Origin of the sequence: uncultured Pluralibacter sp. (assembly GCF_913775985.1) — a bacterium.
Taxonomy (GTDB): domain Bacteria; phylum Pseudomonadota; class Gammaproteobacteria; order Enterobacterales; family Enterobacteriaceae; genus Pluralibacter.
In genome coordinates, this window is sequence record NZ_CAJYMB010000154.1 from 1 (window position 1) to 47,151 (window position 47,151).

Consider the following 47,151-nt stretch of genomic DNA (forward strand, 5'->3'; position numbering starts at 1 on the left):
TAATCTCATCCTCGGCCAACGGCATAAACGACACCATACCGCCACGGCGATACATCAGCGCACGCTGGCACTCCGGAAATGAATGCAGTTTGGCAACGATAACCCCATCGTGGCATCTGATAACTGCGTAACCCTTTTTTGGTAAATCTTTTACTTCCACCCCGAGTCCCCTCTTATAAACCTGAAATTAAATCCACAGCTGATTAATAAAACCACTCATCTGCGCTTTCCCAGGTCTCCTGCAGGATCTCCTCGATGCGTTTTTTGTCCGCCTTTTCTCCTCCAACGATACTCAGGCCGTCAGAGCCGGCACGCCGGACCGTAAGCTTGCAATCAGCATAGCTTTTATCGATACGCTTCTTAAGCTCCAGCTCAAGCGCAGGAACCGCCCCATCCGGCAATTTTTTGGTGCGATCAATTGTGACCTCAACTTTCATAAATCCTCCCTCAAACATTCACTGTATAAATATACAGTATACCTACAACCAGTAAGATTCAAGTTTTTTGAGGGCACGTTTTGTGAATACCATACTGCTGTTTATAAAGATGTTTTCGCTGTGAAACTAAAAACCCGCCGAGGCGGGCTTAGTTATGCTGCCAGTTCTTTTGCCCTACACATTTCTGGTAAATTCGCACGCACCAGCGCTTCGGCGAACGGCGGCGGCACCGCGTTGCCGCAGCGCGCAACCTGATGGTGTTTTGCGTGCTTCACGCCACGATAGTCGCGGTCGATGATGTACCAATCGGGAAACCCCTGCGCTCGGTAGAGTTCATGCGGCTGCAGCATACGCATGCCGATGTCGATAATGCGATACCTCACCCCGTCAATTTCCACCAGCCCTGTCGAATCTGCGCCGCAGTATTCACGCAGGAATGAGAGCACCTGCTGAGCGCGCTGCTCGTCGTAATCCTCGACCGCCAGCGTCGTTTTTACCTCCCCGACATGCTGGCCGCCGGCGGTTACTGTCGGCATTGGTTCATCAGTGCGCTGCCCGTCACGGCATGTGCCGCGTAGCTTAACCAGATTCGAAGCCACTACCGCATGATGGTCCACTGTGGTCACTGAGTGTGCCGGGCCATCCAGGCTGACGCCGGGGCCACTATAATTTCCGCCGTAGTGTTTGGCGAGGAATGCGCTGGTAACAGCAAATTTATTGCCGCCGGCGGTAACAGTGCCTACCGGTTTCTGCATGTCCAGCACTCGCGGGGCCTGCCCTGGACGCTCGCCATATCCCATCTGAATCAGCGTCGGGCAAACCAGCTGCGATTTACCGCTGCCACCAGCGGTAATTGTGGCGCTCGGCTCATCTGCACGATGGCCGATGCTGGCGCCGAACTGCCGCGCTATCACAGGAGCAATGACGCACGCGTGGTTCGTATTGCATAGCGTGTGCATCGGCTGTTCCGCGTTGCGTGGCTTCGCAGAATATTTCGGCCCACCAGCGCCGGCAATAAACGGCGTTAGCGCTGCCTCTACCAACCCCAGCGCATGACCGTTTCCACCGGGCCGCGCTGAAGTTCCCGCTGTCACTGTCGGTACAGGTTCGGTGACCGGCTGTCCGGTGGCGCCAGTACGGAATTTGGTCAGGTGTGGGACGGCTATAGAAAACCCGTGTTTTTTTGTAATGGTCTGCAGCGGCTCCGCCAGCGCCTGGCCTCGAAAACAGTCGTACGTTCCGCGCGTCGTAGTGTGGTTGCATTTCACGACAAACGGGCTGGCGCTGTCGATAACGAACCGCTGAATACCGCGAGCGATCCGGCGCAGGGTATTCTCTGCCAGCGGCCGCTTGCGGTCAAAAATCGACGGTGCCGGTATTGACCAGTCTATGCACTCCGCCGCGGTGCGCCACGGCGCCAGCTGGCCGGCCAGCACCGTCGGTGATTTCGGATCGCCGTGGGTAACCTCGGGCCACACTATCGGCTGCCCGTCGCGGCGCATGACCATGAAGAATCTTTTGCGAATCGTCGGCGCGCCGTAGTCACAGGCGCGTAGTTCACGATACTCAACGGTGTACCCCAGCCCTTTTACCAGCCGGGCGGCATCCTCACTATCAAGCGAAATATTCAGAAATTCGCAGCACTCGAAAAGAGCGGGATGATCTGTCGGTATGCCGGTGGTCAGCATGCCGACGAAAGCCTGGAATGTTTCCCCGACGCGTTCCGGGTCCGGCCGCATTTCGGCAGCCAGCAGCGGGCCCCACGTTTTAAACTCTTCAACGTTCTCCAGCATCATCACACGTGGATCTACATCCAGCCCCCAGCGTAGTGTTACCCACGCCAAACCGCGAATTGCCTTTTCAACTGGTTTAGCGCCTTTCGCTTTCGAAAAGTGGCGACAGTCTGGCGAAAACCAGGCCAGTCCGACGCGGCGGCCGGCAGTCGCAACCTTCGGCCTCACATCGTAAACAGATTCGCAATAATGTAGTGTGTTAGGGTGGTTTGTCGTGTGCATCGCCACAGCGTTCGGGTCGTGGTTGATGGCTATATCAACGCTGCGCCCAATCGCCAGTTCAATGCCCGTCGAGGCGCCGCCGCCACCAGCAAAGTTATCAATGATGATTTCGCTCTCTCTCACGCGTATTTCTCCATGGCGCTGGCCAGCGACTTAGCCGCGGCGATAATTGACGTTACCGGCATTTTCTCCAGCCACATCCTGTTGATGTGGTGCTGCAGGCGCCGCTGATGATGCGCCGGTAGATCTCCGGCGTTCTCCACCTGGCTGAATACCATAGCAACCTCGGAAGGCCAGACAGTTTCGGGTACCTCAACCAGCAATAAAGATTCAAGTTCAATAATTCTGCTGGTGGCATACTGCAATAGGGAAACATCACCAGATTGCGCAGCAATAGGACTGTTTTTAACAAAGCTAATCCAATGTGTTTTGTCCGCCTTTCCCGTGCGTTGCCAGACAGCAGGTTTCTCGTTCGTTAGTTCCAGAACCTGACTGACCGGAATTTGCGTTTCGTTCCATTTGAAGATTAATACGCCGTGTGGCCGCAACACCCGGAATGCTTCTGCGAAACCGGCGCGCAAGTCGTCACGCCAGGTATCGCGATTCAGTTTTCCGTATTTCTTTCCCTGCCAGCCGTTTGGTCCCACGCGTTCCAGATGCGGGGGATCGAACACCACTACCGGAAAGATGGCATCGGAGAATGGTAACGCGCGGAAATCAGCAATCAGATCCGGGGCGATTACCAAACTGCGCCCGTCGCAGAGCACATGCTGCTCTGAGCGAATGTCGCTAAATACTGCACGTTGATCATTTTTGTCGAACCAGAACATGCGGGACCCACAGCACATGTCGAGAATGGTTTGCTCTGTCATACTGCACGCTCCTCAAACAGCACCTCGCCATCGATGCCGCCGATTTGGTAAATTATCGAACCATCCTCCCGGTACTCTACCGGTGCAGCGCTCCATCCGTCACCATCGACATCCTCATCATCGCCAACCAGAATAAAACCACCTGTCACCATGCTAAACGGGTACATTTCTCCCTCTGTCCAGTATCCCTCGGTATCTCTGATGCATTTGACGATCATGATTTCGCACCCCCAAAAATTTTATGGATCTGATATCCCTGCCAGTTCTGGCGGCACTGCTCTGTGATACTGACACGCTGACGCCTTGGCTTTTCTGTTGCAGGCTTAATCGGCTTGAGGTTGATTTCTCCGCGGCGTAGCCGGTAAACAGGGTGATAGAACCGACCAACGTTAGATACAACGCCGGCACGTACCAGGTACTCCAGCAGGCGATTTGCTTTTTTGCAGTCGCAGTCCACCAGCGCGCGCACCTCTCGCGGCGTTATTTCTCCCTGCTCCTGCATCGCGTTAACAATTTTCCAGAGATTATTACTGGCCATGTTCACGCCCTCCTCGCCGCACGCCGGTAACAAGCATCCCGGCGCCGACACAGGCGCGACATCTCATTGGAGTTGCAAGCCATATCCAGAGCGCTGGTGTACTGCGCGGCAGCCCGACGCCAGAAACCTTTCAACTCAAGCTCCTGTGCCAGCGCCTCCACCGCCTGCAGCTTCTCAGGATCTTTAGGCTTTTCCAGCATGAAAGGCAGCACCACGTCCGGTATGCAGGCTCCTTCTGCTGCGGTGTAGGCATATTGCGTGCCGTTGTGCTTGCGGATAATAATGCCCTTACGTGTCAGCGACCTGAGAAAGTTACAGGCCGTACTGGCAGAAACATCCAGGGCTTCACAGATGTCACGAATGACACAGCCAGGCATGTGGCGTACGGCGATCGCCACCCGGTCTATCTGATTAATTTTTACTATATTGGTCATTGGTCAAAACTCGTTAGTTGCTTAATCCAGCCGCTTTACGACGCTTGTACTCTTCCATCAAAATCTGCGCAGGCGTTGGCCCGGCAGGATGGTGTGGTGCAACAAGCTGGCGGCGTATAGGTGGCACGCTGAAACCATTGCCTACGTGCTTGGTCCACTTCGTCAGTAATTTTTCTGCCAGTTTTTTTAACTCCCCTTCGGTCATCTGGCGCTCGACGCCAGTCCTGCGCATCTCGATGCAGATGTGGTACAGCACCGGCTGCGGCCACGGATATTTATCACTCCCGGAGTAGCGGTATGACTCATTGCGCCACTTTCGGTACGCGTCCATCACTCCTTCAGACGTCAGCCCGAACGGGTTAGCCCCACTTTCGGATACCAGAGAGACAAACTCTGCCAGGTCTGGCGGCCAGGTTTTTCCCATAGCGCAGCGCTCCATGCACTGCTGGCAAACCAGCTTGATCTCGCTATCAGTCATCGATCCGATCTGGGCTATCCACAGGGCCGAGGGCTCGGCGCCATTCTTCTGGGTCCAGCGGTTCGAGAACACCTCGCCCATCACTCTCCACAGCTGCCATGCCGTTTTCACTGCCATCAATCCCGTTTCTGCGACACCAGCTCTCGTAGGCTGCGTCGATCTGCTGAACAGCTCGGGATGCTGTTGGCTCTGGTCGAACTCCTGCATTCGTCACTCCTCCAGTTTCAGGTTTCTTCTTCGCTCTTACGTGCACGATGTGCCGTGCAAATTTCTGCTCCCACTGGATTTGGGTAAAAACTTTCTGCTCGGCATTCCAGTAGGCGATGAACTCTGCCAGCTCAGTTGGCAGATAATCCGGCTCTGGCAAGTTAATCCCCCACTGCGCCGCCCGCTGTCGAAAATCCATGGACGGCAACCATCCGGTGACCAGACTAAACTTGCCTATCGGCTCGCTCAGGCCCTCCAGGTATCGAGGTGCTGCAGGTTCTACCGGTGGAGTTGCCTGGTCGGAGTTTTCGCTCGCTCCCGCGCTAAGAGAGGGGTTTTCTTTTAGATCTGTATCTTTATCTGGATCTTTATTAGTTGATGAGCCGTTAGCATTCTGTTCCAACGGCTCATCAACGACCGTTGAACGGTCGTTACCATTCCGTTTCCCTTCTGCTGATTTTTTAACTTTTCTAGCTCTTGCTGAGGCCTTTCCCGCATCAGATTTCTGACGCTGAGATGAACGAACCATCTCAAGATCCCGTTCAATACGTTCATGCTCCCACTCAGTACCGTTATCGTTAAAAAACTCTTTTAACGAGACTTCAACGGAAGACCAGCGGTCGTTAGTTAGTCGTGCTATCTTCGAAAGCCGATTTTTTGGGATCGCCCTCCCCGTTTGCCAGTAATTGAACATCAGCAGCAAGTACGCACCATGTTCCTCTGTAGACAAATGCATAGTGTCTGCAAGATAATCAGCTATATAGAGCTGCATATACGGCAATGCGGCCATTATCCCTCCCTCATACCGAACGAGATAAAGGAACCATCATGGAAAAGATTGTGGCGGTCGCCCATAGAGCAGAAATTACTGTTAATTACGATATTCAGAACGGCATGGTTTCTATCATTTCGGATGAATGCCCAACGGTAGAAGATCCAGATCAAGGCACATGGCAAGAGCTTAAGATCCGTGGAGAAGACATTCCTGAATTGATTAGCGCCTTGCAAAGGGCTCACTCGGCCATCACTGCAGGTTTTTAAGCCCGGCTTTTCGAGGCTGATATATTTGAAGGTCTTCGTAGTGATATTCATTGTCAAAACTCGATTAGAAAAACTGCGGCGCTACAGCGCTAATGCTCGCCAGTAGTGGCCCCGCCGCATCTGCTGGTAGCATGTTGAAAAGAGCAACAGCAGCCTCGCGAATCTCCTTTTCAAGATTTTGTAGCGGAGCTCCCAGCAGCTTCGCCTGGTGGGCCTCAGTGCACTCTTTCATTGCGCTGGCCACCAGCTCAGGGCTGGTCTTTTCGTCCCGGCGCCAGCCGTAGCGCTTGGCGATCGCCAGGGGCATCGCGGTGATAATCGCTTCAGACAACTGCATCACGTAGCAGGTGTACTTCTCTGAACCACCCTCATTTCGGAGGTAGCGAAAGAGATTCTGTTTATTGACGGTTATGCCGCGGCCGCCAACGGCAAGCCAGCGTTCAGCCACCAGCCGGGCAATATCATCTTGCTGAGTCTTTCCTGGCAGTGCGCCCTCCCAGTCACGAACCGCGTCGAGTAGACGGCGGCATTTGATGCTATCCCGGCGACGAGGTTGAAACTGATTTTGCGTTTTCAGCGCAACCCCGCTGCGCTGGTTATGATGTTCACATGTCATGGATTGCATGGTTTGTCCTCCACAGGAAGCCCATCTGTCGAATTGGGGTAAAGATCCGGGCGCAGTTCGTGGGGAGTGACCTTCCAATCAACAGCTTTGGACACGCGGACAACCAACTCTCCGGGAACTTTGTTTTTAAACCATCCGTTTACAGTTTGAGCTCGGCGGTTCAGACGTCGCCCTAATTCAGCTTGACTACAAATGGCTAACATTTTTTTTTGCACTTGGACTTTCATTAAGTTATCTCGCAGTGATGTTGTAATGCACAGTAAATCAAATTATTTCGATATCGTCAAATTTAATCGATATGCATACCTACAGATTTTATCTGTATAATTGAGATAGATTTCTGAATAGGCTGGAAAATGAACTTTGCCAATCGACTAAAGAAAGCCATTGCTGAACAGGGTATTTCTCAAGCCGAACTTGCCCGCAGACTTGGAGTAAAAGCTCAGTCTGTCAATGGTTGGTGTAACGCCGACATCTTTCCTCGGATGGAGGTTTTGACACAGCTAGAGTCCGCAACAGGATATCCACTCTACTGGTTCTTCCTTGATGATTCGACTGATGGTGTTGAGATAGAGCAACCTCAAAAGAGGATCGGCGCTTCACACTCGGATGATGAAAATAGATTGCTTTCGCTTTTCAGGCAACTTCCCACTAATGAAGAGCGTGAGAGGGTTATAATTTCAGTGGAGGAAAGGCTGCAGGAGATAGAGGATGTCGCTAAAGCCTTTTTAGCAACTAGAAAGATTTCAAAAAACAAATAGTTATCTACTCCCACGCTTGATGCATAGCGCCTTATGGCGCTTTTTTTATGTCATTGTATATCGATTTAATTTGACACATATCGATTGAATCGATAATACTATTCCCACAGCAACGCCATCTAGGCAGGAAGCCCACGCAGTAGCTGCCGGCGGCATACGAAGCACCGGATGAGATGGCAATGACAATGCGCAGCAGGTTTCAACGTTCAGGCAGCCTGCCTTTAATGGCAAAAAAGGAAATTCAACATGACAGACTTTGCACGCAATCCATCGAGATGCCAGGCAGTACGTCTGCCCTTATTTTGGGCCGTCATTCGCCGCATCTGCTACTTCCTCGCCCAGAAAGGCGATCCGGCTGCCGACCAACAGCCAGCAGTTCATCAGTAATCGAGTTTTGAATAATGGCTGTTGCCAGCCCCATGCCCGGTGCACAGAGCATGATGATGGTAATACCGCCATCGCAGCCAAACAGGAGACGAAGACCTGTTCTGGTTAAATTGGAAAAATGTTCTTTTGCCCGTCAAGCGGCGGGCCTTTTTCCGGAGGTTTATATGTCAGCAAATGAACTGGCATTGCGATTCAGTAGCGCGCCAGCAGAGCAACTGATTGGCGTTCTCCCGGTGCTGGAGGTCAAAGAGGCACTGCGTGAAGAAGTCGAGGACGATGTGCTGAATGAAGTGTGGCAGGAGCATCAGTTCGAGATGGATGCTGTTGAAGAGCAGGCGGACGAAGCGAACCGACTTGCCAGCAAATTTGAACTTGTTGCAGAAGCATTTGGGACCGCTATCAAGCAGGCGGTACAGCTACTTCCTAACTGCGAAGTTAAAACCATTTTAAACGACGCATTAGAGGAACATCCAGGCTACGGGCGCGACCCTCAATAACGCAAAAACCCGCCGAAGCGGGTTTGTACGCCGGTCAGCCGACCAAAGCTTTCCGGAATCGAGTTTTGAACAATGACCACTACCCAAGGGGAGCTATCAAAGTCCCGGGTATCTTACAACCTAAAGGAACCCGAACGCAATGAACACGTATGCGTATCTCATTAAAGCCAAAGCAAAAGCCGCCAATGCTAAAAGCTTCTTTTGCTGGTTCTCTGCAAAATCAGACTCCCGGGCTGACCGTCAGATCCTCGATATTCTGGAGGATGCTGAAATTGAAACCGGCCGCGGCGCCGACCACCAGCTGCCGATCCGCACTAACTGGTTTGTGGTAGACGACCTGCCAGAGGAAGGCGTTCTTGACGACACCTGGTGCGATCGCTACACCCTGGCTGACGACGGGGCCAGCTGGCAGAAGATTGTTGCTGAACCCGCACCTACGCCCGCACCAGAGCAGGAGCAGGAGCAGGAGCAGGAGCAGGAGCAGGAGCAGGAGCAGGAGCAGGAGCAGCCCATCCCCTCCACACCACTGTCAACATCTGATGAAAACTTAACTTATAACCTGGCACTCCTCCCTTTCAGGGCGCAGTTATTGGCGCAGTTTCTCACAGAAGAGAAACATGCCTCCCATATCAGCTGGCCAACAAAATGCCAGATCGCCGATCTGGAGATGGATACCGATAACAACTATATCCAGAATCTGTTACTGGCGGCCGAGAACAATCCGAAGCTCAAAGACTATGACCTTCACGGTCTCTGGAAGGTCACCACGGCTGTGAAAAAGGTTTTCCCTGTCGATAAACGGCATGAACTGGGAACACTGATCACGTTTATTAAGCTCTGGCTTGAGCATGACCATATCGACCGCGGCATTTTGGTTCGTGAATGGGCCAACGGGAACAGGATTTCCGCTGTGCAGCGTACCAACTCGGGCGCAAACGCTGGAGGCGGCAACCAGACAGATCGTAACCCGGACCTGGTGCATACCTTCGACGTCCTCGACAAGGAAATTGCGTTGGCAACCCTGCCAATGGATTTCAATATCTATGACCTGCCGGGCAGTATTTATCGGCGCGCAAAAGAGATTGTGCAGAAAAAAGAGAGTCCATTTAAGGAATGGTCTGTCGCACTGCGAGCGACTCCGGGGATCCTGGATTACTCGCGCGCGGCGATTTTTGCTCTAATCCGTAGTGCAGAGGAGCATTTAACACCTTTCCCAGATAGATTGCGTGGGTATATCTGCGCAAACCTGACCGAAACAGATCATGCAAACCCAACACCAGAAACGCTGGCGGCCGCACGGCACGTCCCGGAACTCGACGCAGCGGAAGAGGTAAATCGCCTGCAGCCGGATGAACCAGCAAAAAATAACCAGCCAAAGCTTGCCAACGCGGGTGGCGGCATTTTCACAATTGAAGGGCTTACAGCACCAGCACCAGCACCAGCACCAGCACCAGCCGAAGTTAATACCGAAACTGAGGACGCAGGCAATGTCTCGATGGAAGAAGCTGTCAGCGATGAAAAACAAACTGGAGCTATCGCGGCGCCGGGCGAAACGGGAGCTATCGCGAGTGAAAGCAGTGCTGAAAATGGTGACGAAGCAGATCCGATAAATAATGATGCCCGGATTCAAAATTCAGATATTCTGTACACTCACCTCATGGTCGACCTGGAGACAATGGCCTCTGGCCCTGATGCCCCAATAGTTTCTATCGGTGCGGTATTTTTTGATCCCGCCTCCGGCCAGCTGGGACCGGACTTCTATAAAGTGGTGGATCTTGAATCTGCAATGGCGTGGGGCGGCGTACCTGAAGCCAGCACTATTAACTGGTGGCTCAAGCAGTCAGCAGAGGCCCGATCGGCTATCGCTATGGATGACGCTATTCCTCTTGATGACGCCCTGCTCCAGTTGAATGATTTTATTAGCGAGAATGCAGCCAATGGCCCTGCCAGCATTCAGGTTTGGGGAAATGGTGCCACTTTCGATAACGTTATCTTACGCAGCTCTTACGACCGAACAGGTATCGATTGCCCGTGGAGGTTCGTTAACGATCGCGATGTGCGTACCATCGTCGAGCTCGGTAAATCCGTCGGATGTGAACCGCGCTACAAAATCCAATTTGTTGGCGATCAGCATAGTGCACTGGCCGAAGCCCGGCACCAAGCCAAATACGTTTCGGTTATCTGGCAGCGACTAACCGCTACTTCAAACTGATTTTCCAATTTCAGCATTCTACCCACCAGCCAGTTATCTTTAACTGGCTGGCTATCGGAGGTGATAGCCATGTACGAACTCACACTGTCACCTGCGGAAATTGCAGAAGTAACAGGTTATCGACGCTATACCGAGCAGCAGCGCCAACTGCGCTGCCATGGCATTCCGTTTACTACTGACGGCAGAAACAGGCCAATAGTGTTACGAAAAAACCTGGCACCGAATATCTCTGAATTACCAAAGGTTGATGAATATGTTGCAACAGAACCTGACTTCGACGCCATTTATGGGACGACCACGTAAAAATCCGAAGGATGCTCAACTGCCGCCTCGGGTAACAAAAAACAAATACAGCTATGTTTGGAAGCCAAAGGGAACTAAAAAAAGCGTTACGCTGGGAAAAATACGCGAAACCAGCATGTCGAAACTTTGGGCTACCTACGAGAAAGAAAAATCGAAACATCATGACGTAATGACTTTCTCAAAATTGTGGGGGATGTTTCTCGACAGCCCAACGTTTACCGAACTGGCTGCTCGAACTCAAAAAGATTACGCTCAACATCAGAAAAAACTACTCGCGGTATTTGGAAAAATGAGGGCTGATGAAATCAAGATTGAGCAGGTCAGAATTTTTATGGACAAGCGGGGTTTAACCAGTAAGAACCAGGCCAATCAAGAAGTCTCAAGTATGTCGCGGGTTTTTGGTTGGGGATTTGAAAGAGGCTATGTGAAGGTGAATCCATGCCGGGGGATCAGGAAATTTACTCTTGTAGATAGAGACGTGTATATACCGGATGAAGACTACCTGGCTATTTATGAAAATGCCAGGCCGGAAGTGCAGGTAGCCATGGAGATATCGTATCTGTGTGCAGCGCGAGAGGGGGATGTATTTGACCTCAAAGTTACTGACTTGCGCCACGACGGCATTTTCATTGAACAAAATAAAACTGGTAAAAAGCAAATAAAGAAATGGACACCGCGTCTACAGGCTGCAATCGCGCTGGCCAGTAAACATTTTGCCAATAAATCTGCCGAGGGTTTTATTGTACCATCACCCAGCGGCGGGAAGATGAACAGGAAAACGTTTAATACTTGGTGGAATAATGCAAAAAAAGCAGCTGCTCTAAAACTTGGTAGACCGATTCCGGGAACATTTCACGATATAAAAGCAAAAGCCATTTCTGATTATGAGGGAAGCAGTAAAGAGAAACAACTTTTCAGCGGCCACAAGACAGAAAGTCAGGTCGTAACTTATGACCGAAAAATTAAAATTTCCCCATCACTTAACAAACCAAGGTTAGATATCAATTAGCCTAAGTCATCATACCACTTTTCAATTTCTTTCCATTTTTGGCGCATGAAATAAAGGGGACGTAATGGCTTAGATGGGCGATGGTGATTCTGAAACACAGTATAAATATGATTCATGCTTTCTTGGGAGTATGCTAGAATCTCCTGAACTCGCGCCGCCCTCTCTTGAGGGCTAAGGCTTATAGACTTCTCGCAATCCAACGTAACTTTTGACAGAAATAATGGGAATACAGATTTATCGATATGTATTCCTCGCCCGTCCAAAAGTTCAATATATTTTACTGATTGATTCATTTTAGCAAACACGTTCATAACAAAAAGACGCGACTGAGTACCATCATCGAAGTGTTTAACTGTTTGGCGAATACCATTTTTTCGATTAATGTTTTTTTGTTTATGAGATTTATTTAACCAATATTCAATCGAGATGTCGGAAATTTCATGAATAAGCTTGCATAAAGAATCGACTAAAGATTTACTTTCAGAGCGAGTAGCTAATTTTACAGAGTTATTATAGGTAACAGCCCATCCAACGAAAACTAACACTATACTTGTAAGGCTAAACATCCATGTATTATGGGCTACTGTATCAAGTAGCCCAGTCTCAGGTTTTACCACTTAACAGTCCCTTAAGCTTTTTCTGGCTCAGCATTGTCTATAAAACGCTCAATCTGCTCTTTATAGAAAGGCATATCGCTTTTTATGACCAGACGTCTTTTTAGCCCTATCTTAGGCAATCCTTCCTTACGAACAAGGCCACCAAAAGCTTCTTCAAGAAAAGACGAGCCAATGCCTAGGGCGATGCCGTTAAAGTCGACTACAACTTCTTGTTCCCCTGTACGCAAAGCAGGAACCAAGAAATCTTTACGAAATTTTTCAGCACTATAAGGACTGTCGCTCACGAATCTGCCAAAAGGTGTCTTCGAAAAGTCCTTCGCTATGACGATGTTAATCATCTTCTCCTCTCCTCGGAACCAAAGACCACTCGATTAGGGTTCCCGGTATGTTTTCTGAAAGCCACTCGCAAGTAGGCTGACCATCACTTGAATTGTAGCGGTATCTAGCGTGTCCAGTTAATACTAGTAGTGATTCGGACTCCGCACATCCAGATCCTATAGGCCTTTTTATATCCTCAGAACCATTACCACGTCCAGCATTTAAATACCTTGAGTGGCCTGAAGATAGCGCAACCTCAACAGTTGTCGATTCACCTATGGTACCTGATGCATCGATAACAGGCCCAAAAGACCTGTGTATTCCTAAACCTAGGTCACAAATGATGAAAACAACCGCATTTTTTTCCTTGCTGTACCATGAGCATTGCCACCAGCGCTTACCGCCTAATACCTCGATTTGTGAAGAAAAGCTGTCATCCTCATACGCATGGTATGACACGTTAAGCATGGCTTCGTTCAAAGCTGAGCTCATTAATGCAAATGCGTCTGGGTTGAGTAATGCCTTTTCCTGGAGGGTCATCACCGTTCTTAACCAGTGATCGAATGGTTCCACAGCCGATTGATAGTACCGCTTGTCCGCGACCAAACCATCTAATTTTTTCTGTGTGTTGGCAACTAAAGCATTGGAAAGGCCCGTAGTCACGATCCAACGATGACCATCAGGATTGTCTTCTTTTTTGGGGAATTTAAAGCGAATTCTGCTTTGGACTTGAACCAGTAGTTGCGCACGATTAACTATGGCGAACAAAAGGACTGTTGCCGCGGCTGTCGCGTAGACAACTTCGGATAGATCAATGGTAACTTCATTGGCATTTTTTACAGCAGTCACATCAATCATATTTAGGAATTTGAGTGTTGCCGACCGGTGCTCATCTTTGTAAACGCATAACGTTTTAGGACTTACAAGTTTTGTCATCGTTAGCGATCCTTGCAGAACCCGTGCAGTGAAGATCGATTTTATACCAAGCGAATATACCAACACTTTACCAAGTGCACAAAACAACAAAGGGGTACCTTTCGGTAACCCCTTGTTTTAATTGGCGGAAGCGCAGAGATTCGAACTCTGGGAGGGTTTCCCCTCGCCGGTTTTCAAGACCGGTGCCTTCAACCGCTCGGCCACGCTTCCTAAGTGCTGCGAACTATAAACATCCCCGACCATCGTGTAAAGCCCGAAGATGTTCGTTTGCTCTAAAAACAATCAAAAACAAGTTAATCGCATGAATTATGGACACTTCGCGCAGATTAACAGCATTTTAAACCATGAAATTCAGTGCTTAAGGATGTACATATCTTTGGTGTAGTAGAACCCGAGCCTGTCCGAGTTAAAGCCGCCGACCCAGGGTTTCACCAGGTGAGCGCGTACGTAATGGTAAACGGGGATCGCCGGCACATCCTGCGCGAGCATGTTTTCCGCCTGCTGATAGTATTTGCCGCGTTCGGCAACATCGGACGCTTTGGCCGCATTGATCAGCGCCTGGTCGTATGCCGGGTTGCTGTACTTGCTGGTATTTTCGCTGTCGCCGGTGCGGAAATTATTCAGGAACGTTGCGGCGTCGTCGTAATCGGCAATCCACGCATAGCGGACGAGGTCAAAGTTACCGGTGTGCATGCTGTCCAGCATGGTCTTCCACTCCTGGTTTTGCAGCTTAACCTCGACACCAAGGTTCTTTTTCCACATTGAACTGGCAGCAATAGCGATCCTCTGGTGCGATTCAGAAGTGTTATAGAGCAAATTAAAGGAAAGCGGATGCTCCGCACCAAAACCGGCGTCAGCCAGCAGCTTTTTTGCCTCCGTGATGCGTTTTTGCATCGGCCAGCTGGCGTAGTCGGGATTCTTGAGATTGATGCCGCCAATCTCGGTTTGGCTAACTATCCACGCCGGACGCTGCCCCTGCCCCAGCACCTTGTCGGCAATGATGTCTTTATCCAGCGCCATATTCAGGGCGCGGCGCACGCGTGGGTCGTTGAAAGGGGCTTTTGTGGTATTAAACTCGTAATAATAGGTGGCCAGCTGCGGGGAGATCTTAAGCTGAGTCCCCATCGTCTTCTTCAGCTGTGCAAACTGGTTAATCGGCACGGTGTAGACAATATCGATCTCTCCGGCTTTGTAGCGATTAACATCGGCGGTTTCAGAGGTGATGGGTAAATAGGTGACCTTATTAATGACCGTATGCGCATTATCCCAGTAGCGCGGGTTGCGCTCGGCAACAATGCGTTCGTTAACCACCCACTGGGTGGGCTTATAAGGTCCGCTGGTCACAATATTTGCAGGCTGGGTCCACTTGTCGCCGAAGCGTTTGACCACCGCCGGATCCAGCGGGACCAGGATGTAGTGGTCGAGCATCTGCAACAGCGAGGCGTTCGGCTGGGTTAAGGTTATCTGCAGCGTGCTCTCATCAAGCGCCTTCACGCCCAGCGCATCTGGCGTTTTTTTGCCTTGATTAATCTCTGCGGCATTAACCACGTGCATATTGGCGAGATAGCTGGCGTAGGGCGAAACAGTTTTTGGATCCACCAGCCGCTGCCAGCTCCAGACCACGTCCTGCGCGGTAATGGGCGTTCCGTCTGACCAGGTGATGCCGGGGCGCAGATGGAAAGTCCAGACGGTATTGTCCTTTTGTTCCCAGGACTTCGCCAGCCGCGGCTCGATGGTGCCATCGGCAGCGACAGCCACCAGCCCATCGAAAGTATCGCGTATAATATTGCCTTCAACGTCGCTTTCGACTTTATGCGGATCCAGCGTGGAGGGCTCGCTGCCGTTATTCCTGACCAGCTCCTGCTTTTGCGCCAGCACGGCATCGGATGGAACCTGTGCCGCCATAAGCGATGTGGAAGCCAGTGACGTTGCGATCAATAAAGCGAGGCAGGAACGACGATGATGATGTGATTGCATAGGATTTCCCTTTTAAGGTTTTTTATTATTACTAACGCTCAGGCCAGTGTTAGCGGCGCTAAAGCCAGAAAGCAATATTTTTCAGCAACCTATAAGATGTCGATCTGTGTGGTCGCGGATAAATCAACAAAATCACTTGCGATTGAATTATTTGCAGGATAATCATCTGCATATTGCCGCTATCTGTCGGTAAAGATGGGTAAAACCCCTCGTCCTTGTAGAAAACTTTCATTATTCTCAGCGGTTATTACACCTGTCATTGAGTGAGAGTGAATCATGGATCGTATTATTACATCGTCGCGTGACCGGTCATCGCTGCTGAGCACGCACAAAGTTCTGCGCAATACCTATTTCCTGCTGAGCTTAACGCTGGCCTTTTCCGCCATAACCGCTACTGCCAGTACGGTACTGATGCTGCCATCTCCGGGGCTTATCCTCACGCTGGTCGGCATGTACGGTCTGATGTTTTTAACCTATAAACTGGCCAACAAGCCTTCCGGTATTCTGGCCGCCTTCGCGTTTACCGGCTTTCTCGGCTACATCCTTGGCCCAATGCTGAATACTTTCCTGTCTGCGGGCATGGGCGACGTTATCGGGCTGGCGCTGGGCGGCACGGCACTGGTCTTCTTCAGCTGTTCAGCCTACGTGCTGACCACGCGTAAGGATATGTCCTTCCTCGGCGGCATGCTGATGGCGGGCATTGTGGTGGTGCTGATTGGTATGGTGGCGAATATTTTCCTGCAGCTGCCGGCGCTGCATCTGGCCATCAGCGCGGTATTTATTCTGATCTCTTCCGGCGCCATCCTGTTTGAGACCAGCAATATCATCCACGGCGGCGAAACCAACTATATTCGCGCGACCGTTAGCCTGTACGTCTCGCTGTACAACATCTTTGTCAGCCTGCTGAGCATTCTGGGCTTCGCCAGCCGCGACTAAACTTCGCAGCAGTACCGTATTTCAGGCCTCGCTTATGCGGGGCCTTCTTTTTTGCTACAATGCCGCGGTTTTTAAACAGGTGTAATGAACAACCATGCTGATGTTAGACGGTGTAGAAATTGAGACGGATAGCGAAGGTTATCTGAAAGAGAGCAGCCAGTGGAGCGACGCGCTGGCGGAAGCCATCGCGCAGAAAGAAGCCATCACGCTCTCCCCCGAGCACTGGGAAGTGGTGCGCTTCGTGCGGGATTTTTATCTGGAGTTCAATACCTCACCCGCCATTCGCATGCTGGTCAAGGCAATGGCGAACAAGTTCGGCGAGGAGAAAGGCAACAGCCGCTACCTGTACCGCCTCTTTCCAAAGGGCCCCGCCAAGCAGGCGACCAAAATTGCCGGCCTGCCCAAGCCGGTAAAGTGCATTTAATAGCGAATAGAAAAATCGGCCCACGCTTTTTCGGGCCGGTGCGGCTCCGTCAACACCTTATCCACTCTGGCACTGCGCGGGCCGCCGGCTTTCAGCCAGTCGAGCAGCGCCTCAACGTGCGCCTCCTGACCGCAGGCCAGCACTTCCACGCTGCCATCATCCAGATTGCGGGCGTAGCCTGAAAGCCCCAGCCTGAGCGCCTCGCGCTGGGTACTGTAGCGAAACCCCACGCCCTGAACGCGGCCGTAAATCCACGCTATCGTACAACTCTGTGCCATGATTATCTCCTTCGGATCCCCTTGCGCGTTGCATTTCCCGCCTGACGTGGGAGAATGGCGCCCATTTTCTTTTATTGTCAGAATAGCAAATTATGAGTGTACGTTTAGTGTTAGCCAAAGGCCGCGAGAAGTCGCTTCTGCGCCGCCATCCCTGGGTCTTCTCCGGCGCGGTCGCGCGCATGGAAGGCAAAGCCTCCTCGGGAGAGACTGTTGATATCGTTGATAGCCAGGGAAAATGGTTAGCGCGCGGCGCCTTCTCGCCGGCCTCGCAAATACGCGCCCGCGTGTGGACATTTGATAAAGACGAGTCTGTGGATATTGCCTTCTTCGAACGCCGCCTGCGCCAGGCCCAAACCTGGCGCGACTGGCTGGCGGAAAAAGACGGGCTCGACAGCTACCGGCTGATTGCCGGCGAGTCTGACGGGCTGCCCGGCATCACCATCGACCGCTTCGGCAGTTTTCTGGTACTCCAGCTTCTCAGCGCCGGGGCAGAATATCAGCGGGCGGCGCTGATAAGCGCGCTGCAGACCCTTTATCCAGAGTGCGCCATTTACGATCGCAGCGACGTTGCCGTACGTAAAAAAGAAGGTCTTGAGCTGGCCCAGGGCCCGGTTACCGGGGAGATCCCGCCGGCCCTGCTGCCTATTGAAGAAAACGGCATGAAGCTGCTGGTCGATATCCAGGGCGGCCACAAAACCGGCTATTACCTCGACCAGCGCGACAGCCGCCTCGCCACCCGCCGCTATGTTGCCGACAAGCGCGTGCTGAACTGCTTCTCCTATACCGGCGGTTTTGCGGTCTCCGCGCTGATGGGCAGCTGCCGCCAGGTGACCAGCGTGGATACCTCCCAGGACGCGCTGGACGTGGCGAAGAAAAATATTGAGCTTAACCAGCTCGATCTGAGCAAAGCGGAATTTATCCGCGACGACGTGTTTAAGCTGCTGCGTAAATACCGCGATCAGGGCGAAAAGTTCGACGTAATCGTGATGGACCCGCCGAAATTTGTCGAAAACAAGAATCAGCTTCAGGGCGCCTGCCGCGGCTATAAAGATATTAATATGCTGGCTATTCAGCTGCTCAATCCCGGCGGTGTGCTGCTGACCTTCTCCTGCTCCGGACTGATGACCACCGAGTTATTCCAGAAAATTGTCGCCGATGCCGCGGTTGACGCCGGGCGCGACGTACAATTTATCGAGCAGTTCCGCCAGGCCGCTGACCATCCGGTGATCGCGACCTATCCGGAAGGGCTCTATCTGAAAGGATTTGCCTGCCGGGTCATGTAACTTGAAATGTAAAGGATTGCCCGCATATTGAGCGTATGCAATCTTTTTTCGGGAGGTATGACAATGATGATTGCCAGTAAATTTGGTCTCGGCCAGCAGGTACGCCACTCCCTGCTGGGATATCTGGGCGTCATTGTTGACATTGACCCCGAATATTCTCTTGATGCCCCAGGGGCAGACGAGATCGCGGATAACGACGCGCTGCGCGCGGCCCCGTGGTATCACGTGGTGATGGAAGATGACGAGGGCCAGCCGGTGCATACCTATCTTGCAGAGGCCCAGCTTCAGGGCGAGCCCCGCGATGAACATCCGGAGCAGCCTTCGATGGACGAGCTGGCACAAACCATCCGCCAGCAGCTGCAGGCTCCGCGCCTGCGCAACTGATAAAACGCCAGCTCGCCTGGCGTTTTTTTATCTCTTCGCCAGATGCCTGTTACTTTGCCAGCCCCAGCCGCGGAATTTCAATTGCCGGGCATTTATCCATGACCACGTTTAATCCGGCATCGCTTGCCAGCACCGCAGCCTGCTCATTAATCACGCCCAGCTGCAGCCACAGCGTTTTGGCGCCGACGGCAATCGCTTCCTGAGCCACGCCCCAGGCAGCGTCGGAATTACGAAAAACATCAACCATATCAATTTTTTCTGGAACATCGGCAAGGGTTGCATATCCTTTCTGTCCGAGCAACGTGGTGTTGGCCACTTTCGGCGATACCGGGATAACGCGATAGCCCTGATCGAGCAGGTACTTCATCACCCGGTAACTGGGGCGATCCGGTTTATCACTGGCGCCAACCAGAGCGATGGTACGCGTATCAGTGAGAATGGCGGCAATGTCGTGTTGGTTCATTATATCCTCCGGGCTGTTTTACAAAGTGTACGCCAAACCCGGGCGGCCTACCATTTACCGGCGCTTGCGAAACAGGCACCCGATGCATTATTACCATGACCTGACGCAGGATATTTTTAAACGAACCGCTTGCAGCACCAAACCCATGCAGTAATCTGTCAGCCTCTTTATTGTCTGGATTATCTGGAAAATGATTATGGAACTGACTACGCGCACGCTTCCCGGCCGCAAACACATCGCTCTGGTGGCACACGATCACTGCAAGCAAATGCTGAAAGGCTGGGTGGAGCGCCATCAGTCGCTGCTGTCGCAGCACGTCCTGTTTGGTACCGGAACCACCGGGAATCTGGTTCAGCTTGCCACCGGGCTTGAAGTCAATGCCATGCTGAGCGGCCCGATGGGCGGCGATCAGCAGGTGGGCGCCATGATCGCCGAAGGAAAAATCGACGTGATGATTTTCTTCTGGGATCCGCTGAATGCCGTTCCTCACGACCCGGATGTTAAGGCGCTGCTGCGTCTGGCAACGCTGTGGAATATTCCGGTTGCCACCAACGTTGCCACCGCCGATCTCATTATCCAGTCGCCGAAATTTAGCGTTGAAATGGATATTCAGATCCCCGACTACCAGCGCTACCTGGCAGAGCGCCTTAAGTAAAGTCTCAGGGCCGACGCGCCGTCGGCACGCCGAGATCGCTCAACGCATCGACGAAGGGCGATGGTGCGTCCTTGCTGTACAGCAGCCACACGCGATGGCGTGTCCGGGTTAGCGCCACGTACAGCAGGCGCCGCTCCTCGGCGTCGGGGAAATCCTCCGGCTGCGGCAGCAGCGCGTCTTCCATAATGGATTCGCGTGCAGGCGCGGGAAATGCATCCTGTCCCTCCTGCAGGCCGACGATAATCACGTAATCCGCCTGCTGGCCCTTGCTGGCGTGGATCGTCATATAATCGAGATTGAGTTTCGGCCAGCGGGTGGCGGCTTTCTCCAGCGCCTGCGGTTTCAGGTAGTGATAGCGCCCCAGGATCAGGATCCGCTGGTCGGGTTTAACGTAGCCGCTAAGTTTATCCAGCAGTGCGTCGAGCTTATCGTCCGGTAGCAGCGTTACCGCATTTTTATCTCCCGCCAGCAGGCTATTGAGCGGTTTTGCCAGCTGGTGCGGGTTTTGCTGAATGAACCGGTTGGCAATATCGCCAATCCGGCCGTTGAAGCGATACGTAGTATCCAGCGAGCAGCTGTCGCCTTCGCCAAAATAGTGGTTGAACGCCGTGGTCAGCGATAGCTGCGCCCCGCTGAAACGGTAAATAGCCTGCCAGTCGTCCCCCACTGCAAACAGGGTTGTCTGGGTATTCTGCTTACGTAAGGCAGCCAGCAGCGCCGCCCGCTGCGGCGAGATATCCTGAAACTCATCCACCAGAATATGCTTCCACGGGCTGATAAATCGTCCCTTCTCCAGCACGTTAATGGCCTGGTGGATGAGTCCCGAAAAATCCACCGCGCCTTCATCTTTTAATGCCGTTTTCCAGGCCTTCAGTAGAGGAGCCATAAGCTTAACGCGCTTGCCAAACAGCTCGCGGATCTCCTCCGGCGCGCTGGCGATCATTTCGGCCTGGGAACCGCCGTGCATTCTCATGAGTGATACCCAGCGATCGAGGCGGCTGCCCATACGGCGCACCACTTTTTCGTCCTGCCAGTAGTCGCCTTCGGGCAGACTCCAGTCCATCTCCTCGTCCAGCCACTGCCGCCAGCCTTTTGCCTGCGCTTTTTTCTCACTGCACTGCTGCTGCCAGCATTCAACGAGCAGCGCCTGCCTCGCCGCTGCGTCATTTTCCAGCCTGCTGATAGACGGCACCTTTTTACTTCCCTGCTGGATAATGTGCAAAGCCAGAGCGTGAAACGTTTTCGCGCTGATGGACTCGGTGTGCAGACGCTCGCGGATGCGATCGTCCATCTCCTCAGCAGCCTTGCGGCCAAAAGCCAGCAGCAGGATCTGCTCCGCCGTGGCTTCACCGCGGGCCATTAGCCAGCCAGCGCGCGCCACCAGCACCGACGTTTTGCCGCTGCCGGCACCGGCAAGCACCAGCAAAGCGCGCTCCCCGTTCACCACCGCCCGCGCCTGCGCATCGTTCAACGGCGATGATTCTACAGAGTCAAAAAAAGCGCCATACTGCGAGAGCATCGCCTCGGTAAATGCCTGATTGTGCGCCAGCCTGCTGGCCTCAATATCCTCCAGCCAGCCCCGGCACTGCCGCCAGAGCTCCCGGCAGTTGTCAAAGGACTCAAGCCGGCTGACGGGGAAAGGCAGCGCTTCGAGGGCGCGAGTGATTTTTTGTCGAATATGTTCTACGGCGCTGCGGGTAAGCCACTTGCCGTCCGCGCTGGCGCGGGTAATATCGGTAAGCTGCTGCTGAAGAACCCCGGCAGCCACTTCACTCATTTCACTGCTCCACTGCTGCCAGCGGCTCTGCAGATGGTGATAAAAGCGCTGGGTATCGCCCCACTCCGTCCCGTGCAGGCGCACGACTTTTTCATCAGGCAGTACGAACTCCAGCTCGCCCCATACCAGGCCCCGCTTGCAGTGAATAGCCAGCAGCTGATTGAAAGGGAGCAGGTACTCGTGGCGATCGCCAGAGACTTTAACGCCTGCGTGCAGGAGCTCAACGCGATCGTAAGGGTGCTGGGCCATCCGCTTGCCAAGCGAGGTTGCTTTAAGTTCCATGTCTTGCCAAATCCCGGAATAATGCTCAATGCTGACAGTGTAACTGCCAGATATCAGGTGCTCCAGCCTAAAAATTAGATACAATTGGCAGGCCTTCCGATTAACTGGACTGAATTGAGGTCATATGCGTACCATCCTGAATATTTTGAACTTTGTCCTCGGCGGCTTCGCCACAACGCTGGGCTGGCTGCTGGCGACGCTGATCAGTCTTTTACTGGTGATCACCTGGCCTTTAACCCGCTCCTGCTGGGAAATAACCAAACTCTCCTTTCTGCCTTTCGGCAACGAAGCTATTCACGTTGATGAACTTAATCCGGCCGATAAAAGCAACGTGCTCAATGCGGGCGGTACTTTTCTGAATATTCTATGGCTGGTGCTGTTTGGCTGGTGGCTGTGCCTGACCCATATTGCCGCCGGAATAGCCCAGTGCGTCACCATCATCGGTATCCCGGTGGGCCTTGCCAACTTCAAAATTGCCGCTATCGCCCTCTGGCCTGTGGGCCGCCGTGTAGTGCCCGTGGAAGTTGCCAGAGCCGCGCGCGAAAATAACGCCCGCAGCCGCTTTCAGTAATCGGGAACAACATTAAGCATGCTGAGCCCGCTAATCAGACGCTATACCTGCAACAGCACCTGGCTTTATAACGTCAGAATTTTTCTCGCCCTTCTGGGAACCACCGCCCTGCCCTGGTTCCTCGGGGACGTTAAGCTGACAATTCCGCTGACGCTTGGCGTCGTTGCCGCGGCGCTTACCGACCTTGACGATCGACTGAGCGGCCGGCTGATTAATCTCATTATCACGCTGGTCTGTTTCTTTATTGCTTCAGCCTCCGTTGAGCTGCTTTTCCCCTGGCCCTGGGCGTTTGGCGTGGGCCTTGCGATATCTACCAGCGGCTTTATTTTGCTGGGCGGCCTCGGCCAGCGGTATGCCACCATCGCTTTTGGCGCGCTGCTGATCGCGATATACACAATGCTCGGCGTCTCGTTGTATCAGCACTGGTATCAGCAGCCTGTCATGCTGATTGCCGGCGCGGTCTGGTACAACGCGCTGACCCTTATCGGGCACGTTATTTTCCCCATCCGCCCGCTGCAGGATAATCTCGCCCGCAGCTACGATCGCCTGGCCCAGTATCTTGAGCTGAAATCCCGGCTGTTCGATCCAGATATTGAGCAGGACAGTCAGTCCCCGCTCTATGAACTGGCCATTGCCAACGGACAGCTGGTGGCAACCCTGAACCAGACGAAAGCTTCACTGCTGACGCGCCTGCGCGGCGATCGCGGCCAGCGCAGCACGCGCCGCACGCTGCAGTACTATTTTGTCGCCCAGGATATCCACGAGCGGGCCAGCTCTTCGCACGTCCAGTACCAGCCTCTGCGGGATGCTTTTCGCTACAGCGATATCATGTTCCGCTTTCAGCGCCTGCTGTCTATGCAGTCCCAGGCCTGTCAGCAGCTTTCACGTTCCATACTGCTGCGAACGCCCTATCAGCACGATCCTCATTTTGAGCGCGCCTTTACCCACATCGAGGCGGCGCTGGAGCGAATTCGAACAGGCGGCGCTGATAAAGAGCAGCTGAAAGCGCTGGGATTTCTGCTAAACAATTTGCGCGCAATCGACGCCCAGCTGGCAACTATCGAATCCGAACAGCAGCTGGCGATGCCCCAGGGCGCGACCGAGACTGAACTGGCGGACGATCGTTTATTGGGATTCGGCGATGTCTGGCTGCGCCTGACCCGCAATATGACGCCGGAATCGGCCCTTTTTCGCCACGCGGTCAGAATGTCGCTGGTGCTTTGTGCAGGCTATGCATTTATACAGTTCACCGGCCTGCAGCACGGATACTGGATACTGCTTACCAGCCTTTTTGTGTGTCAGCCAAACTACAACGCAACACGCCACCGGCTGGCGTTAAGGGTAATAGGAACGCTTGTTGGCGTCGCTATCGGATTACCCGTTCTGCTGCTGGTACCCTCCCTCGAGGGGCAGCTGATTTTGATTGTGCTCACCGGCGTGCTGTTCTTTGCGTTTCGCAATATTCAGTACGCCCACGCCACGATGTTTATCACCCTGCTGGTGCTGCTCTGCTTTAATCTTTTGGGCGAAGGCTTCGAAGTTGCCCTGCCGCGCATACTGGATACGCTGGTGGGTTGCGCCATCGCGTGGGCTGCAGTCAGCTTTATCTGGCCGGACTGGAAGTTTCGCAACTTGCCGATTGTGCTGGACCGCGCGATTAACGCCAACTGCCGCTATCTCGATGCCATACTCGAACAATATCATCAGGGGCGGGATAACCGACTGGCGTACCGCATCGCCCGGCGCGACGCCTACAACCGTGATGCGGAACTGGCGTCCGTCGTCTCTAACATGTCAACAGAACCGCACGCTACGGCAGAAAGGCGCGAAACGGCATTCCGGTTGCTGTGCCTGAACCACACGTTTACCAGCTATATTTCGGCACTGGGAGCGCACAGGGAAAGGCTTACGGATTCAGACATTCTGGCGCTGCTCGACGATGCTGTATGTTATGTGGATGACGCACTGCATCATCCACGGGCTGCCGAAGCGCGCGTGCAAAATGCCCAGGGTGAATTAATGGTGCGCATTCATCAAGCTGAACCCGGAGCAGATTCTAAAGCTCCGCTGGTGCTCCAGCAGGTGGGGCTTATTCTGAGTCTCCTTCCTGAGATTTGCCGTCTTCAGCGGCAGGTAATTCCGCGTCCGGATTAAATCCTCGCCCGTCACCCAGCGTCTTAACCCAGTCAAGAAGATACTGACGTCTTGACTGGGGAATCATTGCGGAATGCGTTCCGGTAATCGCCCCTTCTAGCGCCAGCAAAACGCTGGTACTCAGGTTTTTGCGGATCCTGCGCAGTCGATACCAGACGGCTGTTGCCCCCAGCGCCCGCAGCATTTTCTCGTCCCGGACACCGGCTTCAAGCAACAGCATTTCAAGAGACCAGTTGATATTAGGCAGGCTTCTTAATCCGCGGCGATTTTGCTGCTGCGATTTATCGCTTTGCGCTTTCTCCAGCGAGAGAGCCGAGAGACGCAACAGCAGCGGTTTATCTCCCCATACCTCTTCATCAACCAGGTAGTAATTCAGCGAAACCGCTCTCCCTCGGCGGTTGAAGGTTAATAACTGGTGCGGCTGTGACGCGTCATAAGATGCATTTTGTTCGCAGGCTCTTAGATAAAGTTTCCCTTCCAGCACCATTGCAAACACCGTATCGTCGATTGACAGACTGTATCCACCAAATAGCGCGCGGTGCTGTATCTCGCCCAATGATGACAAATATTCCACAGACTTATTGATCTTGCCGTATGATATTCTTTTCATGATTATTCCCTTTAATCATGTACATAGATGTATAACTTCTTAGGTGAACCACCAACGAGGAAAATAAGTAACTTCGATTAGCGGGGCAAGTTTAAGTTGCCGTAGACAGGCGATAAGAGACAAATTTGCGAGACGGTTTCAGAAAATGGGGTTGATTCAGGGTCTGTTGAGGTATACTGTACATCCATACAGTAACTCGGGTGGGGATTCATTATGTTCACTACAGGCCATGCAAATCGTTCAGCTATCACGTCAGCCGCTGCAGCGCATCGTTCACAACAGACTGCCTCCGGACTCATTAGTGAAGTGTTGTATCGCGCAGACCAGCCGATGATGACTCAGCTGCTTCTGCTGCCCTTATTACAACAGCTTGGTCAGCAGTCTCGCTGGCAGCTATGGTTGACCCCACAGCAAAAACTTAGCCGCCAGTGGGTCGAAGCCTCTGGCCTGCCTCTGTCAAAAGTGATGCAGGTAAACCAGATGTCGGCGCATAACACGCTTGATTCAATGATCCGCGCATTGCGCACAGGGAACTACAGCGTTGTTATTGCCTGGATAGCCGAACCGCTAACGGAAGAAGAGCATATGCGTCTGACGAGTGCAGCAGAAGAAGGAAGCGCGGCCGGGTTCATAATGCGTCCAATTACGACAGATCCTCATTCCGCCAGACAGCAATCTGGACTAAAAATTCACACCAATTTGTATCATTAAGTTAATTTAAGACTTTTCCTAGCAATTTTTTTACGCATTTAACGCTCTTTTCTTTGATAGCGTCTTTTTTCTGTAAAGTCTTGTGCGGTGCGGGTTGCAGCACATTATACCGAACAAAAAAGCAACATAAATGTTAAATATTGTGTATACAACCCCTTTTTTTTCATATGCCTGACAGAGTTCACACTTGTAAGTTTCTAAGTACGTTGTAGACTTTACTTCGCCAGGGGTGATCGGCTTGTCTACGTTCCAATGAATTAGGTCACGCCCCCGGTGAAGGATTTAACCGTGAATTCGACGATTTCATGGCGATTTTTGGATGATAATGAGGCGCAAAAAATGAAAAAGACAGCTATCGCGATTGCAGTGGCACTGGCTGGCTTCGCTACCGTAGCGCAGGCCGCTCCGAAAGATAATACCTGGTACGCTGGTGGTAAACTGGGCTGGTCTCAGTATCACGACACCGGTTTCATCAACAACAATGGTCCGACCCACGAAAGTCAGCTGGGTGCAGGTGCCTACGGTGGTTATCAGGTAAACCCGTACGTTGGTTTTGAACTGGGCTACGACTGGTTAGGTCGTATGCAGTATAAAGGCAACTACGCAAACGGCGGCCAGAACGGCGCTTACAAAGCTCAGGGCATTCAGCTGACCACCAAACTCAGCTACCCGATTGTTGACGATCTGGATATCTACACCCGTCTGGGTGGCATGGTTTACCGTGCTGATACCACCTCTAACAGCCTGAACAGCCGTCACAAAGACCACGATACTGGTGTGTCTCCGGTCTTCGCTGGTGGTCTTGAGTATGCAATCACCCCGCAGATCGCTACCCGTCTGGAATACCAGTGGACTAACAACATTGGCGATCGCAGCGAAATCGGCACCCGTCCAGACAACGGCCTGCTGAGCGTAGGTGTTTCCTACCGTTTCGGTCAGGACGAAGCTCCGGCTCCGATCCCGGCTCCGGCTCCGGCTCCGGAAGTACAGACCAAGCACTTCACTCTGAAGTCTGACGTTCTGTTCAACTTCAACAAGTCTACCCTGAAGCCGCAAGGTCAGCAGGCGCTGGATCAGCTGTACACCCAGCTGAGCAACATCGATCCTAAAGATGGCTCCGTCGTGGTTCTGGGCTTCACCGACCGTATCGGTTCTGACGCTTACAACCAGGGCCTGTCCGAGAAACGTGCTCAGTCCGTTGTTGACTACCTCGTTTCTAAAGGCATCCCGTCTAACAAAATCTCTGCACGTGGCATGGGCGAATCTAACCCGGTTACTGGCAACACCTGTGACAACGTGAAAGGCCGCGCAGCTCTGATCGACTGCCTGGGTCCGGATCGTCGCGTAGAGATCGAAGTTAAAGGTCTGAAAGACGTAGTAACTCAGCCGCAGGCTTAAGTTCCGTCTTGAAGTAATAAAAAACCCCGCGATGCGGGGTTTTTTTTCGGCTGTTGATTATTTCTTACCGAGCAGCGCCTGCAAATCCTGTTTAAGATTGCTCATCTTGCTGGCGTATTTCTCTTTATTCTCAGCATCTTCAATAAGCTTAACGATGGTCTCCGACAGCGTCATTCCTCTGCGCTGCGCAAGTCCCGCAAGCCTCTGCCAGACCATAAACTCAAGATCGATGGATTTCTTACGCGTGTGCTGATGTTCGGCATTAAAGTGACGCTTGCGTCGGGCACGAATCGTCTGCTTCATGCGGTTAAGCAGCGCAGGGTTCATGTGCTGTTCTATCCAGCTAGTGACCTGTACCGGCTTATTCTCAAGACTCAGCAACGCATCTACCGCCTCGCGGGCAGCGCTGGTTTCAATGTAGCGGGTGATAAGCTCCCCTTCGCGGTGCTTCTTCACCAGGTATTTCCACTTCCAGCCGCTTTCAAGGTTTTCCAGTTGTTGATATTTCATTGCGATCTCAATGTGACCGTGTAACCCGTTTCAGGATAACAGGTTTTTATTAATCTGCTGAAAAGAAATCTGCCTCAGCCCGCGCTAATATGCCAGCTATTGTCCGTGTGCTCGATGGCACCTTAAGGTATAATCGCTCGTTTTACATCTGACAAAAAAAGCGACTTTGACCATAACTAAACTTTTAAAGCGCGACCTTGTTCCCGATACAGGAACCTATGAGGCGCTATTTGCTCAGCCAGATCTGGCTACCGAAACCGATTCCCTCTTAGAAGAGCTGCAGCCGCGTCTGCACTACTCGCTCGATCAGCTGCTTTATCCTCAAAGCATCGCGAATATTCTGCTGGTAAAAGCACCGGAAGAACCCGACTATTTAAACCTGCTGGCAGAGCGCACGGAGAAAATGCGTCCCGCTTCCGACGCGCTGCACGGCGTCTGCTATACGGTAGCAGACGGCGTTATTAGCGTCGGCCCCGCCGAGCAGAGCAGCGATAATTTTGCCAGCAGCGGTCCCGTCATTAGCGCCAGCTGGATCGAGGCTGAGCAACTTTTTGGCTGCGTGCGCCAGTTTAATGGCAAAGTCACGCTCCAGCCCGGCCTTGTACATCAGGCTAACGGCGGCATCCTGGTTCTCTCCCTGCGGGCGCTGCTTTCTCAGCCGCTGATGCTGATGCGCCTGAAAAACATTGTCGCCAAAGGCCGCTTTGACTGGCTCTCCTGGGACGAATCCCGTCCTTTGCCGGTATCTGTTCCTTCAATGCCGCTCTCTTTAAAACTGATTTTAGTGGGCGAACGCGATTCGCTGGCCGACTTCCAGGAGATGGAGCCGGAGCTCGCAGAAAACGCGCTCTACAGTGAATACGAAGATAATCTGCAAATTGTCGATGCGTGCGACCTCCGCCGCTGGTGCCAGTGGGTGTGGCAGGCGGCCGGAAAGCTGTCGCTTCCAGGACCGGATAAAGATGCGTGGACGCCACTGATTCAGGAAGGCACGCGCTACAGCGGCGATCAGCAAACGCTGCCGCTCTCTCCGCTGTGGATCGCCCGCCAGCTTCGCGAAACCGCCGCCTTTTGTGAAGGCGAGCGCTTCTCTGGCGAGCAGCTTTCCACCATGCTGGCGCAGCGCCAGTGGCGCGAAGGTTATCTCGCTGAGCGTATGCAGGATGAGATCCTGCTCGAACAAATCCTGATCGAAACCGAAGGCGAGCAGATTGGCCAGGTCAACGCGCTGTCGGTTATTGAGTTTCCCGGCCACCCCCGCGCCTTTGGCGAGCCATCGCGCATTAGCTGCGTGGTGCATTTCGGCGACGGCGAGTTCATGGACATTGAGCGCAAAGCAGAACTCGGCGGCAACATTCACGCCAAGGGCATGATGATCATGCAGGCTTTCCTGATGGCGGAACTCGGACTCGATCAGCAGATCCCCTTCTCTGCCTCACTGACCTTCGAACAGTCCTACAGCGAAGTTGACGGCGACAGTGCCTCGATGGCAGAGCTGTGCGCGCTGGTCAGCGCCCTGGCAAACGTACCGATTAACCAGAGCGTGGCCATTACCGGCTCGGTCGATCAATTTGGTCGCGTCCAGCCGGTCGGCGGCCTTAATGAAAAAATCGAAGGCTTCTTTAACGTTTGCCAGCAGCGTGGACTGACGGGCAAACAGGGCGTAATTATTCCTGCGTCTAACGTACGCCACCTGAGCCTCTCCGAGGATGTCCAGCGCGCGGTAGAAGCAGAAGAGTTTACGCTGTGGGCCATTGACCATGTTGCCGATGCCCTCTCCTTACTGACCGGACTAGCCTGGGATGGCGAAGGTCAAACAACTCTGCTGCAAACCATTCAGGAACGAATTACCCAGGCCACTCAGCAGGAAGAGCGTCATCGCCCGTGGGCGCTACGCTGGCTAAACTGGTTTGGTTCCAACTGATCGGAGTTGTTCAGCTTACACGTGTTAGCTATCCTGCGACGCGAACTTAAAATAAGGCTTACTGAAAATATGGTAGATAAACGCGAATCCTATACAAAAGAAGACCTTCTTGCCTCAAGCCGCGGCGAACTGTTTGGTGCCAAAGGCCCACAGCTGCCGGCACCTAACATGCTGATGATGGACCGCGTCGTCAAAATGACAGAGACCGGCGGCAATTACGATAAGGGCTATGTCGAAGCAGAACTGGATATCAATCCGGACCTGTGGTTCTTCGGCTGCCACTTTATCGGCGATCCGGTTATGCCGGGCTGCCTGGGTCTGGATGCCATGTGGCAGCTGGTCGGATTCTATCTGGGCTGGCTGGGCGGCGAAGGCAAAGGCCGCGCGCTGGGCGTTGGTGAGGTAAAACTGACCGGACAGATCCTGCCGACCGCTAAAAAAGTCACCTACCGCATCCACTTCAAGCGCGTCATCAACCGTCGGTTGATCATGGGGCTGGCCGATGGTGAAGTACTGGTAGATGGTCGCCAGATCTATACGGCAACGGACCTGAAAGTAGGCCTGTTCCAGGACACTTCCGCATTCTGATTATCCTGTTCTGCCGCCTGGCAGAATACGGCGAAGCCTCCGTTCAGGAGGCTTCTTAGTCTTAAAGAGACAGCATCAGGCGATTACTGTCCTGTCCTCCATGGCTTCTCGCCAGCCTCCCAGCCAGTGCGACCTTTGATTCAGGGTCTGATAAGGACAGATTTCTTTCGACTTGCCAGCGATGCCGGCCTGGTACCCGCGGTGATGTGCCCGTTCCAGGCGATCACGTTTTTGTCTCTTCATGCCTCGTTTCCCTCATTTCATGATCTGGTGGAAAAGAAAACAGTGGTTACTTTATGCGCAACCACATCTAATGATTAACCTGGATAGCGCCGGTCGTCAATGTGCGACGTTCACGCCAGTGTCATATTTGTGAGGTATAGCAGGGGCAAATCGAGTAGCAAAAAACCGCGAAGGCCGGCAAGCTGCTGTCCATAAACTAAAAAAAACCGCAGGCGGATTTCTCCGGCTGCGGCTCAGGCAGTGATGAATTTTTCTAATGCTTAGCGATTAATTTCCTGCGCTATTGCAGCGGCTTCCTGCGCCCAGGCCGCCGCCAGCAGTTTAACCATTGCATCATAGCCATCCTGCTGCTGCTTCATTTCAATGGTGAAGGGCCGTTTGATCAACTGCCCCTGATGGTTGAGCAACCACTCCCCGCTCACGATGACTCGCCCGTCGTAGCGACCGTGAAAGCCGTTCACGCTGACGTTGAGCACATCCTGATCGTTACCCAGCGGCTGGGAGGAGACGACCCAGTTCGGCAGTTCGCGGCTCAGATTCGCCACCAGCGTCGTGCGCAGCTGCTGATCCAGCGGGCTGGCCCACAGATTGTTATTGGCAATCGTGTACTGCACATCGCTGGTCTGATAAACCACGCCGTTGCCGGCGAGGTAATCAGGGATGGTTATCTGCTCTACCCACAGCAGGCGGCTGTTCTGACCCTGGGTCAACGTGCCGTGGGTTGTGCCCGGCCCGGACTGGGAGACGGGTAGCTGGTAGTAAGTTTTGTTCTCCCCGCTGCTGCACGCTGCCAGCAGGCAGGCCAGACAAAACGGTAGCCACTTTTTCATTATTTCGCCCTCTTCGGCTGTGGATCTTTTTTATCTTTGGCCTCAAACACCAGCGCGTTGCTCTTGCTGTTGAGCGTTTTCAGCACCGGCTGCAGCTCGCGCAGTACCTGATCGAGGCGCTGCATATCCGCCACCATCTTGTTGTACGCCGCCGATCCCGGCTGGAAGCCCTGCATACTGCGATTAAGCTCGCGCAGCGTTTTCTGCATGTCTCCCGGCAGATCCTGCATCGACTGGCTGGCGGTGATCTTGTTCAGATTGTCCAGCGTAGTCTGCAGATGCTTCAACGTTGCCTGACTTTCCGCCAGCGTGTTGGTTGCCTGCTGCATCATCGGATTAATAGGCAGGTTGTTAATCTTATCGAGCGCGTCCATCAGGCGCTGCTGAATCTGCGCCAGGCCGCCGCTGACGGTTGGGATTAACTTGTAGCCGCCATACTCAACGTATTTCGGCTTATCGGCCTTCGGATAGAAGTCGAGATCGATGTACAGCGCGCCGGTCACCAGGTTGCCGGTTTTCAGCGAGCCGCGCATGCCGCGATTGATGAGCATGGCGAAATGCTGGCGAACATCACCGTGGTCGCGCAGCTGGCTCACCAGGCGCTGCGGCTCAATGCGGATCAGCACCGGAATGCGGTAATCGTCGTTCAGCGTCTGGTAAAGGCCTGGCATATAGAACGGTACTTTAGCCACGGTACCGAGGCGAATGCCGCGGAACTCGACAGGCGCACCAGGCTGCAGGCCGCGCACCGAATCCTTGAAGAACATGACGTAATCCACGTGCTGGGTATAAACCGAGTCCTGGATACCCTTCTGATCGTCAAACAGGTGGTAAGCAGTTTGGTTGGCAACCGGCTGGCCCAGATCGAGCCCTTCCGGCACGTCGAAACTCACGCCGCCGCCAAACAGGGTTGAGAGAGAACCCATCTCCACACGCATCCCGGACGAAGAGAGATCCACGGCGATGCCGCTGTCTTTCCAGAAGCGCACGTTGGTGGTCACCAGGCGATCGTTCGGCGCGTTGATAAACAGCTGATAGGTGATGTTGCGCTTTTCCGGGTTGAAAGTACTGGTTTCAACGGAGCCGACGCGATAGCCGCGAAACAGCACCGGATCGCCGGCGGAAAGTTGTCCGGCCTTATCACTCTCCAGCTGAATACGGATCCCTTTCGCGTCCGGCGGCGCCAGCGGCGGGGAGTCCAGCAGCTCATAGCGCTTCGGCTCGCTGCCTTTGCTTCCCGGCTGAAGCTCAACGTAGGCCCCGGAGAGCAGAGTCCCGAGTCCGCTCACGCCTTCGCGGCCAATCTGCGGCTTAACCACCCAGAATACCGTGTCGCTGTGCAGCAGCTTTTCCATGCCGGAATTAAGACGCGCCTTAATTTCAACGTGGTTCAAATCATCGGTCAGCGTCGCGCTTTCAATCACGCCCACGTCAACGCTGCGGCTCTTGATGCGGGTTTTACCGCCCTCAATGCCTTCAGCATTAGTGGTAATCAGCGTGACTTCGGGCCCCTGATGGCTGTAGTGATAGTAGAGTATCCATGCACCGATGAGGACGGTGACGATGGGAAAAATCCACACCGGCGACCAGTTCTTCACCTTTTGCACTTTAGCCTCTCCATTGTTATTTTCCATGCTGCGAATTTTCCTCATGGCTTAAATCTGGCTCGCGATCCCACAGTAAACGCGGATCGAAAATAATGGCTGAAAACATGGTAATGACGACCACCAGCGCAAACATGACGGCGCCCATAGCCGGGTAGATATTCATTAGTCCCCCCATCCTTACCAGCGCCGACAGAACGGCAATCACAAAAACGTCAACCATTGACCAGCGGCCAACAAACTCAACGATTTCATAAATGATGTGCATCTTCTCGCTGTCCCGCCGCCCTCTTCCGCTGGCGCTAAAGCACAGCCAGCCGATAGCTATCATTTTCAGCGACGGCACCATAATACTGGCGATAAAAATCACGCCGGCGACCGGATAAGAGCCTTCGCTCCAGAGCAGCACCACGCCAGCGATAATGGTGGAGGGCATTTTATCACCGAGCAGATCCGTGACCATGACCGGTAAAATATTAGCCGGCAGATAGCAGAGCAGTGACGTTATCAGCAGCGCCAGGGTCCACTGCAGGCTGTTTTTGCGCCTCGCGTGCCCTTTCACTCCGCAGCGCGGACATACCAGCTGGTCGGCAGGCAGAATGGCAGTACAGCACGAACAGGCGCGCAGCCCCTGACGCAGGCCGCTGACACCTACTTTAAGCGGCTGCACCGGCGCGGGCATCGGCTGGATCTCATTCCACAGCCAGCGGCGGTCAACGCACTGAAACGCCCGCAGCTGCAGCAGGCAGAACAGACAGAGCGGAACAAAGCTGCTGCCCACGCCGATATCGCCGTAGGCCATCAACTTCACAAAGCTCACCAGAACGCCGGCCATGAAGATCTCGGTCATGCCCCAGGTTTTCAGCTGGAACAGCCAGCGGGCAAGAAACTTCTGCACCGCCTGCGGTAAAGGCACCCGGTTGACCAGCAATATGATGGAGGCGAGGCAAAACGCCGGTATCAACTGCACAAAAAGGACAAAAAGCGTGCCGAGGCTGGCGTAATCGTCGCTGAGAAGCATGGTCGGGATCTTGAGCAACGTTATCTCGCTGGTCAGGCCGGCCACTTTCATATTGACGAAGGGAAAGAGATTCGCCAGCAGCAGCATAAATAGCGCCGCCAGCGCATAAGCAGTGGGACGCTTTCGCGGCTTGTCCCACCGGGTTGTTAGCGTCGTACCGCAGCGCGGGCACGACGCCTTATGGCCGAGCTTAAGGTGCGGTAATTCCACCAGCATATCGCACTGCGGGCACAGAACGTGACGCCCGGCATGCTGTCGATCGCACATGCACTTTCCTCTAGTGATTAACTACCATTTTTTAGCGCCTCAAGATATTCCCAGCGCTCAAAGGCCTCCTCCAGCGCTTTTTCAGCCCGCGCCATGTCGTCCAGCACCTGCTGAGTCTGCTCGTGAGACTGGCTGAAGAAGGCAGGATCGGCGACCTGCGCCTGCAGTTTGCCGAGGTTATCTTCCAGAACTTCAAGCTGTTCCGGCAGCAGTTCCAGTTCGCGCTGTAATTTGTAGCTTAGTTTGTTACCAGCGCGTTTAACAGTCTCTGCTTTTACCTCGGCGGGCTTGCTGATTTTTACCTCGACCGCCGCTTTGGTGGTATGAGACTGCGCCTGCTGGCCGCGGGCATCGTGATAGCCGCCGACATATTGCCCAATGCGGCCGCCGCCTTCGAAAATCCAGCATTCGGTGACGGTGTTATCAACGAATTGACGATCGTGGCTGACCAGCATGACGGTGCCCTGATAGCCATCAATGAGTTCTTCCAGAAGCTCCAGCGTCTCAACGTCAAGATCGTTGGTCGGTTCATCGAGGATCAGCAGGTTGCTCGGCTTGAGGAACAGCCGGGCCAGCAGCAGGCGGTTGCGCTCTCCGCCGGAGAGCGCGCGCACCGGCGTCATGGCGCGCTTGGGATGGAACAGGAAGTCCTGTAGGTAGCCGAGCACGTGGCGCGGCTTGCCGTTCACCATCACTTCCTGCTTGCCCTCCGCGAGGTTGTCCATCACCGTACGGTCCGGATCGAGCTCGGCGCGGTGCTGGTCGAAGTAGGCCACTTCCAGCTTGGTGCCGACGTGAATACGCCCGCTGTCGGCCGCAAGCTGGCCGAGCATCAGCTTCAGCAGCGTGGTTTTGCCGCAGCCGTTAGGACCAATCAGGGCAATTTTATCGCCGCGCTGCACCTGCGCAGAAAAATCTCTGACCAGGGTTTTGCCATCCACCTGGTAATTAACATCTTCCATCTCGAACACGATTTTGCCCGAGCGGCTGGCCTCTTCAACGTTCATGCGGGCGCTGCCCATGACTTCCCGGCGTTCGCTGCGCTCGTTGCGCATGGCTTTCAGGGCGCGTACGCGGCCTTCATTACGGGTGCGGCGCGCTTTAATACCCTGGCGGATCCAGACCTCTTCCTGCGCCAGCTTGCGGTCAAATTCAGCGTTTTGCATCTCTTCAACGCGCAGCGCTTCTTCTTTTTCCAGCAGATATTTGTCGTAGTTGCCGGGATAGGTCACCAGCTTGCCGCGATCGAGATCGACAATGCGCGTGGCCATATTGCGAATAAACGAGCGGTCGTGCGAGATGAAGATGATGGTGCCTTTAAAGGTTTTCAGGAAGCCTTCCAGCCAGTCGATAGTTTCAATATCGAGGTGGTTGGTAGGCTCATCCAGCAGCAGCACCCGCGGGCCGGACACCAGCGCCCGGCCAAGCGCGGCCTTGCGCAGCCAGCCGCCGGAGAGCGAGGCCAGCGCGGCGTCCGGGTTCAGCTGCAGCTGCTCCAGCACTTCATTGATGCGGCTTTCCAGCTGCCACAGCCCGTGGTGATCGAGCTGCTCCTGGATTTTCGCCATCTCATTGAGGTTTTTGTCGCTCGGATCGGTCATCACCTTGTGCGAGATATCGTGATAGCGCTTGAGGTACACCGCCTGCTCGGCAATGCCTTCCGCTACGAAGTCGTACACCGTGCCTTCCACATTGCGCGGGGGATCCTGCTGCAGGCGCGCCACCACCAGATCCTGCTCATAAATAATGCGGCCGTCGTCGAGCCCCTGCTCACGGTGAAGGATCTTCATCAGGGTCGATTTGCCGGCGCCGTTGCGCCCTACCAGGCACACCCGCTCGTTATCTTCAATGTGCAGTTCGGCGTTGTCGAGAAGCGGGGCGTCGCTAAAGGAGAGCCAGGCACCGTGCATACTAATTAATGACATTTATTTATTCCTTCACGCTGCTGTAATAAGCCAGCAGTTGTGGATCTGACGGTTGCGGGCAAAATCCTGAGAAAGCGTTTTTTGGGTGATTTCCTGTGCTTTCAGGCCCAGCGCCGCCATCCCGTCATGATCGAGTTTAAATCCGCGCTTGTTGTTGGAGAACATAATGGTGCCCCCCTTGCGCAGCAGACGTTTTAAGTCGCCCATCAGCTTCAGGTGATCGCGCTGTACGTCGAACGTGTCTTCCATCCGCTTCGAGTTTGAGAAGGTCGGCGGATCGATAAAGATCAGGTCAAACTGCTCGTCGCACTCCCGCAGCCAGCCCAGCACGTCCGCCTGCAGCAGGCGGTGCGGGCGACCGGTAAGCCCGTTCAGGCGCAGGTTGCGCTCTGCCCACTCCAGATAGGTGCGGGACATATCCACCGTGGTGGTGCTGCGCGCGCCGCCGAGTCCGGCGTGGACGCTGGCGCTGCCGGTATAGGAGAACAGGTTAAGGAAATCTTTGCCTTTACTCATCTGACCCAGCATCCGGCGGGCGATGCGGTGATCGAGGAACAGGCCGGTATCCAGATAGTCGGTCAGGTTAACCCACAGGCGCGCGTTGTATTCGCCCACTTCCAGATATTCGCCCTTGGCGCTCAGCTTCTCATACTGGTTTTTACCTTTCTGGCGCTCGCGGGTTTTCAGCACCAGCCGGTTCGGGGCGATATCCAGCACCTGAATGGTGGCGGCAATAACATCGAACAGGCGGTGGCGGGCGCGGGTAGCGTCGACGGTTTTCGGCGGCGCGTACTCCTGAATCACCACCCACTCACCGTAGCGGTCTACCGCCACGTTATACTCGGGTAAATCCGCATCGTACAGGCGATAACACTCGATCCCCTCCTGACGCGCCCACTTATCGAGCTTTTTAAGATTTTTGCGCAGGCGGTTAGCGTAATCGTCCGCCAGCATCACCGGCGCGGCACCGTCGTTTTCCGCCAGATGATAGTTTTTCTGCACGCAGTCCAGCGGGCCGTTTTTAGCCTTGAACTGGCGTTCGGCGCGCAGCTGCAGGCAGCTCAGCAGGTCCGGGGAGGCGCTGAACAGGGAGAGGTTCCAGCCGCCAAACTGGGTTTTCATGATCCGCCCCAGCAGGTTGTGCAGCGCAATCAGCGCCGGCTCGCTATCCAGACGCTCGCCGTACGGCGGGTTGCTGATAACCGTGCCGTGAGGCCCTTTCGGCAGCGGGTTGCTGAGCTTAGCGACATCTTTAACCTCAAAGGTCACCAGCTCGCCAATACCGGCTCGGCGGGCGTTGCTGCGGGCGCGTTCGATAACGCGGCCGTCGATGTCCGATCCATAAAAGTGCGATTCATAGGCGGCAAGCCCGGCGCGGGCGCGGGTTTGCGCCTCGGCCTTCACTTCCTGCCAGATAACCTCATCGTGCTGGGCCCAACCGTTAAAGCCCCACTGGCCGCGGTGCAGGCCCGGCGCCCGGTCGGTGGCCAGCATTGCCGCTTCAATCAGCAGCGTACCGGAACCGCACATCGGGTCCAGCATCGGCGTACCCGGCAGCCAGCCGGAGCGCATCACGATTGCCGCCGCGAGGTTCTCTTTAATCGGCGCGATACCGGTGCGATCGCGGTAGCCGCGCAGGTGCAGGCCGTCGCCGCTGAGATCGAGAGAGATATTGGCCACTTCTTTATTCAGGCGCACGTTGATCCGCACGTCCGGGCTCTCTTTATCGACGTTCGGACGCGGCAGGTTTTTGCGGGTAAAGGCATCGACGATAGCATCTTTAACCTTCAGCGCGCCGTACTGGCTGTTGCGAATCTCGTCGTTCACGCCGCTAAAGCTGACGGCAAAGGTCGCGCCCGGATTGAACATCTCGGTCCAGTTAATGGCCTGAACCCCAAGATAGAGATCCAGATCGCTGTAAACCTTACACTGGCCGAGCGGTTTCATGATGCGCGATGCCAGCCGGCTCCACATCAGGCTCAGGTAGAGCAGCCGCGTGTCCCCCTGAAAGTGGACACCACCCTGAACCACCTGGCACTCAATCGCGCCAAAACTTTCCAGTTCAGTTTTTAACAGCTCTTCCAGCCCGCGGGCCGTACTGGCAAACAGAGAATTCATATCGTCACTTATTACTTAAGAAAATTGTTGCGCATTATAGCCAATGTGGGCTGCATATCATAAAGTGATGCCGACTTTTTTTATCCGAAGGACAGTGTCATGGCGACGTTATCGCGACTTTTCATCCATCCCGTAAAATCCATGCGCGGTATTGGCGTCACTCAGGCGCTCGCCGACATCAGCGGCATGGCGCTGGACAGGATCTTTATGATAACGGAAACGGACGGTACCTTTATTACCGCCCGCCAGCATCCGCAGATGGTGCGCTTTGTTCCGGTGCCAATGCAGGACGGCCTGCACCTCACCGCGCCGGACGGCAGCAGCGCCGTTGTACGCTTTGTCGATTTCGCCCCGGAGGCGGCCCCCACCGAAGTGTGGGGTAACCATTTCACCGCGCTGATTGCGCCAGCAGCAGTTAACCAATGGCTATCTACTTTTTTCAAGCGCGACGTCCAGCTGCGCTGGGTCGGCCCGCAGACAACCCGCCGGGTCAAGCGCTATGATGCCGTGCCGCTCTCCTTTGCTGACGGATTTCCCTACCTGCTGACCACCGAAGCTTCCCTGCGAGATCTGCAGGACCGCTGTCCGGCCGGCGTTCAGATGGAGCAGTTCCGCCCGAATCTGGTCGTCGCAGGCACCCGGCCCTGGGAAGAGGACAGCTGGAAAGTGGTGCGCATCGGCGAGGTGGTGTTTGACGTGGTGAAGCCCTGCAGCCGCTGCATCTTTACTACCGTGAGCCCGGAGCGCGGGCAGAAGCATCCCTCCGGCGAGCCGCTGGCCACATTACAGACTTTTCGCACCGCGCAGGATAACGGCGACGTTGATTTCGGCCAGAATCTGATCGCCCGCAACAGCGGCGTGGTGCGGGTGGGCGATAACGTTGAGATCCTGTCCAGCGGGCCGGCGAAGGCCTACGGCGCCGGAGAAGCAGCGGAAACACTCAAGGTTGAGGCACAGCAGAGCGCAGTAGTGGATATTGACTGGCAGGGAGAGGTGTTTCGCGGCAACAATCAGCAGGTGCTGCTGGAGCAGCTGGAGCTGCAGGGCATTCGCATCCCTTACTCGTGCCGGGCGGGGATCTGCGGAAGCTGCCGGGTGACGCTGCTGGAAGGGGAAGTAAGCCCGATGAAGAAAGGGGCAATCGGGGATAATGGCACCATTCTTACCTGCAGCTGCGTGCCGAAGAGCGCGCTGCGGCTGCGATTTTAGACGGCCTGTCCGAGGCTGACGCAGTCCGGCACGGGCTGCGGCTGCAGCCGGTCATTCATGATCTTAATCGCATCGCCAAGCTGCATAGTGCGCCCGGCAATCACCACGCAGGGCTGCGCCAGCAGGCACAGGGCGGCATTTTCAGCCGGTTCAACCACCAGCAGATTCACCTGCTCGCCGCTGTCGCTCAGCCACACCGCGGCGGCATCGCCGGCTGCGGGGCACCAGCATTCACCGTGGGCGATGAAGTGCCAGCTTTTCGGCATTTGCGGCTTGAGAAAGCGGATAGCCACCAGCGCGTTCAGCACCAGCTCGGCGCGGTGTTCGTGGGTCAGCTCCAGGTCGCGGCACTTCTCTTCGAGAGAGAAATAAAGCGCGGCGTCATCGACACAAAAGCCTGAAGGATCAAAAGCATCGGGAGTTAACATGCGGCGGGAGTAGCGGGAGCGGAACAGCATGCCGTTGGCCAGATCGAGCATCATGCGATCGTGCTCTTCATCGTAATACCAGCGCCAGTTGTCATCAGGTTTAATTTGCATACCCACTCCCCTAACCTACAGATCTCGCCAAATTCTCGCTTCAAATAATTGCCAGAATGAATAAAGGCTAAAATAGCAACACTGGGGAAATATAAAGCAACCAGGGCCGAAAATAAAGCCCTGGCTGGAAATTGCTCAATAAAGATTAGAGATAAGTAACAATTTCTTTAATCAAAGGCGGCCCTTTGAAAATAAATCCGGAATAAATTTGAACCAGCGTGGCGCCGGCAGCTATTTTTTCACGCGCCGCCATCACAGAGTCAATGCCGCCAACGCCGATAATCGGCAACCGACCCTTTAATTCAGCAGAAAGCAATCGGATAATTTCGGTACTTTTTAATTGCAGAGGACGTCCGCTGAGGCCACCGGTTTCGTTACAGAATTTCATGTTCTGTACCAGCGCACGATCGAGCGTGGTATTGGTCGCGATAACGCCATCAATATTATGGCGCACTAAACTATCGGCTACCTGGATCAATTCTTCCTGAGAAAGATCCGGCGCGATCTTCACCGCTACCGGGACATATTTATGATGAATAGTCTGAAGTTCGGACTGCTTATTTTTAATGGCTAAAAGAAGATCGTCGAGCGCTTCGCCATATTGTAGAGTGCGCAGCCCCGGGGTATTCGGTGAGGATATATTTATCGCGATATATCCGGCGTAGGCGTAGATTTTCTCCATACAAATCAGATAGTCATCTTTCCCCTGCTCTACCGGCGTGTCTTTATTTTTACCGATATTAATACCGAGTACGCCGTCAAAGTGGGCCTTCTTGACGTTCTCAACCAGGTTGTCAACGCCGTGATTGTTGAAGCCCATGCGGTTGATCAACCCTTCCGCCTCAACCAGGCGAAACAGCCGCGGCTTGTCGTTACCCGGCTGCGGGCGGGGAGTAACGGTGCCTATCTCGATGGATCCAAAACCCAGCGCGCCGAGGGCATCAATGCACTCGCCGTTTTTATCGAGTCCTGCGGCCAGGCCCAGCGGATTCTTAAAGGTCAATCCCATGCAGCTGACCGGTTTTGCGGGCACCTTCTGACGTATCAGGGCTTCCAGCGGTGTCCCGGTAAGACGGCGTAATTGTTGAAAGGTCAATTCATGAGCGCGCTCGGGATCGAGCTGGAAAAGGGCTTTACGAACGAAGGGGTAGTACATGAACTCTCCTGATTCCCGGTGGCAAACCGGGGCCGTATTATGTGCGATCGCGCCGGGAAAGGGAATTGACCTGCGGCAAAAAAGCCAAATAAAGGCAAACGTTTCCCTCATTGCCGTTTTTCGGCAATTCATTTGCGGATAAATCATTTAGCGCAGCTTATCGCCTCTGCGACACTCATCACATGTTATCGATTTCTGATTGAACCAAACTTTTAGTTATAAGGAGTGGCAATGCGCGTTATTACTCTTGCGGGAAGCCCGCGCTTTCCTTCACGCTCCAGCGCGCTGCTGGAATACGCCAGAGAGAAACTGTCGCAGGGCAACGTCGAAGTTTTTCACTGGCATTTGCAAAACTTTAATCCGGAAGATCTGCTCTACGCGCGCTTTGACAGCCCCGCCCTGCGCACGCTGAATGAACAGCTGGTCGAGGCCGACGGGCTGATTGTCGCCACCCCGATATATAAGGCCTCATTTTCAGGCGCGCTTAAAACCCTGCTCGATCTTCTTCCTGAACGGGCGCTGGAGGGTAAAGTGGTTTTACCTTTGGCCACCGGCGGTACTATTGCCCACATGCTGTCCGTTGACTACGCGCTCAAGCCAGTGCTCAACGCCCTGAAAGCGCAGGAGATCCTGCACGGGGTCTTCGCCGACGACACCCAGGTGCAGGATTACCAGCATAAGCCGCAGTTCAGTCCTAACCTGCAAAAGCGCCTTGATGACGCGCTGGAAACATTCTGGCAGGCGCTGCACAAGCGCGATATTGCCGTCCCGGCCTTTACTCCCGCCCCGGGAGTTGCCCATGTTTAATTTTTTCCGCACCCGTACCGCCCGCTATGCCCTGAGCGGGCTGCTGACCCTTTCCGCGTGGAGCCACGCGGCCGAACCTGCGCCCGAGGCGCTGCGCATCGGCTATCAGAAAGGCAGCGTCAGCATGGTGCTGGCAAAAAGCCACGGGTTGCTGGAAAAACGCTACCCGCAGACCAAAATCTCATGGATTGAGTTCCCGGCCGGCCCGCAGATGCTTGAAGCGCTCAACGTCGGCAGCATCGATCTGGGTGCTACCGGCGACATTCCGCCTATCTTTGCCCAGGCCGCCGGCGCAGACCTGGTCTACGTCGGTGCCGAGCCGCCGAAGCCCAAAGCCGAAGTGATTCTGGTTCCTGAAAATAGCCCGATCAAAACCGTGGCCGATCTTAAAGGCCACCGGGTGGCGTTTCAGAAGGGATCGAGCTCGCACAATGTGCTGCTGCGCTCGCTGCAGCGTGCCGGACTGCAGTTTACCGACATCCAGCCCGTCTATCTTACGCCGGCTGATGCCCGGGCCGCCTTTCAGCAGGGCAACGTAGATGCCTGGACTATCTGGGATCCCTACTATTCTGCCGTGTTTCTGCAGGGCGGCGCGCGGGTGCTGAGCGACTCCACCGGCCTCGATCTGGCCGGTTCGTTCTATCTCGCTTCGCGTCCCTACGCGGAGAAATACGGTGTCTTTATTGAAGGCGTACTGCAAACCTTTACCCAGGCCGATGCGCTGACCATCAGCCAGCGCCAGCAGAGTATCTCTTTGCTCGCCAGCACTCTCGGCCTGCCCGAAGCCGTCATTACCCGCTATCTCGACAACCGCCCGGTGACGGCGATTACGCCGGTCAGCAGCGACGTTGCCCGACGCCAGCAGCAGACGGCAGATCTGTTTTATGAAAATCACCTGGTGCCGGTAAAAGTCGATATCAGCAGCCGCATCTGGCACCCCGCCGCCACTCAAGGAGCCGCACAATGAGTCTGAATATGTTCTGGTTTTTACCTACCCACGGCGATGGTCACTATCTGGGTAGCGAGGAAAACGCCCGCCCGGTCGATCACGGTTATTTACAGCAGATTGCCCAGACCGCCGATCGGTTTGGTTATACCGGGGTGCTGATCCCGACCGGCCGCTCCTGCGAAGACGCATGGCTGGTGGCCGCCTCGCTTATCCCGGTCACCCAGCGCCTTAAATTCCTGGTGGCCCTGCGCCCGAGCGTGATTTCGCCGACCGTCGCCGCCCGTCAGGCAGCGACGCTGGACAGGCTCTCAAACGGCCGGGCGCTGTTTAATCTGGTTACCGGCAGCGATCCCCAGGAGCTGGCGGGCGACGGCGTATTTCTCGATCACACCGCCCGCTATGAGGCCTCGGCAGAGTTTACCCACATCTGGCGCCGACTGCTGGAGGGCGAAACCGTCACCTTCGACGGTAAATATCAGAAGGTGCGCGATGCGAAGCTGCTGTTCCCGCCCGTTCAGCAGCCGCGCCCGCCCCTCTACTTTGGCGGCTCGTCGGACGTGGCACAGGATCTGGCTGCCGAGCAGGTAGACCTCTACCTGACCTGGGGTGAACCGCCGGAGCAGGTTAAAGAGAAAATCGAGCAGGTGCGCGCCAAAGCCGCCCGGCAGGGACGCAAAATTCGCTTTGGTATCCGCCTGCACGTGATTGTGCGCGAAACCACCGAGGAGGCCTGGCAGGCCGCCGACCGGCTGATCTCGCATCTTGATGATGCCACCATCGCCCGCGCCCAGCAGGCCTTCGCGCGCACCGACTCCGTCGGCCAGCAGCGGATGGCCGCGCTGCACGGCGGACGCCGCGATAAGCTGGAGATAAGCCCGAATCTGTGGGCCGGCGTCGGACTGGTGCGCGGCGGTGCGGGTACCGCGCTGGTGGGCGACGGCCCGACGGTCGCCGCACGTATCAACGAGTACGCAGAGCTGGGCATCGACAGCTTTATCCTTTCCGGCTATCCGCACCTGGAAGAGGCGTGGCGCGTGGGCGAACTGCTGTTCCCTCATCTGGACGTGAACGTGCCGGACATTCCGCGCCCCGCCGCGCTCCAGCAGCAGGGAGAAGTGGTCGCCAATATGTTTATCCCACGCAAGGCCGCGCAGAGCTGAGGCACCGCCCATGACGAGAACCGCACAAATCTGGCTGCACCGCGTCGCGCCCTGGCTGCTGCCGGTGGGCATTGTTATTGCCTGGCAAATTGCCTCTTCCGCAGGCTGGCTCTCGACGCGCATTCTGCCCTCCCCCGAAGGCGTGGTGAAAGCCTTCTGGCGCCTTTCGGCCAGCGGCGAGCTGTGGCATCACTTGAGTATCAGTACCTGGCGGGCGCTGGTGGGCTTTTCCATCGGCGGTTCCATCGGGCTGGCGCTGGGGCTGATTAGCGGCCTGTCCCGCTGGGGCGAGCGCCTGCTGGATACCTCGATTCAGATGCTGCGCAACGTGCCGCACCTGGCGCTGATCCCGCTGGTCATTCTCTGGTTCGGTATTGATGAAACCGCCAAAATCTTTCTGGTGGCGCTCGGCACCCTGTTTCCCATTTACATCAACACCTGGCACGGCATCCGCAGCATCGACCGCGGCCTGGTGGAGATGGCCCGCAGCTACGGACTTTCCGGCCCGGCGCTGTTCTGGCACGTGATTCTGCCCGGCGCGCTGCCGTCAATTATGGTCGGCGTGCGCTTTGCCCTCGGCCTGATGTGGCTGACGCTTATCGTGGCGGAAACCATTTCAGCCAATGCCGGCATCGGCTATCTGGCGATGAACGCCCGGGAGTTCCTGCAAACCGACGTGGTGGTGGTCGCTATCATTCTTTATGCCCTGCTGGGCAAGCTGGCCGATACCAGTGCCCTGATGCTGGAACGCGTCTGGCTGCGCTGGAATCCGGCCTATCACCTTAAGGAGGCCAGCGTATGAATACGGCGCGCCTGAATCCGGGTATTCCGCTGCTGCTCAACGGCATCAGCAAGCAGTACGGCAATAACGTGGTGCTCAACCAGCTGGATCTGCATATTCCCGCCGGCCAGTTTGTGGCCGTGGTCGGGCGCAGCGGCGGCGGGAAAAGTACGCTGCTGCGGCTGCTGGCCGGGCTTGAAAAACCCAACGCCGGCGAGCTTCTGGCCGGCAGCGGCCCGCTGAGCGCCAGCCAGCAGGAGACCCGGCTGATGTTTCAGGACGCGCGGCTGCTGCCGTGGAAAAGCGTGATTGATAACGTCGGCCTCGGGCTGAAGGGCAACTGGCGCGATCGGGCGCTGGAAGCACTGGCGACCGTTGGCCTTGAAAGCCGCGCCGGCGAATGGCCCGCCGCACTTTCCGGCGGCCAGAAGCAGCGCGTGGCGCTGGCCCGGGCGCTGATCCACCGGCCAGGACTGCTGCTGCTCGATGAGCCCCTCGGGGCGCTGGACGCGCTAACGCGCCTCGAGATGCAGGATCTTATCGAAAGGCTGTGGCTGGAACAGGGCTTTACGGTGCTGCTGGTCACGCACGACGTCAGCGAAGCAGTGGCGATGGCAGATCGGGTGCTGCTGATCGAGGAGGGAAAAATCGGTCTCGATCTGGCGGTGGATCTGGCCCGGCCCCGCCGCATCGGTTCTTCGCGGCTGGCTGAGCTGGAAGCAGAAGTACTGAACAGGGTGATGCAGCCCGGCCACGGCGAGCCGCGCCGCTCCCGCCGCCACGGATAAAAGAGGGGGGAGCGGCTGCCCGCTCCCCCTCATTAGCACTGCGTTAAGTGCGGCTGTTTCAATACGGCGAGCCGGTAACCCGGCCCGCCACCCCGCTTACGCGAGGGCCTTCGCAATTTTCTCGTACAGATCCCCGGAAAGATCCTTCAGCCCCTTCAGCTGCTCCAGCGCGGCGCGCATCTTCTCCTGACGTTGCGCGTCATAGCGCTTAAAGCGGATCAGCGGCTCAATCAGGCGCGATGCCACCTGCGGATTGCGGCTGTTGAGTTCGGTCAGCATCTCGGTCAGGAACTGATAGCCGCTGCCGTCCTGCGCGTGGAAAGCGGCCGGGTTGTTCATGGCGAATGCGCCAATCAGGGCGCGGATGCGGTTCGGGTTGCTCAGGGTAAAGGAACGGTGCTCCAGCAGGCGGCGTACGGTGCTCAGCGCATCGTCTGCCGGGCTGGTGGCCTGCAGGATAAACCATTTATCCATCACCAGGCCGTTTTCGTGCCACTTGTCATCGTACTCCTGCATCAGCGTATCCCGGCACGGCAGCTGGGCGGCCACCGCGGCAGAGAGCGCCGCCAGCGCGTCGGTCATGTTGTCCGCCGCGTGATACTGGTGGCTGACCAGCCGATCCGCGAGCTGGATTTCGCCAAAGGCGAGATAGCGCAGGCAGGTGTTGCGTAAAGAGCGCTTGCCGATATCGGCATGCTCAACCCGGTACGTTTTCAGCGCATTCGCGTTGTACACCGCCAGCAGCTCGTCGGCCAGTTCGTTAGCCAGCGTGCGGGTCAGCGCCTCGCGCACCGTAGCAATCGCCACCGGATCGATGGTGTCGAACAGTTCGGCGATTTCGTTCACCGACGGCAGAGTCAGGATCTCCGCCGCCAGCGCCGGGTCGATATGCTCGTCGAGCAGGACTGCACGGAAGGCGTCGGCAACGTGCGCCGGCAGCGACAGCGGCTGCCCTTGACGCTGGCGCGCCACGTTGAGCTTGATGTAGTTCGCCAGCAGGCTCTGGGCGGCATCCCAGCGGGAGAAATCGTTGCGGGCATGGCGCATCAGGAAGGTCAGCTGCCGGTCGCTCCAGCTGTACTCCAGCTTCACCGGGGCGGAGAACTCGCGCAGCAGGGACGGCACCGGCTGGAAGTAGACGT

General features: G+C 55.0%; 50 protein-coding genes, 1 tRNA gene and 2 pseudogenes. 24 read left to right on the forward strand and 29 right to left on the reverse strand.

Annotation, left to right across the window (positions count from 1 at the left end):
- Window positions 1-203: 203 nt before the first annotated feature.
- The 8 genes and pseudogenes from QZ766_RS22060 to QZ766_RS22095 form a co-directional block, all read right to left on the reverse strand.
- Window positions 204-437, reverse strand: coding sequence for a DinI-like family protein (locus QZ766_RS22060; protein WP_043086671.1), 234 nt, complete (start codon window positions 435-437; stop codon window positions 204-206).
- A gap of 152 nt (window positions 438-589) precedes the next feature.
- On the reverse strand, window positions 590-2,575 hold the full coding sequence (locus QZ766_RS22065) for a DNA cytosine methyltransferase (RefSeq protein WP_297207373.1): 1,986 nt from the start codon (window positions 2,573-2,575) through the stop codon (window positions 590-592).
- Window positions 2,576-2,856: 281 nt separating this feature from the next.
- Window positions 2,857-3,324: pseudogene (locus QZ766_RS22070) on the reverse strand (class I SAM-dependent methyltransferase); the annotation flags it as partial.
- On the reverse strand, window positions 3,321-3,542 hold the full coding sequence (locus QZ766_RS22075) for a hypothetical protein (protein ID WP_297207376.1): 222 nt from the start codon (window positions 3,540-3,542) through the stop codon (window positions 3,321-3,323). The pseudogene QZ766_RS22070 and the gene QZ766_RS22075, both read right to left, overlap by 4 nt.
- Entirely contained in the window at window positions 3,539-3,862 is a 324-nt protein-coding gene (locus tag QZ766_RS22080) for a hypothetical protein (RefSeq protein WP_297207378.1), read from the reverse strand. The genes QZ766_RS22075 and QZ766_RS22080 overlap by 4 nt, the downstream gene beginning before the upstream one ends.
- A 2-nt stretch (window positions 3,863-3,864) precedes the next feature.
- Window positions 3,865-4,296: a helix-turn-helix domain-containing protein gene (locus QZ766_RS22085; RefSeq protein ID WP_297207380.1), complete on the reverse strand. Its 432-nt coding sequence runs from the start codon at window positions 4,294-4,296 to the stop codon at window positions 3,865-3,867.
- Window positions 4,297-4,309: 13 nt separating this feature from the next.
- The gene (locus QZ766_RS22090; RefSeq protein WP_297207383.1) at window positions 4,310-4,855 is read right to left on the reverse strand and encodes a replication protein P; all 546 of its coding nucleotides are present in this window, start codon (window positions 4,853-4,855) and stop codon (window positions 4,310-4,312) included.
- Entirely contained in the window at window positions 4,767-5,771 is a 1,005-nt protein-coding gene (locus QZ766_RS22095; protein ID WP_297207385.1) for a DUF1376 domain-containing protein, read from the reverse strand. Before QZ766_RS22095 ends, QZ766_RS22090 begins: the two co-directional genes overlap by 89 nt.
- A gap of 38 nt (window positions 5,772-5,809) precedes the next feature.
- On the opposite strand from QZ766_RS22095, the gene QZ766_RS22100 reads away from it, so the two are divergent.
- The gene (locus QZ766_RS22100; protein ID WP_297207389.1) at window positions 5,810-6,022 is read left to right on the forward strand and encodes a hypothetical protein; all 213 of its coding nucleotides are present in this window, start codon (window positions 5,810-5,812) and stop codon (window positions 6,020-6,022) included.
- 64 nt (window positions 6,023-6,086) lie between these two features.
- Here QZ766_RS22100 and QZ766_RS22105 read toward each other — a convergent pair whose 3' ends face one another.
- On the reverse strand, window positions 6,087-6,647 hold the full coding sequence (locus tag QZ766_RS22105; protein WP_297207392.1) for a toxin YdaT family protein: 561 nt from the start codon (window positions 6,645-6,647) through the stop codon (window positions 6,087-6,089).
- A complete protein-coding gene (locus tag QZ766_RS22110) occupies window positions 6,635-6,874 on the reverse strand; it encodes a YdaS family helix-turn-helix protein (RefSeq protein WP_297207395.1) in 240 nt (79 codons plus the stop codon). The genes QZ766_RS22105 and QZ766_RS22110 overlap by 13 nt, the downstream gene beginning before the upstream one ends.
- 129 nt (window positions 6,875-7,003) lie before the next feature.
- Between QZ766_RS22110 and QZ766_RS22115 the strand changes: the two genes are divergently transcribed.
- The 6 genes from QZ766_RS22115 to QZ766_RS22140 all read left to right on the forward strand — a co-directional run bounded on the left by QZ766_RS22115 (window position 7,004) and on the right by QZ766_RS22140 (window position 11,816).
- Complete coding sequence (locus QZ766_RS22115; RefSeq protein WP_297207397.1) at window positions 7,004-7,408, forward strand: helix-turn-helix domain-containing protein; 405 nt, start codon at window positions 7,004-7,006, stop codon at window positions 7,406-7,408.
- Window positions 7,409-7,654: 246 nt separating this feature from the next.
- Window positions 7,655-7,795 carry a hypothetical protein gene (locus tag QZ766_RS22120; protein ID WP_196303216.1) on the forward strand — a complete coding sequence of 47 codons (141 nt, stop codon included), beginning with the start codon at window positions 7,655-7,657 and terminating at the stop codon, window positions 7,793-7,795.
- A gap of 50 nt (window positions 7,796-7,845) precedes the next feature.
- Window positions 7,846-8,292, forward strand: a complete 447-nt coding sequence (locus tag QZ766_RS22125) for a hypothetical protein (RefSeq protein ID WP_297207403.1) — start codon at window positions 7,846-7,848, stop codon at window positions 8,290-8,292.
- A gap of 139 nt (window positions 8,293-8,431) precedes the next feature.
- Entirely contained in the window at window positions 8,432-10,504 is a 2,073-nt protein-coding gene (locus QZ766_RS22130) for an exonuclease (RefSeq protein ID WP_297207405.1), read from the forward strand.
- A gap of 69 nt (window positions 10,505-10,573) precedes the next feature.
- Complete coding sequence (locus QZ766_RS22135; protein ID WP_072064808.1) at window positions 10,574-10,807, forward strand: DUF4224 domain-containing protein; 234 nt, start codon at window positions 10,574-10,576, stop codon at window positions 10,805-10,807.
- Entirely contained in the window at window positions 10,791-11,816 is a 1,026-nt protein-coding gene (locus tag QZ766_RS22140; protein ID WP_297207483.1) for a tyrosine-type recombinase/integrase, read from the forward strand. Before QZ766_RS22135 ends, QZ766_RS22140 begins: the two co-directional genes overlap by 17 nt.
- Here QZ766_RS22140 and QZ766_RS22145 read toward each other — a convergent pair.
- The 5 genes from QZ766_RS22145 to QZ766_RS22165 form a co-directional block, all read right to left on the reverse strand.
- Window positions 11,813-12,433 carry a hypothetical protein gene (locus tag QZ766_RS22145; protein ID WP_297207407.1) on the reverse strand — a complete coding sequence of 207 codons (621 nt, stop codon included), beginning with the start codon at window positions 12,431-12,433 and terminating at the stop codon, window positions 11,813-11,815. The two genes, QZ766_RS22140 and QZ766_RS22145, sit on opposite strands and share 4 nt — an antisense overlap.
- An 11-nt stretch (window positions 12,434-12,444) precedes the next feature.
- Window positions 12,445-12,771: an STAS-like domain-containing protein gene (locus QZ766_RS22150; protein WP_297207412.1), complete on the reverse strand. Its 327-nt coding sequence runs from the start codon at window positions 12,769-12,771 to the stop codon at window positions 12,445-12,447.
- Complete coding sequence (locus QZ766_RS22155) at window positions 12,764-13,687, reverse strand: hypothetical protein (protein WP_297207414.1); 924 nt, start codon at window positions 13,685-13,687, stop codon at window positions 12,764-12,766. Before QZ766_RS22155 ends, QZ766_RS22150 begins: the two co-directional genes overlap by 8 nt.
- Window positions 13,688-13,809: 122 nt before the next feature.
- A tRNA-Ser gene (locus QZ766_RS22160) sits at window positions 13,810-13,897 on the reverse strand.
- A gap of 141 nt (window positions 13,898-14,038) precedes the next feature.
- Window positions 14,039-15,664 (reverse strand): ABC transporter substrate-binding protein, encoded by a 1,626-nt coding sequence (locus QZ766_RS22165; RefSeq protein WP_297207416.1) that lies wholly within the window; start codon window positions 15,662-15,664, stop codon window positions 14,039-14,041.
- Between the two features lie 276 nt (window positions 15,665-15,940).
- Between QZ766_RS22165 and yccA the strand changes: the two genes are divergently transcribed.
- Together yccA and tusE are read left to right on the forward strand one after the other, a co-directional pair.
- Window positions 15,941-16,600, forward strand: a complete 660-nt coding sequence (gene yccA, locus QZ766_RS22170; RefSeq protein ID WP_297207418.1) for an FtsH protease modulator YccA — start codon at window positions 15,941-15,943, stop codon at window positions 16,598-16,600.
- A 94-nt stretch (window positions 16,601-16,694) separates the two neighbouring features.
- Window positions 16,695-17,024 (forward strand): sulfurtransferase TusE, encoded by a 330-nt coding sequence (tusE, locus tag QZ766_RS22175; RefSeq protein WP_297207420.1) that lies wholly within the window; start codon window positions 16,695-16,697, stop codon window positions 17,022-17,024.
- On the opposite strand, the gene yccX is transcribed toward tusE, so the two are convergent.
- Window positions 17,021-17,302, reverse strand: a complete 282-nt coding sequence (gene yccX / locus QZ766_RS22180; protein ID WP_297207422.1) for an acylphosphatase — start codon at window positions 17,300-17,302, stop codon at window positions 17,021-17,023. The genes tusE and yccX overlap by 4 nt on opposite strands.
- Window positions 17,303-17,394: 92 nt before the next feature.
- On the opposite strand from yccX, the gene rlmI reads away from it, so the two are divergent.
- Both rlmI and hspQ read left to right on the forward strand, forming a co-directional pair.
- Window positions 17,395-18,585, forward strand: a complete 1,191-nt coding sequence (gene rlmI / locus QZ766_RS22185) for a 23S rRNA (cytosine(1962)-C(5))-methyltransferase RlmI (RefSeq protein WP_297207424.1) — start codon at window positions 17,395-17,397, stop codon at window positions 18,583-18,585.
- Window positions 18,586-18,651: 66 nt separating this feature from the next.
- On the forward strand, window positions 18,652-18,969 hold the full coding sequence (hspQ, locus tag QZ766_RS22190; protein WP_297207486.1) for a heat shock protein HspQ: 318 nt from the start codon (window positions 18,652-18,654) through the stop codon (window positions 18,967-18,969).
- 49 nt (window positions 18,970-19,018) lie between these two features.
- Here the strand turns inward: hspQ and QZ766_RS22195 are convergent, their stop codons facing one another.
- On the reverse strand, window positions 19,019-19,432 hold the full coding sequence (locus tag QZ766_RS22195; RefSeq protein ID WP_297207426.1) for a CoA-binding protein: 414 nt from the start codon (window positions 19,430-19,432) through the stop codon (window positions 19,019-19,021).
- A gap of 196 nt (window positions 19,433-19,628) precedes the next feature.
- Between QZ766_RS22195 and mgsA the strand changes: the two genes are divergently transcribed.
- Entirely contained in the window at window positions 19,629-20,087 is a 459-nt protein-coding gene (mgsA, locus tag QZ766_RS22200; protein WP_297207428.1) for a methylglyoxal synthase, read from the forward strand.
- 4 nt (window positions 20,088-20,091) lie between these two features.
- Here the strand turns inward: mgsA and helD are convergent, their stop codons facing one another.
- Complete coding sequence (gene helD / locus QZ766_RS22205; protein ID WP_297207431.1) at window positions 20,092-22,146, reverse strand: DNA helicase IV; 2,055 nt, start codon at window positions 22,144-22,146, stop codon at window positions 20,092-20,094.
- A 124-nt stretch (window positions 22,147-22,270) separates the two neighbouring features.
- Between helD and QZ766_RS22210 the strand changes: the two genes are divergently transcribed.
- Together QZ766_RS22210 and yccS are read left to right on the forward strand one after the other, a co-directional pair.
- A complete protein-coding gene (locus tag QZ766_RS22210) occupies window positions 22,271-22,717 on the forward strand; it encodes a YccF domain-containing protein (RefSeq protein ID WP_297207434.1) in 447 nt (148 codons plus the stop codon).
- 18 nt (window positions 22,718-22,735) lie between these two features.
- Window positions 22,736-24,871: a YccS family putative transporter gene (yccS, locus tag QZ766_RS22215; RefSeq protein WP_297207437.1), complete on the forward strand. Its 2,136-nt coding sequence runs from the start codon at window positions 22,736-22,738 to the stop codon at window positions 24,869-24,871.
- On the opposite strand, the gene QZ766_RS22220 is transcribed toward yccS, so the two are convergent.
- Window positions 24,807-25,481, reverse strand: coding sequence for a TfoX/Sxy family DNA transformation protein (locus QZ766_RS22220; RefSeq protein ID WP_297207439.1), 675 nt, complete (start codon window positions 25,479-25,481; stop codon window positions 24,807-24,809). The genes yccS and QZ766_RS22220 overlap by 65 nt on opposite strands.
- Before the next feature lie 213 nt (window positions 25,482-25,694).
- Here QZ766_RS22220 and sulA point away from each other — a divergent pair, with 213 nt between their 5' ends.
- Window positions 25,695-26,192 carry an SOS-induced cell division inhibitor SulA gene (gene sulA, locus QZ766_RS22225; protein WP_297207441.1) on the forward strand — a complete coding sequence of 166 codons (498 nt, stop codon included), beginning with the start codon at window positions 25,695-25,697 and terminating at the stop codon, window positions 26,190-26,192.
- A 339-nt stretch (window positions 26,193-26,531) separates the two neighbouring features.
- Complete coding sequence (ompA, locus tag QZ766_RS22230) at window positions 26,532-27,590, forward strand: porin OmpA (RefSeq protein WP_297207442.1); 1,059 nt, start codon at window positions 26,532-26,534, stop codon at window positions 27,588-27,590.
- A 57-nt stretch (window positions 27,591-27,647) separates the two neighbouring features.
- Here the strand turns inward: ompA and matP are convergent, their stop codons facing one another.
- Window positions 27,648-28,100, reverse strand: a complete 453-nt coding sequence (matP, locus tag QZ766_RS22235; protein ID WP_297207444.1) for a macrodomain Ter protein MatP — start codon at window positions 28,098-28,100, stop codon at window positions 27,648-27,650.
- 166 nt (window positions 28,101-28,266) lie between these two features.
- On the opposite strand from matP, the gene QZ766_RS22240 reads away from it, so the two are divergent.
- Window positions 28,267-30,024, forward strand: a complete 1,758-nt coding sequence (locus QZ766_RS22240) for a Lon protease family protein (RefSeq protein WP_297207446.1) — start codon at window positions 28,267-28,269, stop codon at window positions 30,022-30,024.
- 69 nt (window positions 30,025-30,093) lie between these two features.
- The gene (gene fabA / locus QZ766_RS22245; protein WP_297207449.1) at window positions 30,094-30,612 is read left to right on the forward strand and encodes a bifunctional 3-hydroxydecanoyl-ACP dehydratase/trans-2-decenoyl-ACP isomerase; all 519 of its coding nucleotides are present in this window, start codon (window positions 30,094-30,096) and stop codon (window positions 30,610-30,612) included.
- 75 nt (window positions 30,613-30,687) lie between these two features.
- Here the strand turns inward: fabA and rmf are convergent, their stop codons facing one another.
- From rmf to rlmKL, 6 genes are all read right to left on the reverse strand, one after another.
- On the reverse strand, window positions 30,688-30,855 hold the full coding sequence (gene rmf / locus QZ766_RS22250) for a ribosome modulation factor (RefSeq protein WP_297207452.1): 168 nt from the start codon (window positions 30,853-30,855) through the stop codon (window positions 30,688-30,690).
- A 260-nt stretch (window positions 30,856-31,115) separates the two neighbouring features.
- The gene (gene pqiC / locus QZ766_RS22255) at window positions 31,116-31,685 is read right to left on the reverse strand and encodes a membrane integrity-associated transporter subunit PqiC (RefSeq protein WP_297207455.1); all 570 of its coding nucleotides are present in this window, start codon (window positions 31,683-31,685) and stop codon (window positions 31,116-31,118) included.
- Complete coding sequence (gene pqiB, locus QZ766_RS22260; protein WP_297207457.1) at window positions 31,685-33,319, reverse strand: intermembrane transport protein PqiB; 1,635 nt, start codon at window positions 33,317-33,319, stop codon at window positions 31,685-31,687. The genes pqiC and pqiB overlap by 1 nt, the downstream gene beginning before the upstream one ends.
- A complete protein-coding gene (gene pqiA / locus QZ766_RS22265; RefSeq protein ID WP_297207460.1) occupies window positions 33,309-34,577 on the reverse strand; it encodes a membrane integrity-associated transporter subunit PqiA in 1,269 nt (422 codons plus the stop codon). Before pqiA ends, pqiB begins: the two co-directional genes overlap by 11 nt.
- Window positions 34,578-34,594: 17 nt before the next feature.
- Window positions 34,595-36,502, reverse strand: a complete 1,908-nt coding sequence (locus QZ766_RS22270; RefSeq protein ID WP_297207463.1) for an ABC transporter ATP-binding protein — start codon at window positions 36,500-36,502, stop codon at window positions 34,595-34,597.
- 12 nt (window positions 36,503-36,514) lie between these two features.
- Window positions 36,515-38,620, reverse strand: coding sequence for a bifunctional 23S rRNA (guanine(2069)-N(7))-methyltransferase RlmK/23S rRNA (guanine(2445)-N(2))-methyltransferase RlmL (gene rlmKL / locus QZ766_RS22275; RefSeq protein WP_297207465.1), 2,106 nt, complete (start codon window positions 38,618-38,620; stop codon window positions 36,515-36,517).
- 99 nt (window positions 38,621-38,719) lie between these two features.
- Here rlmKL and QZ766_RS22280 point away from each other — a divergent pair, with 99 nt between their 5' ends.
- Window positions 38,720-39,829, forward strand: coding sequence for a YcbX family protein (locus tag QZ766_RS22280; RefSeq protein WP_297207467.1), 1,110 nt, complete (start codon window positions 38,720-38,722; stop codon window positions 39,827-39,829).
- Here the strand turns inward: QZ766_RS22280 and zapC are convergent.
- A complete protein-coding gene (gene zapC, locus QZ766_RS22285; RefSeq protein ID WP_297207470.1) occupies window positions 39,826-40,368 on the reverse strand; it encodes a cell division protein ZapC in 543 nt (180 codons plus the stop codon). The genes QZ766_RS22280 and zapC overlap by 4 nt on opposite strands.
- A 145-nt stretch (window positions 40,369-40,513) precedes the next feature.
- On the reverse strand, window positions 40,514-41,524 hold the full coding sequence (gene pyrD, locus QZ766_RS22290) for a quinone-dependent dihydroorotate dehydrogenase (RefSeq protein ID WP_297207488.1): 1,011 nt from the start codon (window positions 41,522-41,524) through the stop codon (window positions 40,514-40,516).
- Window positions 41,525-41,755: 231 nt separating this feature from the next.
- Here pyrD and ssuE point away from each other — a divergent pair, with 231 nt between their 5' ends.
- The 5 genes and pseudogenes from ssuE to ssuB all read left to right on the forward strand — a co-directional run bounded on the left by ssuE (window position 41,756) and on the right by ssuB (window position 46,009).
- Window positions 41,756-42,331 (forward strand): NADPH-dependent FMN reductase, encoded by a 576-nt coding sequence (gene ssuE, locus QZ766_RS22295; protein WP_297207472.1) that lies wholly within the window; start codon window positions 41,756-41,758, stop codon window positions 42,329-42,331.
- Window positions 42,324-43,353: pseudogene (locus QZ766_RS22300) on the forward strand (sulfonate ABC transporter substrate-binding protein). Before ssuE ends, QZ766_RS22300 begins: the two are co-directional and overlap by 8 nt.
- Window positions 43,295-44,440 (forward strand): FMNH2-dependent alkanesulfonate monooxygenase, encoded by a 1,146-nt coding sequence (gene ssuD / locus QZ766_RS22305; RefSeq protein WP_297207474.1) that lies wholly within the window; start codon window positions 43,295-43,297, stop codon window positions 44,438-44,440. The pseudogene QZ766_RS22300 and the gene ssuD overlap by 59 nt, the downstream one beginning before the upstream one ends.
- Window positions 44,441-44,450: 10 nt before the next feature.
- On the forward strand, window positions 44,451-45,242 hold the full coding sequence (gene ssuC, locus QZ766_RS22310) for an aliphatic sulfonate ABC transporter permease SsuC (protein ID WP_297207477.1): 792 nt from the start codon (window positions 44,451-44,453) through the stop codon (window positions 45,240-45,242).
- A complete protein-coding gene (ssuB, locus tag QZ766_RS22315) occupies window positions 45,239-46,009 on the forward strand; it encodes an aliphatic sulfonates ABC transporter ATP-binding protein (protein ID WP_297207479.1) in 771 nt (256 codons plus the stop codon). The genes ssuC and ssuB overlap by 4 nt, the downstream gene beginning before the upstream one ends.
- 96 nt (window positions 46,010-46,105) lie before the next feature.
- On the opposite strand, the gene QZ766_RS22320 is transcribed toward ssuB, so the two are convergent.
- On the reverse strand, window positions 46,106-47,151 hold a 1,046-nt coding region (locus QZ766_RS22320; protein WP_297207481.1), incomplete at its 5' end, for an aminopeptidase N C-terminal domain-containing protein.

Excerpts from the sequence above, each read along its gene's own strand:
- QZ766_RS22060 (WP_043086671.1), bottom strand. The coding sequence starts at position 437 with ATGAAAGTTGAGGTCACAATTGATCGCACCAAAAAATTGCCGGATGGG.
- QZ766_RS22075 (WP_297207376.1), bottom strand. The coding sequence starts at position 3,542 with ATGATCGTCAAATGCATCAGAGATACCGAGGGATACTGGACAGAGGGA.
- QZ766_RS22080 (WP_297207378.1), bottom strand. The coding sequence starts at position 3,862 with ATGGCCAGTAATAATCTCTGGAAAATTGTTAACGCGATGCAGGAGCAG.
- QZ766_RS22085 (WP_297207380.1), bottom strand. The coding sequence starts at position 4,296 with ATGACCAATATAGTAAAAATTAATCAGATAGACCGGGTGGCGATCGCC.
- QZ766_RS22090 (WP_297207383.1), bottom strand. The coding sequence starts at position 4,855 with ATGGGCGAGGTGTTCTCGAACCGCTGGACCCAGAAGAATGGCGCCGAG.
- QZ766_RS22095 (WP_297207385.1), bottom strand. The coding sequence starts at position 5,771 with ATGGCCGCATTGCCGTATATGCAGCTCTATATAGCTGATTATCTTGCA.
- QZ766_RS22100 (WP_297207389.1), top strand. The coding sequence starts at position 5,810 with ATGGAAAAGATTGTGGCGGTCGCCCATAGAGCAGAAATTACTGTTAAT.
- QZ766_RS22105 (WP_297207392.1), bottom strand. The coding sequence starts at position 6,647 with ATGCAATCCATGACATGTGAACATCATAACCAGCGCAGCGGGGTTGCG.
- QZ766_RS22110 (WP_297207395.1), bottom strand. The coding sequence starts at position 6,874 with ATGAAAGTCCAAGTGCAAAAAAAAATGTTAGCCATTTGTAGTCAAGCT.
- QZ766_RS22115 (WP_297207397.1), top strand. The coding sequence starts at position 7,004 with ATGAACTTTGCCAATCGACTAAAGAAAGCCATTGCTGAACAGGGTATT.
- QZ766_RS22120 (WP_196303216.1), top strand. The coding sequence starts at position 7,655 with ATGACAGACTTTGCACGCAATCCATCGAGATGCCAGGCAGTACGTCTG.
- QZ766_RS22125 (WP_297207403.1), top strand. The coding sequence starts at position 7,846 with ATGATGATGGTAATACCGCCATCGCAGCCAAACAGGAGACGAAGACCT.
- QZ766_RS22130 (WP_297207405.1), top strand. The coding sequence starts at position 8,432 with ATGAACACGTATGCGTATCTCATTAAAGCCAAAGCAAAAGCCGCCAAT.
- QZ766_RS22135 (WP_072064808.1), top strand. The coding sequence starts at position 10,574 with ATGTACGAACTCACACTGTCACCTGCGGAAATTGCAGAAGTAACAGGT.
- QZ766_RS22140 (WP_297207483.1), top strand. The coding sequence starts at position 10,791 with ATGGGACGACCACGTAAAAATCCGAAGGATGCTCAACTGCCGCCTCGG.
- QZ766_RS22150 (WP_297207412.1), bottom strand. The coding sequence starts at position 12,771 with ATGATTAACATCGTCATAGCGAAGGACTTTTCGAAGACACCTTTTGGC.
- QZ766_RS22155 (WP_297207414.1), bottom strand. The coding sequence starts at position 13,687 with ATGACAAAACTTGTAAGTCCTAAAACGTTATGCGTTTACAAAGATGAG.
- QZ766_RS22165 (WP_297207416.1), bottom strand. The coding sequence starts at position 15,664 with ATGCAATCACATCATCATCGTCGTTCCTGCCTCGCTTTATTGATCGCA.
- yccA (WP_297207418.1), top strand. The coding sequence starts at position 15,941 with ATGGATCGTATTATTACATCGTCGCGTGACCGGTCATCGCTGCTGAGC.
- tusE (WP_297207420.1), top strand. The coding sequence starts at position 16,695 with ATGCTGATGTTAGACGGTGTAGAAATTGAGACGGATAGCGAAGGTTAT.
- yccX (WP_297207422.1), bottom strand. The coding sequence starts at position 17,302 with ATGGCACAGAGTTGTACGATAGCGTGGATTTACGGCCGCGTTCAGGGC.
- rlmI (WP_297207424.1), top strand. The coding sequence starts at position 17,395 with ATGAGTGTACGTTTAGTGTTAGCCAAAGGCCGCGAGAAGTCGCTTCTG.
- hspQ (WP_297207486.1), top strand. The coding sequence starts at position 18,652 with ATGATTGCCAGTAAATTTGGTCTCGGCCAGCAGGTACGCCACTCCCTG.
- QZ766_RS22195 (WP_297207426.1), bottom strand. The coding sequence starts at position 19,432 with ATGAACCAACACGACATTGCCGCCATTCTCACTGATACGCGTACCATC.
- mgsA (WP_297207428.1), top strand. The coding sequence starts at position 19,629 with ATGGAACTGACTACGCGCACGCTTCCCGGCCGCAAACACATCGCTCTG.
- helD (WP_297207431.1), bottom strand. The coding sequence starts at position 22,146 with ATGGAACTTAAAGCAACCTCGCTTGGCAAGCGGATGGCCCAGCACCCT.
- QZ766_RS22210 (WP_297207434.1), top strand. The coding sequence starts at position 22,271 with ATGCGTACCATCCTGAATATTTTGAACTTTGTCCTCGGCGGCTTCGCC.
- yccS (WP_297207437.1), top strand. The coding sequence starts at position 22,736 with ATGCTGAGCCCGCTAATCAGACGCTATACCTGCAACAGCACCTGGCTT.
- QZ766_RS22220 (WP_297207439.1), bottom strand. The coding sequence starts at position 25,481 with ATGAAAAGAATATCATACGGCAAGATCAATAAGTCTGTGGAATATTTG.
- sulA (WP_297207441.1), top strand. The coding sequence starts at position 25,695 with ATGTTCACTACAGGCCATGCAAATCGTTCAGCTATCACGTCAGCCGCT.
- ompA (WP_297207442.1), top strand. The coding sequence starts at position 26,532 with ATGAAAAAGACAGCTATCGCGATTGCAGTGGCACTGGCTGGCTTCGCT.
- matP (WP_297207444.1), bottom strand. The coding sequence starts at position 28,100 with ATGAAATATCAACAACTGGAAAACCTTGAAAGCGGCTGGAAGTGGAAA.
- fabA (WP_297207449.1), top strand. The coding sequence starts at position 30,094 with ATGGTAGATAAACGCGAATCCTATACAAAAGAAGACCTTCTTGCCTCA.
- rmf (WP_297207452.1), bottom strand. The coding sequence starts at position 30,855 with ATGAAGAGACAAAAACGTGATCGCCTGGAACGGGCACATCACCGCGGG.
- pqiC (WP_297207455.1), bottom strand. The coding sequence starts at position 31,685 with ATGAAAAAGTGGCTACCGTTTTGTCTGGCCTGCCTGCTGGCAGCGTGC.
- pqiB (WP_297207457.1), bottom strand. The coding sequence starts at position 33,319 with ATGGAAAATAACAATGGAGAGGCTAAAGTGCAAAAGGTGAAGAACTGG.
- pqiA (WP_297207460.1), bottom strand. The coding sequence starts at position 34,577 with ATGTGCGATCGACAGCATGCCGGGCGTCACGTTCTGTGCCCGCAGTGC.
- QZ766_RS22270 (WP_297207463.1), bottom strand. The coding sequence starts at position 36,502 with ATGTCATTAATTAGTATGCACGGTGCCTGGCTCTCCTTTAGCGACGCC.
- rlmKL (WP_297207465.1), bottom strand. The coding sequence starts at position 38,620 with ATGAATTCTCTGTTTGCCAGTACGGCCCGCGGGCTGGAAGAGCTGTTA.
- QZ766_RS22280 (WP_297207467.1), top strand. The coding sequence starts at position 38,720 with ATGGCGACGTTATCGCGACTTTTCATCCATCCCGTAAAATCCATGCGC.
- zapC (WP_297207470.1), bottom strand. The coding sequence starts at position 40,368 with ATGCAAATTAAACCTGATGACAACTGGCGCTGGTATTACGATGAAGAG.
- pyrD (WP_297207488.1), bottom strand. The coding sequence starts at position 41,524 with ATGTACTACCCCTTCGTTCGTAAAGCCCTTTTCCAGCTCGATCCCGAG.
- ssuE (WP_297207472.1), top strand. The coding sequence starts at position 41,756 with ATGCGCGTTATTACTCTTGCGGGAAGCCCGCGCTTTCCTTCACGCTCC.
- ssuD (WP_297207474.1), top strand. The coding sequence starts at position 43,295 with ATGAGTCTGAATATGTTCTGGTTTTTACCTACCCACGGCGATGGTCAC.
- ssuC (WP_297207477.1), top strand. The coding sequence starts at position 44,451 with ATGACGAGAACCGCACAAATCTGGCTGCACCGCGTCGCGCCCTGGCTG.
- ssuB (WP_297207479.1), top strand. The coding sequence starts at position 45,239 with ATGAATACGGCGCGCCTGAATCCGGGTATTCCGCTGCTGCTCAACGGC.